Genomic DNA, 54,837 nt, shown 5'->3' with positions numbered 1-54,837 from the left:
AGAAATGTGGTTCTGTTCGGAAGCTGAGCCGCGTGCGGGTGCTGGCCAGGCTAGGCAATAGAGGCGAGCGAATGGATATATTTGGCATCAAGGGGCTGTTGATCTGCGCGCTGATCTTCATTCCGTTCGAACATCTGTTTCACGAACGGCCTCAGAAGGTCTTGCGCAAGGGCCTGGGTGTCGATCTGATCTATGTGCTGTTCAATGGCCTCATCGTAAAATTGGTCATCGTTCTGATCGCGGCCAACACGCTCGAAGCCGCCGCGATCCTCGTTCCGCAATCAATCACGCAGACCGTTGGCGGCCAGCCCGTCTGGCTGCAGGTCCCCGAAATCGTCGTGATCACCGATATCGGCGTCTACTGGGCACACCGGGCTTTCCACACGATCCCGGCGCTTTGGAAATTCCATGCGGTGCACCATGGCATTGAGGAACTGGATTGGCTCGGCGCTTTTCACTCGCACCCGGTCGACGCCATCCTCACAAAGGCATTGTCGCTGACGCCGATCTTTTTCCTCGGCTTCTCCGAAGCCTCGATCGCCATCTTTTCGGTCATCTACTTCTGGCACACGCTGCTCGTTCATTCGAACGTGCGGATTCCGTTCGGTCCCTTGAAGTGGCTGATCGCCAGCCCGCAGTTCCATCGCTGGCACCATGCCAACCAGCGCGAGGCCTATGACAAGAACTTCGCCGGGCAATTGCCTGTCCTCGACATGGTGTTCGGCACCTACAATGCCACCGGCGACAAGGTGCCGGAAAAATACGGCGTCGATGATCCGGTCCCCTCCAGCTATTTCGGGCAGGTCAGCTATCCGCTCCTGCCGGGCGAGAGGCGATCGAACCGTCCAGTGCCGAGCACCGAAGCCTGACGGCTGACACCGGCACGCAGATCTTCGCCGCTCGAAACCGGCGGTGTCGCCAGGTGGCAGCAGACGTTGCGTCGCGGGTTGGCTTTGGCTGATACCGGCAATAATTGTGGGTCCTGCGCGTTCGCCTCGAGGCATTCCCGGCATGGACCATCACGACGACGATCTCAGGAAATTCGAAGCGCATGGCGCGACGCCACTGCCGGCCGCGCGGGACGAAGGCCGGCTGGCACATGACGGCGCCGAAATCTGGTACGCCACGTTTGGCGCCGGCCTTCCCGTGATCCTGCTGCATGGCGGCCTCGGTCACGGCGGCAATTGGGGATTTCAGGTCCCTGCGCTGGTCAAGGCCGGCTATCGGGTCGTGGTGATCGACAGCCGTGGCCATGGGCGCAGCAGCCGCGACGAGCGGCCGTATAAATATGAACTGATGCCTTCCGATGTCCTGGCCGTGATGGACAGGCTGCACCTGAAAAAGGCGGCTATGGTGGGTTGGAACGATGGCGCCTGCGTTGCCCTGATCCTCGGCATGAAAGCCGCCGACCGCGCCACCGGCGTTTTCTTCTTCGGCTGCAACATGGATCCGGGCGGCACCAGGGAATTCGAGCCCAGTCCGGTCATCGATCGCTGTTTCAGCCGGCATGCCAGGGACTATGCCGAATTGTCGGCGACGCCGGACCGGTTCGACGCATTCGTCGAAGCCGTCGGCCTGATGATGAAGACCGAACCCAACTACACTGTCGCCGACCTGGCGCGGACGCGCGTACCCGTGGCGATCGTTCAAAGCGAGCATGACGAGTTCATCAGGCCCGAGCACGCGAGCTATCTGGCCCGCAGCATCCCGGCATCGCAATTGATCATCCTGCCCGACGTCAGCCATTTCGCGCCGCTGCAACGGCCCGGGCAGTTCAACAGCGTGCTGCTGGCCTTCCTCGAAGAAATGCATTCTTGAGAGCTCGGTGCGCAGCGCGCGCCGATGCCGGAAGGCTTTTTTCGTCGAATCGGCTAAACCTTGCGGCATGAACGAGACCTCGCTCTATGCGCCGGTGAAGCGGTTCCTCGAAAGCCTCGACTTCGTCGTGAAGGGCGAGATCGGCGGCTGCGACATCGTCGCGCTGCGCGAGGGCGAGCCGCCGGTGGTCGTCATCTGCGAATTGAAACTGCAATTCAATCTGGAATTGGTGCTGCAGGGCGTCGACCGTGCGGCCGCTTGCGACGAAGTCTGGCTGGCGGCGCGCATGTCGGCCCGCGGCAAGGGACGTGAAAGCGACGCCCGGTTCCGCAACCTCTGCCGCCGGCTTGGCTTCGGTGTGCTTGGCGTGACAGCCAACGACAAGGTCGAGGTGCTTATCAGTCCCGCCGCGCCGGAGCCGCGCAGGAATGCACGGCGGCGCTCACGCCTTGTCGACGAGCACCAGCGCCGCCGCGGCGATCCTGTCGCCGGTGGCGGATCGCGCAATCCGATCATGACCGCCTATCGCCAGAGTGCCCTCACCTGTGCGGCCGCGATGGCGGACGGACCCAAACGACCACGCGATCTGAAGGCCTTGACGCCGATCGCGCCGAAAATCCTGCAGCACAATGTCTATGGCTGGTTCGCGCGCGTCGACCGCGGCCTCTACGATCTCACCGATGCCGGCCGCGCCTCGTTGATGCGTTGGCCGCAGGCTTCGCACAGTCCGCCGGGATGACCGTGAACGTGCTCTATTCCGTCATCCAGTTCGCGCAGGATTTGCTGATCGAACGGACGCGATCCGGGCCCGGCCGACTTTCTGACAGGGAGGCATGATGAGGGTATGCATCCAGGACATGCGAAATCTTGGACCTGCGACGGCGCGGATGTTGGCGGAAATCGACATTATCGACGATGAGGATTTGCGCCATCTTGGCTCAGTCGAAGCCTATCGCCGCCTAAAGTTCCGATTTGGCCGACATGTGACGATCCTCGCGCTCTATGCGATGGAAGCTGCATTATCCGATTGCGATTGGCGGGATCTCAAACCGGACACAAAGGCGTTTCTCCGACAACAGGTTGGCGCGGCCAAGTCTTAGAGGACGGCGCTCCAAACGTTCACCAGGAAATTCGGTCCGACGATGAAACACGACACGGGATTTTGAACGCGACGGCCGCCTGAACACGGGAACCTGCCGGGTCCTTTGGTTGATTTTTCAGACAAAACATGCTGCTAGTCCCGCCCATGAAGACATTCTGCATGATGGCCATTGCGTCCCTGACGCTGACTTTCCCGGCCAGCGCGATGGACAATGCTTTGCGTGCCGGGTTGATGAAACTTGACCCGCAAACACGCCTCGAACAGCGGTGCGATGCCGAAGTCCTGGACCGGATCACCCATGATGACCGCAAGTTCAAGGCCGACCGGGTCGTCGCCTACGCCTTTGCGACGCCCGAGATGAGCGCCGACGCGATCAGGAGTCCGGGTGCGGCGTTCCGCAGCAAGGGACAGTGGTACCGGCTGAGATTCAAATGCCAGACCGGGCCGGACCATATGGAAGTCCTGCAACTGCGCTACCGGATCGGTGACGAAATTCCGGAAGCGGACTGGGCGAAGTACAATCTCTACGATTAGTTTTTCGCGGGCTTGCGTAGGCTTCGGCTCACGTGCCGGCAGCGGCTGAGAATCCCCTGTAATACCCCTGCCACGAAAGTGGTTTTCCAGTGTTGTCGGTGGCCGCGTCTTGACGCCAGCGGACCATGCCTTTAGGCCCGTCTGGACGATCGACAACGAACACTCGGCGAAGGGCTTCCCGGTCGATGGAAATATTTACCGCCGCGGGCATATCGGCTCTTTTTCAGGTCATCGCCATCGACCTTGCGCTTGCGGGCGACAATGCCATCGTCATCGGCCTCGCGGCGGCCGGCCTGCCCGCCGCCCAGCGCAAGCGCGCCATTTTGGTCGGCATCGCGGCGGCCACCGTGCTTCGCATTTTCTTCGCCCTGATCACGCAATGGCTGCTGACCATCGGCCCGATGCTGCTGATCGCCGGCGGCCTGCTTTTGCTGTGGGTCTGCTGGAAGATGTGGCGCGAATTGCGCGTCAGCCACGATGAGGAGCGCGACGCGACCGAAGCGCTGTCGAATGGCGATTTCGACAAGGACGGCATCATCGGCGGCGAGGGATCCGGCAAGACCTTCTCGCAGGCCGCCTGGCAGATCGTCATTGCCGACGTGTCGATGTCGCTCGACAATGTCCTGGCCGTGGCCGGCGCGGCCATGAACCATCCGACGGTGCTGATCATCGGACTGGCCCTGTCGATCGCCTTGATGGGCTTTGCCGCGTCGTTTGTCGCGCGCCTGCTGCACAAATACCGCTGGATTGCCTATATCGGCCTGGCAATCATCCTCTATGTCGCGGTCAAGATGCTGCTTGACGGGGCCGTGCAGCAATTCCCCGAGCACTTCGCTTTCCTGGCGCCTTGGTTCGGATCCGGAGGCCACTGAGCCATCCGATGGCGCGGACCGGCCCGTCGGCCGGTTTGCTTGATTGCGCAACCCATGCTATTGCGCCGCGCGTATTGGCTCCTGCCATGCGCCATAGACCGACATTTACAGCGATTTGAGGCCGGACCAGCGTTTCGGCCCGTGCCCCCATTGGAAGCTTGCCTATGTCCGCCCCTCGCGTCAGTTTCGTTAGCCTTGGATGCCCGAAGGCGCTCGTGGATTCCGAGCGTATCATCACGCGCCTGCGCGCCGAAGGCTATGAGATAGCCCGCAAGCATGACGGCGCCGATCTCGTCGTGGTCAACACTTGCGGTTTCCTCGATTCCGCCCGCGACGAGTCGCTCAACGCCATCGGCTCCGCGCTTTCGGAAAACGGCAGGGTCATCGTCACCGGCTGCCTCGGCGCCGAGCCGGAGGTGATCCGCGAAAAGCATCCCAATGTGCTGGCGATCACCGGGCCGCAGGCCTATGAGAGCGTCATGGCTGCCGTACATGAGGCAGCCCCACCCTCGCATGATCCCTATATCGACCTGCTGCCGCCGCAGGGCGTCAAGCTGACGCCGCGCCACTATGCCTACCTGAAGATCTCGGAAGGCTGCAACAACCGCTGCACCTTCTGCATCATTCCCGCCCTGCGTGGCGATCTCGTTTCGCGCCCGGCCGCCGATGTGCTGCGCGAGGCCGAGAAACTGGCCAAGGCCGGCGTCAAGGAACTCCTCGTCATCTCGCAGGACACCAGCGCCTACGGCATCGACATCAAGTACCAGACGTCGATGTTTGGCGACCGCGAAGTGCGCGCGAAATTCCTCGACCTCTCGGAGGAATTGGGCAAGCTCGGCATCTGGGTGCGCATGCACTATGTCTACCCCTACCCGCACGTCGCCGACGTCATCCCGCTGATGGCCGAAGGAAAAATCCTTCCCTATCTGGATATCCCGTTCCAGCATGCCTCGCCGCAAGTGCTGAAAAACATGCGCCGGCCGGCACATGGCGAAAAGACGCTGGAGCGCATTCGCGGCTGGCGTGACGTGTGCCCGGATCTCGCCATCCGCTCGACCTTCATCGTCGGCTTCCCTGGCGAGACGGATGAGGATTTCGAGATGCTGCTCGACTGGCTGGACGAGGCCAAGATCGACCGTGCCGGCTGCTTCAAATACGAACCGGTCAAGGGCGCCCGCTCCAACGAGCTCGGCCTCGAACAGGTGCCGCAGGATGTCAAGGAAGCACGCTGGCACCGCTTCATGCAGCGTCAGCAGAAGATTTCGGCGACGCAGCTGGCCAGGAAGGTCGGCAAGCGGCTGCCGGTACTGATCGACGAAGCCCATGGCAATTCGGCGAAGGGCCGCACCAAATACGACGCGCCGGAGATCGATGGCTCGGTCCACATTCAGTCGCGCCGCCCGATGCGTGCCGGCGACATCGTCACCGTCAAGATCGACCGCGCCGACGCCTACGACCTCTACGGTTCGGCCGTCTGAGCGTTCAGTCACTTTCTCCCGGCAAATGAAAAGGGCGCTTCGCGGCGCCCTTTCCTGTTCGAAATGTGATGCGCCGCTTACTGCGGCAGCTTGTCGTCGACGCCCTTCACGTAAAAATTCATGCCGAGCAGTGTGCCGTCATCGGCGACTTCACCGTCCTTCAGCCACGGTGTACCGTCCTGCTTGGCGATCGGTCCGGTGAAGGGGTTCCAGCCGCCGGCGATCTTCTTCTCGGTCGCCTCGGCCATCGCCTTCACATCGTCGGGCATGTTGGTGTAGGGCGCGAGCTTGACCGCGCCGTCCTTGATGCCGAGCCACACATTGTCCGGCTTCCAGGTGCCGTCGATGGCTGCCTGTACGCGGCTGATATAGTACGGACCCCATTCGTCGGTCAGCGAGGTCAGCTGCGCGTTCGGCGCGAACTTGATCATGTCCGACGACTGGCCGAAGCCATGCAGCTTGCGCTCCTCGGCGACCTGCAGGGCGGCGGTCGAATCGGTATGCTGGACGATGATGTCGGCACCTTGATCGAACAGCGCCTTGGCGGCGTCGGCTTCCTTGCCCGGATCGAACCACGAATTGACCCAGACGATCTTGGCCTTGAAGTTCGGGTTGATCGACTGCGCGCCGAGCATGAAGGAGTTGATGCCCATCACCACTTCGGGAATCGGGAAGGAGACGATGTAGCCGGCAACGCCGGACTTCGATTCCTTGGCGGCGATCTGGCCGAGCACATAACGGCCTTCGTAGAAGCGTGCGTTGTAGATACCGAGATTGTCACCGGTCTTGTAGCCGGTGGCGTGCTCGAACATCACTTTCGGAAACTTCTTGGCGACCTTCACTTCGGCATCCATGAAGCCGAAAGAGGTGCCGAAGATCAGCTTGCAGCCTTCGCGCGCCAGACGCTCGAAAGCACGGTCGGCATCGGGACCTTCGGAGACGTTCTCCAGATAGGCGGTCTCGACCTTGTCGCCGAGCGCCTTCTCGACTTCGAGCCGGCCCTGGTCGTGCTGGTAGGAGTAGCCGAAATCGCCGATCGGGCCGGTATAGACCCAGCAGGCCTTCAATTTTTCGGCAGCCTCTGCGGACGCGGCCAGCGACAGTGCCGCTGTCGTCGTCATCAGGGCAATAAGCAGTTTTTTCATCGTGTTACCTCTCTGTGTTAAGCCTTGGAGCTTCCCGTCTTTTTGTTTTTGTCAACGATCCGGAACGAATGGCTGCCCCAGGGATGCCGGCGTGTTCATCATCGTCAGACGCTTGTTGCGCGAGATTAGAACGAGAACCACGACGGTTGCCAGATAGGGCAGAGAAGAAAGCATCTGCGAGGGCACCGGAATGCCAAAAGCCTGTGCATGAAGCTGGCCGATCCACACCGCGCCGAAGATGTAGGCACCAGCCAGCACCCGCCACGGCCGCCACGACGCGAATACCACCAGCGCCAGCGCGATCCAGCCGCGGCCCGCGGTCATGTTCTCGACCCATTGCGGCGTGTAGACCAGCGACAGATGGCCGCCGGCGAGACCGGCGCAGGCGCCGCCGAAAATCACCGCCAAATAGCGGTAGCGGATGACCTTGATGCCGAGCGCGTGCGCCGAGGTGTGGCTGTCGCCGATCGAGCGCAGCGTCAGTCCGGTTCGTGTCTTGAACAGGAACCACATGACGGCGGCGGTCAGCACGATCGAGATGTAGAACACCGGATCCTGGCCGAACAGCAGCTTGCCCACGACCGGGATGGCGCTGAGGCCTGGAATGTCGAGATTGGGCAGCCTGACACCGGGCTGGCCGACGAAGCTCGTGCCGATCATGCCGGAGAGGCCGAGGCCGAGCAGCGTCAGCGACAGGCCGGTCGCCACCTGGTTGGTGGCCAGCGACAGCGTCATGACGGCGAACAGCAGCGAGAACAGCGCCCCCATGGCGACCGCCGCCAAAAGGCCGATCCAGGGCGAGCCGGTCAGATAGCCGGCCCCGAAGCCGCCGACCGCCCCCATGATCATCATGCCTTCGACGCCGAGATTGAGCACGCCGGAGCGCTCGACCACCAGTTCGCCGATCGCAGCGATCAACAGCGGCGTCGCCGCCGTCGCGATGGTCAGGAGGATGTTGACGGTGATGTCCATCAGCGGGCTTCCTTCAACTTCGGTGGAGCGTCGAGCTTTGCCGCGCCTTCTTGTTTCGTCAGCGCCAGGCCGATCAGGCGGATGCGGTAGTGGATGAGCGTGTCGCAGCCGAGCACGAAGAACAAAAGCATGCCCTGGAACACCCGCGCTACCTTGTCGGAAATGCCGAGCGCGCTTTGCACCGCCTCGCCGCCGAGATAGGTCAGCGCCAGAACCAGGCCCGCGGCGACGATGCCGAGCGGATTGAGGCGGCCGAGGAACGCCACGATGATGGCGGTGAAGCCGTATCCGGGCGAAATCACCGGCTGCAATTGCCCGATGGCGCCGGAGACTTCAGAAATGCCGGCAAGTCCGGCCAGCGCGCCCGACAGCAGGAAGGCGAAGAACACCATGCGGCTGAGGCCGAAACCGGCGAAGCGCCCTGCGCGCGGGCTGGAACCCAGCACACGTACCTCGAAGCCCTTGAGCATGCGCCCCATCAGGATCCAGATCAGCACCGCGGCAACCAGCGCGAAGACAAAGCCCCAGTTGGCGCGTCCGGCGTCCGGCATCAGTTCCGGCAGCACGGCGGAGTCGCCGAACTGGATCGTCTGCGGGAAACCATGGCCCTGCGGATCGCGCCAGGGGCCGCGCACCAGCCAGTCGAGGAAGAGCTGGGCGACATAGACCAGCATCAGGCTGGTCAGGATCTCGTTGGTGTTGAAGCGGGTCTTCAGAAACGCGGGTATTGCCGCATAGGCCGCGCCGCCGACCATGCCGAGCAGAAGCATCAGCGGCAACACCAGCGGGCCTTCGAATTGTGGAAACAGCACCGGAATGGCCGAGCCGAAGATGGCGCCGAAAATAAACTGGCCCTCGGCGCCGATGTTCCAGATGTTGGCCTTGTAACAGACCGAAAGGCCGACCGCGATCAGGATCAGCGGTGCCGCCTTGATCGCCAGTTCATGCAACTGCCAGACCTGGCTGATCGGTTCGATGAAGTAGATCCGGAACGCGGTCAGGGGATTGACGCCGAGCAGCGCGAACAAAATGGCACCGGCGATGATCGTCAGGGCGAAGGCGATGAACGGCGATAGAGCTGAAAACAGCACGGAGCGCTGCGGGCGCTTGACGAGTTCGAGGCGCATCATGCCGTCTCCAGCGTATGTTCGGCGTGGCCGGGCTCGGCGCCGCCCATCAGCAGGCCGACCTTCTCGAAGGTCGCTTCGGCGATCGGCATCGGCTTGGACAATTCGCCATTGTGCATGACCGCGATCGCGTCCGAAATTTCGAACAGCTCGTCGAGATCCTGGCTGATCACCAGCACCGCAGATCCGCTGCGCGACAGTTCGATCAACGCCTGGCGGATGTGGGCGGCGGCGCCGGCGTCGACGCCCCAGGTCGGCTGGTTCACCACCATGACACTGGGCCGGCGGTCGAGTTCACGGCCGACGATGAATTTCTGCAGGTTTCCGCCCGAAAGTGCCGCAGCTTCCGGATCCGGCGCGCTCTTGCGCACGTCCATCGCCTCGATGATGCGTTGCGAGGCAGCGTAAATGGCGCCGCTCTTGACCATTCCACCGGTGCCGACAAACGCCTTGCCGTCAGTGGCATGGCGCGACAGCAGAAGGTTTTCCGAAAGTTTCATGCGCGGCGCCGCACCATGGCCGAGGCGCTCTTCCGGCACGAAGGCGGCACCCAGCAAGCGCCGTCCGGTGATGGTCAGCCCACCCGCATCCTTGCCGCGGACGCGCACCGAGGCGGCATCCTGCTGCAACACTTCGCCTGAAACGGATTCGAAGAACTCACCCTGGCCGTTGCCGGCGACACCGGCAATGCCGATCACCTCGCCGGCACGGACATTGAGGCTGATGTTCTTGAGCGGAATGGAGAACGGCGTTGCCGGCTTGCGGGTGAGACCGCGGACTTCAAGCAGCGGCTGCGCGGTCTCGATCCCCGCGACCGGGGCGCGCACCACGGCCTGCACCTCGTTGCCGACCATCATGCGGGCGAGCGAGGCGGCTGTCTCCTCGCGCGGGTTGCAATGGCCGACCACCTTGCCGTGCCGCAATACGGTGGCGCGGTCGCAGATGCGCTTGACCTCTTCTAGCCGGTGCGAAATGTAGAGGATCGATTTGCCTTCCGAGCGCAGCCGCTCCAGCGTCTCGAACAGCTTGTCGGCTTCCTGTGGCGTCAGCACCGAGGTCGGCTCGTCCAGGATGATGAGCTGCGGCGTCTGCAGCAGGCAGCGGATGATCTCGATCCGTTGGCGTTCGCCGACCGACAGGTCGCCGACCAGCGAATCCGGATCGAGCGGCAGGCCGTAGCTATAGGAAAGCGCCCTCGCCTTTGCGGCGATGCTGCTGATCGGCGAGCCGTCGTCCAGGGAAAGCGCGATGTTCTCGGCCGCGGTCAGCGCCTCGAACAGCGAAAAATGCTGGAACACCATGCCGATGCCGAGCTTCTTGGCGGCGCCCGGGCTGGTGATCCGCACCGCCTGGCCGTTCCAGAAAATCTCGCCGGAATTGGGCTCCAGCGAGCCGAACAGCATCTTGACCAGCGTCGATTTGCCGGCGCCGTTCTCGCCGAGCAGCGCGTGGATTTCACCTTTGGCGATGTTGAGATCGACATGGTCGCACGCCGTCAGCGTGCCGAATATCTTGGTCAGGCCACGAACCTCGAGCAGGTTCGCCCCATCATGATTTGCACTCACAGTGCCTCCCATCTGGTTCACCAGATATGTTCTGTGTTCCCGCAAGCATGGTAGGCGCCGCCGGCTCTCAACGGAAAGCGGCACGCGTCTTGAAAGAGCTTCAAGAATTTCAGCGGAAATTCAAGGGATAGCAAGCCCGGCGGGACTAAGAGACTGTTTCGAAATTCGCGCTGGCGAGTATGGTGGTGGTTTCGAGAACCGGAGCGCAGCGGACATTTGGGTCCGTGAGCTCAGGTCTACTGCGACGCAGCAGACCTGAGAAGCGCGGAAAACGCCATCAGATGGCCGCCAGAGCAGAGTTTCCAGACAGTCTCTAAGGGATGAGAATGGTCGTCCCTGTGGTCCTGCGCCCCTCGAGGTCGGCATGCGCCTTGCCCGCATCCTTCAGCGCATAGCGCTGGTTGATCTGGATCTTGACGGCGCCGCTGAGCACCACTTTGAACAACGCAGCCGCGGAGGCGTCGAGGTCCTCGCGTTTCGCGTTGTAGACGAACAGCGTCGGCCTTGTGGCGAACAGCGAGCCCTTCTGTGCCAGCAATGACATCGAGAAGGGCGGGATAGGTCCCGACGACTGGCCGAAGCTGACGAACATGCCGAGCGGCCTGAGGCAGTCGAGCGAGGCCGGGAATGTGTCGTTGCCCACCGAATCGTAGACGACGTCACATTTCTTGCCGCCGGTGACGGCCGCGACACCGGCGACGAAGTCCTGCTCCCTGTAATTGATGACATGGTCGAAGCCGTGCGCCTTGGCGAGTTCGATCTTGTCGGTCGAGCTTGCCGTGCCGATGACGGTTGCGCCCAGATGTTTCGCCCATTGGCCGAGAATGAGCCCGACGCCGCCGGCAGCCGCATGGAACAGGATCGTGTCGCCCGCCTTCACCTTGAAGGTCCGGCGCAGGAGATATTCGGCGGTCATGCCCTTCAGCATCATTGCAGCCGCCTGTTCGTCGCTGATGCCGTCCGGAACCTTGACGACCCGGCTGGCATCGATGACGCGCTCCTCGGCATAGGCGCCTGTCGTTACGGCATAGGCGATCCGGTCTCCCGCCTTCAGCCAGTCGATATCCCGGCCGACCTGCAACACGACGCCGGCGGCCTCGCTGCCCGGAATGAGAGGAAAGCCTCCGGGCGGCGGATAAAGGCCGGAGCGATGATAGACATCGATGAAGTTGAGGCCGATCGCCGTATGCCTCACCAGGATCTGTCCGGAACCCGGCTGGCCGGGATCGGCGGCCTCATAGGTCAGAACTTCCGGGCCGCCATGAGCGTGGATGCGGATCGCTTTGGACATGGACTGGGATTCCTCTGGGAGCGGCTCGTCAGGCCTTTTTGGCGCCGAGATTTGGAAAGAACTGCATGATGCCACCGATACAGGCCAGGTAAAGCCCGGTAATGGTGATGCCGATCTTGATGAAGGTGCTGACCTGTCCGCTCAACACGCCGATCTGGTCGTAGAAGGCGGCAAGCGCCGCCTGCGCGAGGGCAAGCGCACCGAAGGCGCACCACAAAAGGGTCATTGCGAGATTGATGGGCCGCAGCCGCACGACCCGCACCGGATGAATGAAATTGATCGGGATGAAGGTCAGAATACCGGCTACCACCACCACCGCGAACGACACCCATTGTCCGGGCTCGATGACGAACAGCGTGAACACCACCATGTTCCAGACCACGGGGAAGCCCTTGAAGAAATTCTCCTTCGTCTTCATGCCGGTGTCGGCATAATAGATCGCGCTGGAGACGACGATGATCGCCGCCGACAGGAACGACAGACCCTCGCCCATGAAGCCGCGCTGGTAGAGCGCGAAGGCCGGGATCAGCACGTAGGTCACGTAGTCGATGATGTTGTCGAGGAGTTCGCCCGACCAGGTCGGCAGGATTTCCTTGACCTCGAGCTTCCTGGCGATAGGCCCGTCGATGCCGTCGACGAACAGCGCCAGCCCAAGCCACCAGAACATTGCCGTCCAGCGTTCCTCACTCGCCGCCACCAGCGACAGGAACGCGAGGAACGAGCCTGACGCTGTCAGCAGATGGACCGAGAACGCCCTCGCCTGTGGCCAGGTGACCTTCTTCTTCGGTCGCGGAATCCGATCCGTGATCTTCTTGGCGGCTTTCCGTGCCGCCATGTTCCTGGCCGATGTGTTCTTGCTCACGGGCCCCGCCAATCCAGCTTGCAGATTTCGGCCGAGCGGCCGGCAAAATTCCAGTTGCGGCCAAAGGCTCGCATCTTGCTCTTGTCGGACCTCGCCACGATGATCTCCGGTGCAATCCAGTATTCCGAATTGGTGATCACCGTGTCCTTCTCGCGATCCTTGCCCGCGATTGGCGTGACCGCGCCATCGATGATCTTCGGTATCTGGAAGATACGCGTCTTGTCCCGTGTCTCATAGGTGATCGGCACCTGTTCGACGCCCAGGAATCTTCCGACCAGGATCGACAGCAGCGATGTGGTTCCCCCGGCCTTGCCGGTGAAAATCTTCGTCAAGGCTTTTACCGCGTAGACCGAGGCGCGTTTGTCGATGAAGAGGCCCGCGGTCCAGTTGCCGCGGCTCATGTAGCCGGGGATTTCCATGATCAGCCCAAGGTTGAGGCCGGACAGGTCGACCTCGCCGAAATGGCCGGCATCGATACGGAAACCCGCCCAGGTCTGGCAGTAGCCCTCGGTCGGAGGATGACTGCCGAGCGACAGCACGCAAGGGCAAAAAACCGTGCAATTGCAGGAGAGTACGAGCTCTCCTTTCATTGCCCAGCTCTGATCTGTCATTGATTTCCCCCACTCACAGCGAGATTACTAGCAGCGCGGCTGCCCAGACAAGCAGTATCGCACCGGCCAGCCGGGTTGGAAGACGGCCCGTGGTTTGTTTTTCAATCAGGGTGAACACGCCGATCAGCGCCATCCAGAAGATGTTCATCACACCGACTGCGAACATCACCAGCATCAGCGCCCAGCAGCAGCCGAGGCACCAGATGCCTTGCACGGCACCAAGGCGGAAGACGCGGGTCGCCGTGGCGCTCCAGTTCGAAAACAGGATCGAGAACGGGTTGCGGCATTTTTTCAGGCAGGCCTCCTTGAGGCCGCTGAACTGGTAGAGGCCTGCAACCAGCAGTGCAAGCGCCCCGGCAACGCCAAGCAGCGGATCGTAGATTTCGCCGGACGCGGCGAATGCATGCACGCCCAATGTCAGCGTAGCAAACACCATCGAGGCGGCGAGCCAGACACCGAGATAGCCGGCAACCAGTACCAGCGGATGGACGACCGGCTCGCCTTTGATCCGGGCGGTATCGGCGATCTCGCAATAGGTGCGGATCATCGGCGCCGCCGACGGCAGCATCGCGGCGATCGCCATCAGGAACCACATCAGGATCAGCGCCAGGGCACGCGGGACGATGCTTGCATCCAGCGGCGCCGGCGACAAGCAGAGCGCGAAGAACCGCTCCAGGAAATCGGGCAGCGGTAGCTGCGGCAGGCCGCGCAGGAGCGTGTCGCCGGGCGCGCTGCCCCGGGCCTCGGCGCCTCGAATCGCCATCGTCGCCAGCGACGACCAGGCGAGCAGAATGCTGGCGCCGACGACGATATTGACCGTCAAACGCGGGTTGCGCGCAACATCAGCCGTGGCGCGCCCGGCGCGGTCGAGATGGCTGAAATCGTCCTGGGGGCCGGTCATGACACCCGAATGGGCCGAATCGCCGCGTTGATCAAGCCGCATGAACTGACCTATATGCTTCTCGACTGGCAGGTCTGGTGGCCCGCCTCGCATCGCAAGCCGGAAACCGATCTTGGAGCATCAGGAAACAGCGCCGATACTGATTGCCGGCACCGGTCCGGCAGGGCTGATCGCGGCGCTTGCTTTGGCCGATGCCTGCTTCCCGGTGACGCTGGTGGGGCCCGAGGCGTCGGCCCCCGATGCCCGCACCACGGCGCTGATGAACCCTGCCCTGAAAGTGCTTGAGCGGCTCGAGGTCCTCGAAGTCATCAGGCCCAAGGCCGCTCCTTTGAAAGTCATGCGCATCGTCGACGCGACCAGCCGGCTGATCCGCAGCCCCGTCGTCACCTTCCGCGCCAGCGAGATCGATGAGGACCAGTTCGGGCTGAACCTGCCCAACAGCGTGCTTAGCTCCGCGCTTGCCGACAAGGTCGCCGCCCATTCCGGGATCGAATGGCGCAGGTCGATGGTGAAGACCTGGCACCTCGATCCCGATCGGGCCCACGCCGTCCTCGCCGACGGCAGCGAGGTCGGCGCGTCACTGGCGGTCGCCGCTGACGGTCGCCAGTCGCCTGCGCGCGAGGCGGCAGGCATTTCGACCGGCTCGCATGCCTATCCGCAGGCCGCGCTCGTGCTTAATTTTGGCCATAGCCGTGAGCACGCCTCCACCTCGACCGAATTCCACACCGAAACCGGTCCGTTCACGCAGGTTCCGTTGCCCGGCTATCGCTCAAGCCTGGTCTGGGTGGTGAAGCCCGAGACCGCCAAGGAACTTGCTGCCCTGGATGACGCAACGCTCTCGCTGCGGGTCGAGCAGCGGATGCAGTCGATGCTGGGTCGGGTGACGGTAGAGCCGGGCCGCCAGATCTATCCGCTTTCGACCGTGACGCCCCTGCGTTTCGCACGGGACAGGGTGGCGCTTGTCGGCGAAGCCGCGCATGTGTTCCCGCCGATCGGTGCGCAAGGCCTCAACCTTGGCATCAGGGATATTGACGATCTGGTTGGAATTGCAAAAGAAAATAGCGGGGATCCAGGCGCGGCCAAGGCACTTGCCGCCTACGATTTCAAGCGTCGCCCTGACATTCTGGCGCGCAGCAGCGCGGTCAACCTGCTCAACATGTCGCTGCTCTCCGATATGCTGCCGGCGCAGATGGCGCGCGGTGCCGGTCTCGGCGTGCTCGGCGGCTTTGCACCGCTGCGCGCCTTCTTCATGCGCGAAGGGCTTCGCCCCGGCAGCGGTTTTGCAGCACTCGCGGGCGGGCTGCGGAAACCCATGCGGCAGCAGTAGCGATTTTGCGGATTTTATCGCGACATCGCGAGATCAATCAAAACCTTTGCGTCGCATTCTGCGTAGCTTGAAGGCGCTCGAACGCTTCGGGATTGAATTGACTCAGTGTCTGCGCCAAATAAAGCCAAGGAATTCAGTGGTGAGTACGATGAAAACGGCCAAATTCGCGATCGGACAGGTGGTTCGCCACCGGCTGTTTCCGTTTCGAGGCATCATTTTCGACGTCGACCCTCAATTCGCCAACACCGACGAATGGTACGAAGCCATCCCCGCCGACGTGCGGCCGCGCAAGGATCAGCCATTCTACCATCTGCTCGCCGAGAATTCGGAAACCGAATACATCGCCTATGTGTCGGAGCAGAATCTCCTTGAGGACCGCTCGGGCGAGCCGGTCCGCCATCCGCAGATCAAGGAGATGTTCGACAAGAGGCCGGACGGGCGTTACGAGCCGAAACGCCAGTCCAGGCACTGACTTTCCGGCATTCCGGCCGGCCGTCAGGGCCAGACACGAAAAAAGCGGGGCATGACCCCGCTTTTTCTTTGACTTGGGAGCGACCGAAGCCGGTGATCAGTTGGCGGTCTTGGCCTTGTCCTGCTCGTCCTTGAGCTTCTTGGCGAAGTCCTGGTTGTTCTTGGCAACGAAGTCCTGGAGCTTCTTCTGCCGGTCCTCGATGTCCGACTGCTGCAGCGGAGGGCCGTCATAGGCGCCGCTGAAGCCCTGGAGCGCGATCTTGATCGGGTTGGCCTGGTTCTGGAAATTGATCGAGGTCAGCGTGATCCCCTGCCCCTTCTTGAACGAGGCGACGAGTTGGTCGGTCAGCGGCACTTCGGCCACGCAACGATCCGGAAAGCAGATGACATAGTCGAGCTTTACGGCCTTGCCGGTGTCGATCTGCAGGCCGATGCCGGGAGGCACCAGGCGGCCGGTCGGGACCGTCACCTGAAACACCTTGCGGTTCACCTTGCCCTTGAGTTCGATCAGGCTGACACCGGTGACGAGCTGACCGTTGCCGGCAGTGACGATGTTCTGGACGTTGCAGATATCGACGTCTTCCTGCTTGGTGCAGGCCTTGAACCAGCCCTGAGGGATCTGTTGCTGCTGCTGTGCGGAAGCAGAGGGAAGTCCTGCGCCCAGAAAGCCGACCACGCCTGCGGCCATGACCGAAAGGCGGTACGCATTGCTGTTCAGGCTCGTCATGTCGTGCACTTCCTCTCAAATAATCCCGGAACCGGCTTCTCTACGCCGTGTGGTCCAGCTACCTGTTGCCGAAATGAGGCAACAGAATGACTTCGGACGGCGTGTTACACTGCAAGCGGTGCCGAATCCAGCCCCGCTTACTCCTAATTCTTGATGACACGATTGGCCGGCAATGAGCTGCCTCATGCTACGGTGCGCACCGAATCATCAAGCCGACCTGTTTAGGAGACGGTCATGGGCCGCGTTCTTGTTTGGCTGATCACCGCGATATCGCTTTTCACCCTTTCGCTGCGACCGGCCATGTCGGAACCGAAGCATGCCATCGCCATGCAGGGTGAGCCGGCACTGCCGCCCAACTACACCCATTTCGACTACGTCGATCCCGATGCGCCGAAGGGTGGCAACATCACCTATTGTGTTGTCGGCAGCTTCGACAACCTCAACCCTTTCATCCTGAAAAGCCTGCGCACGACGGCGCGCGGCATGATGGATCTGACCTACGGCAACCTCGTTTTCGAACCGCTGATGCAGCGCAACTACGACGAGCCCTTCAGTCTCTATGGCCTGCTCGCCGACAGCGCGGACATGGATTCCGAGCGCAAGTCGATCGAATTCCATCTCAATCCCGATGCAAAGTGGTCGGACGGCGAGCCGGTGACGCCGGAGGATGTGCTGTTCACCTACGATGTGTTCACCGACAAGGGCCGCCCGCCCTACAACGCACGCATGAGCCTGATCGCCAAGCTTGAAAAGACCGGTGATCACAGCGTGCGCTTCACCTTCAATGACAAGGCCAATCGCGAAACGCCCATGATCATCGCGCTGACGCCGATCCTGCCGAAACATGCCTTCGACAAGGAGACTTTCGACAAGACAACGCTGAAGCCGTTGATTGGCAGTGGACCTTATACCATTTCCCAGGTGGCGCCGGGCCAGCGCATCGTGTTCAAGCGCAACCCCGATTATTGGGGTAAGGATGTCCCGGCCAAGCGCGGCTTCGACAATTACGACCAGATCACCATCGAATATTTCCTCAACGCCAACGCCAAGCTCGAGGCATTCAAGAAAGGCCTCTGCGCCATCGACGACGACGGCGATCCGGTCAAACGAGAGCGCGATCTGGATTTCCCGGCCTTCCACAGGGGAGACGTGGTTTCCGAAACCTTCGATACCGGCATTCCGCCCGTGGTGACCGGTTTCCTGTTCAACACCAGGTTGCCGAAGTTCTCCAATCCGGTGGTTCGGCGCGCGCTCGGCATGCTTTACGACTTCGAATGGGCGAACAAGAACCTGTTCGGCGGCAAATACACCCGCACCATGAGCTACTGGCAGAACTCCGAGCTTTCCGCGCTCGGCCATCCGGCCGACGACAGGGAAAAGGCGTTGCTCGCCCCCTACCCCGGCCGTGTGCCGCCCGACGTCATGGACGGCACCTGGCAACCGCCCGTGACCGACGGTTCGGGCCAGGACCGCAAGGTGTTGAAAACAGCCTTCGATCTCCTGAAAAGCATCGGCTACCGCGTGCAGGACGGCACGATGCTCGATCCCGACGGCAAGCCTTTCGGGTTCGAGATCCTGACCGCTTCGCAAGACGAGGAGCGCCTGGCCGGCATCTATCAGCGCACGCTGGAGAAGATCGGCATCAATGTCAGCATCCGTAGCCTCGACGGCGACCAGATCCAGTCACGCAAGCAGCGCTTCGATTTCGAGGCTCTGATCGGATCCAGTGGCTTCAGCAATTCACTGTCGCCAGGCTTCGAACAGCTCGGACGCTGGGGCTCCGAGGCGGCCAGGGCCGAAGGTTCGTTCAATCTCGCCGGCGTTGCGGATCCGGCAGTCGATGCGGCGATCGAAGCGATGCTGCGCGCCCGCTCGAAGGAGGATTATGTCGCCGCCGTTCGCGTTCTCGACCGGCTGCTGATTTCGGGCAATTACATGGTGCCGATGCAGTACAACACGCAGCAGTGGCTTGCTTACTGGAATTATCTGGAACATCCGAAGAAGACGCCCATATTCGGTTATCAGCTGCCGACATGGTGGCGCAAACCGAACTGAAAATCCGGAGATCGAGATGAGCGAAGCGAACGCCATAACCGTCGATGTGGTGTCGGATGTCGTCTGCCCCTGGTGCTTCATCGGTCAGAAGCGTCTGGACAAGGCGGTTGCCGCGGCCGGCGACGTCGATGTGCGTATACGCTGGCGGCCGTTCCAGCTCGATCCGACCATTCCGCCGCAAGGCAAGGACCGCCGGGAGTATATGCGGGCCAAGTTCGGCAGCGATGAGCGCATTCGCGAGATTCATGCCCGCATCGAGCCGCTTGGCGAGGCAGAGGGCATTTCCTTTGCCTTCGATGCCATCAAGGTGGCGCCGAACACGCTGGATGCGCACCGCCTGATCCGTTGGGCGGGTGCTGCCGGTGAAGCCGTGCAGAACAGGCTGGTCCGCCGTCTCTTCCAGTTGAATTTCGAGGAAGGCGTCAACATCGGCGACCATGCCGTGTTGGTCGAAGCCGCCCGTGAGGCCGGCATGGACGCGTCCGTGGTCGCCACGCTGTTGCCGACCGACGCCGATGTCGAGGCGGTGCGCACCGAGATCGCCACGGCGTCGCGCATGGGCATATCGGGCGTGCCGTGCTTCCTGCTTGAAGGCAAATATGCCGTGATGGGCGCTCAAGACGTCGACACGCTGGCTGATGCCATCCGGCAGGTGGCGGCGGCGAAGGCACGCGGCGAATTGGACAAGGTCGGCTGAAGCCGGTCGTTCCGTAGCCTGCGACAAGACCGTTTCATGTCACTTCTCGGCCGCCGGAAAGGCCGACACGGCCGGGAATCACACATCAAAGGACGGCCCGTTTTCGGGAATTTGGTTGGCCGCAATGAAAAATCGGCCTGCCGGACAAGCCGGAACGAGTCACGAAATCGTGTGAAGACCTTCCCTAAGGGAAGGTGAAGGTGCGCCGTTTCGCTGCCGAGTAAGCATCTGACATTATTATGTTAAATCGACTTTTCTCCGGTTTCCGCGAGGCGCTCGGAAAGTCTGTTCTGTTGCCTTCCCGACACGGCTGGAACTTCAATCTCGCCGACCCCCTACAAAAATTAATGGAAAATGATCAATTGGTGTTACCATCCGTAACAAAACAAAAAAGGTTTGGGCGGGATTGTGATTCGGATCGGCAGACGATCGCAGGAGTCAGTACCGGATGGACTATACCGCGGCGCCGCTGGGCGGTCGCATTTGACGCCGGTATCCTCGATGCGCAGTTTCTGGGGGCTGATGAAGGCCTACTGGTTCTCCGAGCGCTGGAAGGAAGCCTGGACGCTCACCATCGTCATCGCTCTGCTGACGGCGCTTTCCAGCAAGGCCGGCGTCTGGTTTGCCCTGGCATTGGGCGAGTTGGGCAATTCGATTGCCTTCTTCCACGATGCAGCCAACACCAGCCCGCTGCAGGCAATCCTGACCAATGCCGGCATATTGGTTCTGTTGGTCGTGCTCAAGGATGCCGGCTTCACCGGCGTGCGCGGTCTTGTCTCGGCAACCCTGCACCGAAAGTGGCGTGGCTGGCTGAATAGCCAGTTCAACAAGGCTCTGCTCGACGGCAATCACACCCACTTCCATGCTCAGCATGGTTCGCCGGCTGGCGGTATCGTCGCGCCCGACAACATCGACCAGCGCATCCAGGAATCGATCAAGGACATGACGGGCGGGGCGATCGGTCTCGCCATGGGCGTTCTGGGTGTCGCGACCTCGCTCTATTTTATCGGCGAAAACCTGATCGGATCCTCGGTTGAGGTTAAAGGACTGGAGTTCCTCGGCAGTTATGGCAGCGCCGTGCTGGCCTTCCTCGCCGTCGCCATTTACGTGCCGCTGAACACTTGGATTGCCGTCAAGCTTGGCCGCTTGCTCGAGCGGCTCAATATCCGCATGCAGCAGGCCGAGGGCAGCTACCGCAGTGAACTGACGACGTTCCTGCGCCGCAGCTTCCATGTCGCCGCCTCGCATGGCGAAGACGTGCAAAAGTCGATGCACGACAAGCTCTACGTCGATATCGACAAGACCTGGGGCAAGCTCAATGTCGTCAACAATAGCTACACGTCGTTCGAGCTGATCTACAACTTCCTCGGCGCCAGGATCGTCGCCTATGGTCCCGGTCTGGTGTCGTTCATACACAATCGCTTGGACTACAAGGGCTACATAACCGGCTCCGAAATGGTCGCTCAGCTGATCAGCCAGTGCTCGTGGTTCATTCATGTCATGCCCGCCATCGCCACGCTGCGCGCCAACAGCCAGCGTGTCACGGAACTGGCGAACGCGATCGAGAACGTCCAGCATCCGCAGGCGTTCTACAGCCAGACCGGTCAGTCCGACTTCCATTATGCCAGCCAGAACCCGGTTTTCGGGCTGACCATCCAGAAGCTCGAACTGGCGCATCAGGGCGAGGACGCGACACCGTTCCTCAGCGCTGCCAATTTGCGCTTCCGGCGCGGCGAGTGGACGTTCCTCAAAGGCGAATCCGGTTGCGGCAAGACTTCACTGATCAAGGCGATCAACGGCCTTTGGCCTTACGGCCGCGGCACCATTGTCTTCCCCGACGGAGTGAAGAGCTTTTATGCCGCCCAGGAGGTCAAGCTCCAGCAGGTGTCGCTGAAACAGCTGGTCTGCCTGCCGGGCTCCGAGCGCGACCACGGCGATGCGCAGGTCGCGTCCGCGCTGCACAAGGCCGGCCTTGGCGACTTCATCGAGCATATGGCCAATGAAAGCCGTGAAGGCAAAAGCTGGGATCAGGTCCTGTCGGGCGGCCAGAAGCAGAAGCTGGTGGTGGCCCGCATCATCCTGCAGCAGCCGGGGCTGCTGTTCCTTGACGAGGCGACCGGCGCCCTTGACCCGGAAGGCAAGATTGCCTTCCACCAGGCGATCAAGGACAATTGCCCCGATGTCACGGTGATCAGCGTCATGCACGAGGCGGTGGCGCCACGATCGGCTGCCGGCACCGAGTTTTACCATTCGATCGTGTTGATCGCCGACGGCGCCGCCACCAAGAAGCCGCTGGTTCCGACCCTGCCGGTCGAACTCACCACGATTCTGACCCAGCCACGTCCGGTCGAGGACAAATGGCTGCGTTTCTCACGTCGGCTGAAGCAGAAATAACGTTGATTTCACCGCGACTTGCCGGGCAGCGCGGCAGTCGGCGATCACAGTATCGCGATCGGAGTCATCAGGCGCCGTTTTCCTCACTCACCGCGATTGACTCGGCAAGGCGCGCTCCTATGTTGCGCCGGCTTGCTGACAGTCAAACGCGAACCCGCAAGCGGAAAGGTCACCGCGCCATGCCTGGCGACAGTATTAGTCGAACGCAACCGCCGTCCGCCTAGACGTGACCTCACATGGTTCATGTCCTGCCGGACGGCAAGGAGTGAACCATGAACGATTTTTCCCCCGTAGCGGACGACGAGGCCGTCGCCATCGCCCGCATCCTTGCAAACGACCATGTCGCCGACGTGGTCGAGGCGCTCAACCATGAAACGCGCGAAACCGCGGCGGATCTGCTTTGCGCCGTACCGTTCGAGCGGCTGGTCGAGATCTTCGACCAGCCTGAACTCGACGGTGCGCCCGAACTGGCGGAGGCCCTGCCCCGCGCCAAGGCAAGCAAGCTGCTCACGGCCATGTCGGTCGACCGTGCGGCCGATATACTGCGCGAGCTCGATGAGCCGGCACGCTCCGAACTGCTCGGCGCACTGGCGCCGCCGCTGCGTGCCACCCTGCTTTCCATTCTGGGCTATCCCGAAGGCAGCGCCGCGTCGATCATGACGACGGAGTTCGTCAGCGTTCCCTCTGACTGGACCGTCGGGCGCACGCTGGACTACATCCGCAAGGTCGAACGGACGCGCGAAACCGTCTACGCGATCTACATCGTCGATCCGCAAACGCACCTTCTGGTGCGGTCGACCGGCCTGCGCCGGCTCATCACCGGTGAGCCGGACGACCCGATCCTGTCGGTGGCGCCGGACCGTGTGCCGGTGACGGTCACCCCGCTGACCGATCGTGAAACCCTGGCGCAGACGATCTCCAAATACGATCTGCTCGCCGTACCCGTCGTCGACCACGGCAAGATCCTAGGCATCGTGACCATCGACGACATCATCGACACGATGATCGAGGAAACGACGGAGGATGTGCATCGCTTCGGCGGCATGGAAGCGCTCGACGAGCCCTATATGAAGATGAGCTTCCTCGCCATGATCCAGAAGCGCGCCGGCTGGCTGTGCGCCCTGTTCCTCAGCGAGATGCTGACCGCGAACGCCATGCAGAGCTACGAAAGCGAACTGGAAAAGGCGATCGTGCTCACCCTCTTTATCCCGCTGATCATGAGCTCCGGCGGCAATTCCGGTTCGCAGGCGACCTCGCTGGTCATCCGGGCGCTGGCGCTGCGCGAGATTGGGCTGAGCGACTGGTGGCGGGTTGCCTTGCGCGAACTGCCGACCGGCCTGGTGCTGGGATCGATCCTTGGCGTGGTCGGCGTCTGCCGCATCACGCTGTGGCAGTATTTCGGTTTCTACGATTACGGTCCGCATTGGCCGCTGATTGCCGCGACGGTCGGCGCGGCACTGGTCGGCATCGTCACCTTTGGTTCGCTCTCGGGATCGATGCTGCCCTTCGCGCTGAAACGGGTCGGTTTCGATCCCGCCAGCGCATCGGCGCCGTTTGTCGCCACGCTGGTCGATGTCACCGGGCTTGTGATCTATTTCTCGGTGGCGCTGGTCATCCTGCGCGGCACGCTGCTGTAGCCGCATTGCTGTCTCCGCCGCTGGCCATGGCCGGCGGCGGCTTCCGCCTCAGGCTGCCTGCCTCAGGTGGTTCCGTCGACCTTCACGGAGCGAAACGCGCCCGTCACTGCACGCGCTGGCCGTCCTTCACGCGGTAGGTCGGCTTGTACATGGTGACGAGTTCTTCCGCTGCGGTCGGGTGCACGGCCATTGTGCGGTCGAAATCATCCTTGGTCAGGCCGGCCTTCAGCGGAATGCCCAGCAGCTGCGCCATTTCGCCGGCATCCGGCCCCAATATATGGGCGCCGAGCACCTTGCGGGAAGCGCCGTCGACCACCAGCTTTATCAGCATCTTCTCGTCGCGGCCCGATAGCGTATGCCGCATTGGCCGGAAGCTGGCGCGGTAGATTTCGACATCGGCGAAACGCTTGACGGCTTCGTCTTCCGACAGGCCGACAGTGCCGATTTCCGGCTGCGAGAAGACCGCGGTCGCGATCGTGTCGTGGTCGGGCGCGGTCGGGTTGCCCTTGAATGCCGTCTCGACAAAGCACATTGCTTCGTGGATCGCCACCGGTGTCAGCTGCACGCGGTTGGTGACGTCGCCAATCGCCCAGATATTGTCGATGTTGGTGCGGGAGTACTCGTCGACCTTGATCGCGCCGACCTGGGTCATCTCGAGGCCGATGCCTTCCAGGCCCATATTCTCGGTGTTGGGGATGCGTCCGATGGCCAGCATGACCTGATCCACCGTCAGCGTCTGGCCGCTGGTGAGAAGGGCATCGAGCCGGCCGTCCGGCCGCTTGCGGATCGACTCCGATACCGCGTGGCAGAGGATCTTGATCCCCTTCTTTTCCATGGTCTCGTGCAGCATGCGGCGCAGATCCATGTCGAAGCGGCTGAGGATCTCCTTGCCGCGATAGACCAGCGTGGTGTCGACACCGAGCCCGTGAAAGATGTTGGCGAACTCGACCGCGATATAGCCGCCGCCCTCGACCATGATCGCCTTCGGCAGTTCCTTGAGGTCGAAAGCCTCGTTGGAAAAGATGCAATGCTCATGACCGGGAAGCGCTGGATGGGCCGCCGGACGACCACCGGTGGCGATCAGGATCTGGTCGGCGGTGACGGTGCGGTCGTCGTCCAGGAGATGCAGCACATGCGGGTCGACGATCATCGCCCGCGAATGGAAGGTGTCGCCGCCGGCGCCCTCGACATTCTTCTTGTAGATCGCCTCCAGCCGGCTGATTTCGCGGTCCTTGTTGGCCACCAGCGTCTGCCAGTTGAAACTGGCTTCCGGCACCGTCCAGCCGTAGCCGGCGGCATCGGCAAAATGCTCCGGAAATTGCGAGGCGTAAACATAGAGTTTTTTCGGCACGCAGCCGCGGATGACGCAGGTACCGCCAAAACGGTATTCCTCGGCGATGCCGACGCGCTTGCCGAGTGCGGCGGCAACGCGCGCCGCCCTCACCCCACCGGAGCCGCCGCCGATGACGAAAAGATCGTAGTCATAACCGGCCATGAGGCGGCTCCTTGAACGTCGGAAAATGTGCGTGACAGGTAGGCCGCCAAAGGCCAAAAGAAAAGCCCGGACAAGCCGGGCTTCACAGATGGCCGCAAGGCCGCATTTGAAAGCGCAGGATCAGTTCTGCGTGCCGTCGGCGGGAGCCGAACCGTCGGCCGGCGCCGAACCATCTGCCGGTGCAGCGCCATCCGCCGGCGCCGCATTGTCGGCCGGAGCAGCACCATCAGCAGGCGCAGGGGCAGCCTTGGCCTTGGCCTTGGCGGCCGCGGCCAGCGTTTCGCCGACCTGCTGGGCAAGGTCGCGGCCAAGGCCGTTCTGCCAGATGTCGGCAGCCTTGACCAGATCACGCGTCACGGTCGGGCCGCTGTCGAGCAGCTTCTTGCCGGAGTCGGAGTTGTAGAAGGCCGCGATATCGTTGAGTTCCTTTTCGGAAAACACCTTCGCATAGGCAAGGGCCGCTTCCTTCTCGAGATCGGCGCGGCGTGACGCCAATGCCAACGCCTTCTCACTGATCGTCTTGCCGATCAGCTCCTGCATGTCCGGGTTCTTCTGGATGAGCTGCGATTCGAGCGCGGCCGCCGCCTGCGGCAGGATGTTGTCGAACGGGTCGGTCGCATGGATCGCCGCGACCGCAGCGCGGGCCGCCTTCAGGTGCGATTCGGTGACGTCCTGCGAAAACGCCGGCGACGACAAGGCGAAAACGGCCGAAGCCGCCAGAACGACGCAAAGGCCGCGAACCCGGTTATGCAACATCATGGTTGGTAGAACTCCCTGGTTTTCGGGCGGCATGGACGGTTTGGATACCGTCGCCGCCGGCGATGATGGCCGCTGACGCCAGCCCGATGAAAAGACCATGCTCGACCACGCCCGGAATGGCGTGGAGAGCATTCGAAAGCGCTCTTGTATCCGGAATGCGGCCAAAAGATGCATCGAGGATAAAATGGCCGCCGTCTGTAACAAAAGCCTGGCCTCCCGTCATCCTCAATGTAATCGGACCGGAAAGGCCGAGCTCTGCAGCCGCCTTGGCTATGGCGATCTCGGTGGCGCGCAGGCCGAACCGGTTGACTTCGATCGGCAGCGGAAAACGGCCGAGCGTCTCGACCATCTTCGACCGGTCGGCGATGACGATCATGCGCTGCGAGGCCGCCGCAACGATCTTCTCGCGCAGCAGCGCGCCGCCGCCGCCCTTGATCAGGGTCAGTTCCGGGTCGACCTCGTCGGCGCCGTCGACGGTGAGATCGAGCTCGGGCGTCTCCTCCAATGTCGAAAGCGGCACGCCAAGCTCGCGGCAAAGTGCTGCGGTGCGCTCCGAAGTCGGCACACCGATGACGGTCATGCCGGTGGCGACCTTGTCGGCGAGCAGCCGTACGAACTCTTCCGCCGTGGTGCCGGTGCCGATGCCGAGTCGCATGCCGTCGCTGACATGGGCAAGGGCGGCCCGCGCGGCCTCGACCTTCAACTGTCTTGCATCCATGCCGCTTGCTGCCCCGGGGAACCTTGTGTTTCGGGCTCCTAGCATTTTTGCCGGCCGGGTCAAAGCTTTTGACCGTGGTCAAAGCCTTGACCATTGGGCGGCTGTACACTGCTTTGCTTGCCTTGACGCGCCGCAGCCGCTATCGCCTGCCAATGCAAAAACCTGCGCAGGATGGATCATGAGTCGCCCGATCATCGTGTTCGACCTCGACGGAACGCTGATTGACACGGCGCCGGACCTGCTCGACAGCCTCAACCACAGCCTGGCCGCCAGCGAACTCACGGCCGTCGACGAGGCCGGCTTCAGGCGCTTCGTCGGCCATGGCGGCCGCGTGATGATAGAGCGGGCGCACGCCGCCCAGCAGCGCTCGCTCGACGTCGCCGAGCATGACCGGCTGCTAAAACTGTTCCTCGATCACTACACCGACAACATTCCCGGCAAATCGCGCCCCTACCCCGGTGTCGTCGACGCGATCGGGCGTTTCGAGAAGGCGGGCTATCTCCTGGCGATCTGCACCAACAAATACGAAGCCAATTCCCTGGCGCTGATCGAAGCGCTCGGCCTGACCAGGCATTTCGCGGCCATCGCCGGCCAGGACACGTTCGCCTTCCGCAAGCCCGATCCGCGCCACCTGACGGAAACCGTCAGGCTGGCCGGCGGCGACCCGCACCGCGCCCTGATGGTCGGCGATTCGCAAACCGACATCGACACCGCCAAGGCCGCCGGCATCCCAGTGGTGGCGGTCGATTTCGGCTACACCGACCGGCATGTGCGCGAATTCGAGCCCTCGGCGGTGATCTCGCATTTCGACGCTCTGACCGTGGAACTCGCGGAGCGGCTGATCCGCGCGGCGGGACACTGAGCGAACAGCGACCGGCATCCATCGGGACGGCCCGAGGAGCGAAGAATCCGATCGCTGTGAGAACGCCAGACAGCGCCTTGACTTAACCGGCCGGCCTCCCTTATATCGCGGCTCGCTTGGCCTTCGGGCAACGAGCGGGCGATTAGCTCAGCGGGAGAGCACACCCTTCACACGGGTGGGGTCGCAGGTTCAATCCCTGCATCGCCCACCATCCAACCCCCCCGATAACGTTGGATGAATTGGCTTCTGCCAAACCTTCGAAAACTGGCACCGGCGCGTAACCCGAACCTCGGCTCCATGACATCGAGGCTACTAGGTCCCTCCGCTGCACCCTATTGGGTGAGCGGAGTGGAGGCGCAGCGACGGGCGCTGATAAATCGTGCCACATTTACACACCCATCCACGCGCGCGTGCCTCAAATGGGATAGAAGATTCAAGTGCTTACGGGTGGTCGTCCGTAAATTATTGGTGCGGCGCGATTTCGAACCTGAATATTGGCAGGAGCGAAAGCCGAAAAGAATATAAGATTCAAAGTCTTATCAAAAACCATCTCGAGACCTCCTTGCAGCAGAGTCACAAAACCGCCACCAATAAGAAATCGGCAAGCGAATGATTCTCCATAAAATTTTTAATGGAGAACTCTGCCGATGCCCAAGCCCACCACAAAGAAGCCATCACCGTCAATTCCGCCCGAATGGAAGCCAACCGCTTACCTCGCGGCGCTGTATCTCATCGAGCGCATTATCGATCTAGGCATTGACCGTCTCCACGGTCTCTTTTGATGCCTCGGCAGCTTCACGGCCCTCGGGTTGCCGCCAGCGGCTGGGCCGGAGGGGCGTCGTCGCCTTTTTGCCTACCCTTTAAGAGGCTTCGACCTGGAGACCATAGCGAACCAATATCCGTCCGTACTCATTAAGATGATAAGTGGTTCCACTTCGATCGGCATCGTCACCGTCGAACATGGCCAAGCCATTGCCGTTCAGCAGGCCGACGGAAAAGAGGGCATCGGCCACAAGTCGATTTGTCGGGGACCCGGCCTGAAACCTGGGCAGGGTCTTAAGGTCTTCAACAAACGCCCTATCGACGATCTTGGCTACTCGGAGTGCTTTGTCGAGAGGTAGATGTCCCATCGCGGCTGCTGCTATCAAATGGGCTACGATCGCAGGCTTTTCCACATCTTCCATTCGGTCAACTAGCAGCAGAATTTGCTCCCCAAATTCGGCTTTCTTACCCTTTTTCTCTAAGTCAGCGATGAATGCTCTTCGTTTCTCAAGTGGGGTCTTATCGAACGTTTCGAGGAAGGCCGCTACCTTCTTGAGAAAGAGGTAGTCGCGAATAGCGATCCCAGCTCGCGCTATACCAGTGATGGCACCAAAGAACGGAACACCGTCCAGAGCACCCGATGTAATGGCTGCATCAAGGCCGATATCCGCAGATGTCGACGATATATCGACTAGCCTCTCACTGGCAGCTGAATCCGAAAACGCAATGGGCACACTATTAGGGCCTTCGCTCACGACATTCCTAGACATTGCAATTCCTTCAACGGATGCTCTCGGTACCGAAGGCTGTTGGACGGAAGCTAAGCTTCGGGAGGCGCTTTCGGCACTGTCTGCTCCTCTTTTGGTGACATAGCGGCACGGCGCTCGGCAAATATCTCGAGTCGGTCAAGTTGGCCGGAATCGAAATAGTGGTGAATTGTACGATTGGACCCCGTCAAAATGGATAGGAAGCCATCAATGGCGGCATCGAAGTCGACCTTCTCCATGCCGTTGAAGATTGCGATCTGGAATAGAGGTGTATCCTCGGTCCCGTTGTTAATGAAATGGCGGCCCATGAGAGAGCGCATGTTGTTATGAGATTCGCAGCAAAGACTATTGTATATGGAATAATAGAGGTCGTTCAGACCAGCCATCTCGAATCGTGTTTGAATGGTCAGCGGTCTACCTAGACGCGCGAGCTCCCTCTTATGTTCCTCGTATCGAGCAGGTGCATCGCTTTCGATACCCGCTAAGAAGGGATTGGTGCCCTTCATTGCTTCCTGGCAGACCAATTTGAATTGGTGATGATAGTGAGCCTGCATCTGATCTGCGTAAACGGGATCGGATGCCAGGTTCAACAGGTCGACATGAGCCTCAAGGCATGTGCGCAAAATGGCTTCAACGCCTGCGGCGCGGCTAGAGTCTATAAGCGTCACTGCGCTGTCGATTTGCTCGATGATAGTGGCATAAAGCGCCATAATCAGGCGCTCAATCGCATTACCGCGATTGAATTCGGTTACCTTGAGCGCTTCAATTGTTGCGGCAAGCTGTTCTTTTAGCAGCTGATACATGTAATTCGCCTCCCTGCAGCGTCACCTTATAACGCTCCCTCTGGAGATACGCTTCCGTTCAGTCGCAGTAATTCGCTGCTATCGCGCCTCGATGCGGTCGTCGACGCAGAAGGGGAAACGGCCGAGATGGAAAGACTGACAATGCAAGCATGACGACCTGAGGCGTGCGCATGGGACTCCCCAATACCGCAATCACGTATGGCGGGGATTTTGAAGCGCACATCATGGTTCGTTGGCGGACGGCTTTCTCGCGCGCAACCGCAAGTCGATGGACTGCACGGTCCTGCATCCCATCCGGAACCAACCACCGCACCAGCTCGTTTCCTTGCGTCGAAACTTGAGGGAAAACCATGTCCAGATTTCTCGTGGCAACCAGCGTTGCCGTTCTTCTCGCCGCCGGACCGGCTCTGGCGGCGGATGACAAGCCGTTGCCGCCGCCCAATGCCAAGAAGCTGTCGGAGATCCTCGCCAAGGTCGAGCACCGCGACGGTTTTCGCTATGTGAAAGAGGTCGACTGGGACGATGGCGCCTACACCGTCACCTATTACACGTCGGACAAGGCGAAGGTCGAAATTACCTACGATCCGGTGACGGCCGAGCCCAGGTAGGAGCAGCCGGCAGGTATCCAATAGACGGATCCGTTTTTTGCACACGCTCGATGGGCCAATTGGCGCGCCGCAAATTATCCATCCTTGGCGTGTGATATGTACGCAAAGGCGCGGTTGTGCCTTGCGCTATCCTGATGCTTGGGGGCATTGATGCGATCTTCCATCCAAACGAAAGTCTTGCTTGTGCTTGTCATCCTGGCTGGCGGCATGTTTGCGGCGCCTTCGGCGCGCGCGGGCGGGCCATCCTTCGATTGCGCCAAGGCCAGCCTGCCGGCGGAGAAGGTGATCTGTGCCGATCCGCAGCTGTCGGCGATCGATCTGCTGGTCGCCAAGGCCTACAAGGGGTTCGAGCCGGCCTTCGGCGGCGACAAGCGCAAGATCGCCCGCGGCCTGATTGCCGACCGCAATGCCTGCAGGAGCGATACAGCCTGCATCGTCAGCGCGCTGAACAACGCTTTGCAGACCTATGGCAATGCGCCGTCATGGGTGCAGGACTACAACATCGTCCTGATCGGCAAGAAGGCTCTGGATACCGCCGCGCGCAATCCCGGCAACAACGATCAGCCCCTGCCCTCGGCGGTCGGACAATGCGCGTCCACGCACATCGAGACGCTGACCACGCGGCTTGGCGACGATCCGCTGGAAACCGCCTCGCCCGACGCCGGCAGCGCAGCCACCTTCACCAATGGCGGTGGGGCCGTCTCCTATGATCGCGAACCGGGCCTTGCCGCCTCGAAGGTCGGCGAAGCCGTCGTGACGTGCCTGATCGCGATTCCCAGGGATTGTCCCAGGGATGACGACCGCGGCCGGGTCTATTATTCGATCGACCTGGTTGCGAAAGGTTCCTGGGCCTTGCCGGACTCCGAGCATCTGTGCGGCGGCGCCTGATCGGCGTGCTTCACAATCCACGAATCCTGCCAAATCGTCCCGCTCGGTGCCTGCCCTTGCGCCGGATCGTCTTTGGTGGCTGATTGGAACGGTTGACTGCGCCGCATGGGGGGGATGGGCATGGCGATGGCGAAGCATGTAATGATGCGCGTCCTGATGATGCTGGCCGGCTATCTGGTCGCCGTTCTGGTCGGCCTGGTCGCCGTGGCGGCGATCTACGCCGCGCTCAGTTCCCTGCCCAACGCGCCGGCCTATTTCGACATCATGGGCGTCAGCCCGATCGCCGTCCTGGTGGTGCCGCCGCTTGGCATGTTCGTCTACTTCCTGACGATCGTCGTGACCGGGCTGCAGACGCTGATCTTCGCGCTGATCGCCGAGTTCTTCTCGCTGCGCAATGCCCTGATGCACATAGTCTTCGGCGCCGCCGCCGCCGCCGGCGGCTTCTTCCTGATCTGGCCGAGCTCGGCGGAAGACATAGACCCGGAGCGATGGGCCGATATCGGCATCATCGCCGCCGCCGGCCTCGTCGCCGGATTGATCTACTGGCTGATCGCCGGGCGGGAGGCGGGGTTCCGCCGCCCGTTGTCGCAATTCTAAACGATCAGCTCGACGGCGAGCGCACGGCCTCGGTGGCGTCCAATGCCTGCTTCAGTCGCGAATCGCGGTCGTAGACGTCGCTGAAATACTCGACCTTGCCGGACATGTCGGGCCATGCGGTGAAATAGGCGACATAGACCGGAATCTTGCGCGTCACGTCCTCGGTCGAATGTCCGTGCTTCAGTTTTTCGGCGACATAGTCGACCGAGGTGCCGAGCACCGCCGCGGCCATGCCGCGCGGATCCTGCAGCCGCACGCAGCCATGGCTGAGCGCGCGCATGTCCTGCTTGAAGAACGATTTCTGCGGCGTATCGTGCATGTAGATCGCATGCTTGTTGGGGAACAGGATCTTCAGTTCGCCCAGCGCATTGGCCTCGCTCGGCTGCTGGCGCACGCTGTAGGGAATGTTGGCGCCATAGCCGCCCCAATTGACCGCCGACGACGGAATGCGTTTGCCGCGCGAATCCGTCACCTCGTAGCCGGCCCGATCGAGATAGCCGGGATCGCTGCGCAATCTGGGCAGCATCTCATTGACGATGATCGACTGCGGCACGCCCCAATAGGGATGGAAGTCTACCTGCTTGATCTGGTCGTAGAAGAAAGCCGTCTGGTTGGTCACCCGGCCGACGACGACGCGCGTCTTCAGCTTCTCTTCACCGTTGTCGATGTAGCTCGCGGTGAACGCCGGCTGGTTGATGAAGACACGTGGGCTGCCGAGATCGGAAGGCAGCCAGCGCAGTTCCTCCAGCGCCACCTGCACCTTGAGCAGTTTGTCGGCCTTCGACGTGCCGGCCAGCAAGGCGACAGTGCGCGGACCGATGACGCCGTCGCCCTTCATGCCTTCCTTCACCTGCACGGCCTTGATCAGCGGCACCAGCTCGGGGACATAGACCTCGCTGGTCGCCAGCCGCGACAAGAGCTCGCCATAGGTGCCGCCCATGCCGTCATCGAGATTGCGCGCGATCAGCGACAGCAGCTTCGGCAGTTCGGGGCTGGTCTCGCCCGGCTTCAGCAGCAGCTTGGGATCGACGACGATCTCATTTTCGGCACTGGCCTGCAGGGCCTCCAGCTCGACGCGCAGCGCCTGATATTCCGCATTCTGCGGATGCCGCGATTCGAGATAGGTGCGCACTTCTTGTGTATGCGCCAGCGTCTTCAGCACGCCGACCATGTCGAGCGGCTTGGCCGGGAAATCATAGTAACCGGTCATCCGGTTGGGCTCGACACGGCCGTTCTGGGCGTCATGGGCATAGCGCAGGACGCGTGCCGACAGCGCCATCTCGAAGCGCACGAGTTCCCTGAGCTTGGCCGCGTCATCCGTTGAGGCCGAAGTCGTGGCCGGCACATCGACGGTGTAGTCGGCGGGCGCCAGGCCGTAGCTCGCGGCCTCGCCCAGCACCCGCACCGCATCCTCGGCGCGGTTGTTGGGCATGGTTCCGTTCACCCAGATGAAGTCCGGATTGGCCGAGTAATAGGCGATCAACGCCTTGGCGATCTCGGGCTCGGCGTAGAGTTCGTAGTCGCTGAGACCGGCAATGGCATCGTGGAAAGCAGCCCCCGTTGCTGACGGAACGAATGCGGCGTCCTGTGCCGTCGCCGGCTGCGGCGCGGCCGATAGCGTCGAGAAGTCGACGCGAATAAGCTTGTCAGCCTTGTAGGTGTAATAGGACGGGCTGCTGATCTTCGTGCCGCCACCGCCACCAGCCGGGGCTTTGGGTTTGTGCTTTGGCGGAGGCGGAAATTCGCCCTGCGGTTCATGCCTGATGCCGCCGCCGAACAGCATGTCGAAGAGCCCCTGGGCGCCTGCCTGGGGCGCGCCCAGGGCGAGCGTTGCCGCGATTGCCACAACCGGCATCGCGGTTGCTTTTTTACCGAGGAATTTCATGGATCACCCGCTCCGGTCGCAACCGGTTCCCGTTCCGCACGCTGTCTCGCTCACCGCATGGCGGATGTAAGGCGCGACTATACCGATTCATACCGATTTCGTTAAGCTTTCATAAATTTTGGAAAGCCTGTTGCAGAACGGTTTCACAAGATCGTGACGGCTGGAGCGCGGGCGTTCGCTCCAGCCTGGAGAACTCCCCAAAATTCAGGCGTTGGCGCCGCCATCGATGGTCAATGCGGCGCCGGTAACAAAACGCCCCTGCGGACCAGCGAGCCAGGCAACCATGCCGGCGATGTCGTCGGCCTTGCCGAATCGCGGCGTCGCCATCTTCTGGCGCTGATGCTCGGCATGCGGTCCATCCGCCGGGTTCATGTCGGTGTCGGTCGAACCGGGATGGACGACATTGGCTGTGATGCCGCGCGGACCGAGGTCGCGTGCGAGTGCCTTGGTCAAGCCGACCAGTGCCGCCTTGCTGGCGGAATAGGCGCCGAGGCTGGTGTCGGTGACGCGTTCGGCGAGATTGCTGCCGATCGAGATGATCCGGCCGCCCTCGCCCATATGCGCGGCCGCCGCCTTCGAGGCGATGAACGGGGCTCTGAGATTAACCGACATGGTCTCGTCGAAGTCGGCTAACGACAATGTGTCGATGGGTGCCGCGCGCCAGATGCCGGCGCTGTTGACCAATATATCAAGCCGGCCGAAGGCGCCAACGGTCTCATCGACGGCCTTGTCTATCGCCACGGCATCGCGATTGTCCGCCTTGATGGCGATGGCGCGGCCGCCCTTGGCCTCAATCTCGGCGACCACTGCGCGGGCCTGTTCCTCACCATGCACATAGGTCAGCGCGACTTTGGCGCCATCGGCCGCGAGCCTTCGCGCAATCGCCGCCCCAATGCCGCGGCTGCCGCCGGTGACGAGTGCCGCCTTGCCGTTCAAATTGCTGGAAGACATTTGTTTCTCCATTTATGTATCGATTGATACATAAATGTCTGGCAGCCTTGTCCGGCCGCGTCAACTCATTTATGTATCGATCAACACAGAAAAGAAGAACATGTCGGAAAGAGGCCGTCCCCGCACCTTCGATCGAACCGCCGCCCTGCGGCGCGCGATGGAGCTGTTTTGGGCCAAGGGCTATGAGGGTACGTCGATCGCCGAGCTGACCACGGCGATGGGTATCAACTCGCCCAGCCTCTATGCCGCCTTCGGCAGCAAGGAGGCGCTGTTCCTCGAAGCGATAGAATACTACACGCAAGCCGAAGGAACCGAGATCTGGGCCGCCTTGGATAAGGCACCGACGGCATGCCAGGCGATCGAGAACTTCCTGCGGCAGACAGCCAAGGCCTATTCGCAGACCGATCGCCCGCAGGGCTGCCTGATTGCGCTGGGCGCACTGCATGAGGATTCAAGCAGTGGTGCCATCTGCACGGACTTGCGCCGCCGCCGCGCTGAAAATCTTACGGCCCTGCGCAAGCGCCTGGAGCGCGGTGTGGCCGAGGGTGAATTGCCTGCCGACTTCGGCTGCGGCGCAGTGGCGACCTTCTACGCCACGGTGCAGCACGGCATGTCGATCCAGGCGCGCGACGGCGCGTCATGCAGCGCGCTGATGGCAACCGTCACTGGCGCGATGGCTGCCTGGCAAACTCTGGCAGGCCCCGACTGAGCGTGACAAACGCTGGCCATTATGGTGGAAATCCAGCCAAACGTGCGGTCGGGAGGAACAAGCTGTGAAAAAGGGTTATCGTGAACTGCTGGACGAAGCCAACGCCGAGATCGAAGTGGTTTCACCTGAAGAAGCCGCGGGACTGCTCGAGGACGAAGGCACCATCTTCGTCGACCTGCGCGACCCGCGCGAGGTCGAACGCGACGGCAGGATTCCCGGCGCCAGACATGTAACACGCGGCATGCTGGAATTCTGGATCGATCCGGAAAGTCCCTATCACAAGCCGTTCTTCGCTTCGGGCAAGAGCTTTGTGTTCTTCTGCGCCGGCGGCTGGCGTTCAGCGCTCGCCACCAAGACGGCGCAGGACATGGGGCTTGTGCCCGTCAAGCACATCCTTGGCGGCTACACCGCCTGGAAGGCGGCCGGACTGCCTGTCGAGCCCGGCGAGAAGAAGAAATAGCCCCAATGCATGTCGCTCAAGAGTGGTCCCGGTTTTGAGACAACGACATGCATGGAACGAGGATTGCGTCTCAATGCAACCGCGACGGCTCGCGGTGTTCCGCGACGAAGGCAACGGCGCGTTCGACAACGCCCTTGTCCGCAAGGATTCGGCGGTGGCCAAGACCGTCGGCCCAGTGCAGCCGCACATGACCTCCGGCGCCGGCGTAGCGTTTCGCGTGCTCGGCCGGCACCTCGCGATCGTCCGGCGCGTGGATGACCAGCGTCGGCACCGGCGCCTGGGCAAGCTGGCGGTCGCCGGTGAATTCATGCAGCGGCCGGCCGGACAGGTGCTGGACGCGGTCCGCCATCGCCACCTGCGAGCGCGGCCCGACATTGAGCATGCGGCTGAAATCGGCGAAGATCGCCGGCAGGGAGCTGGGTGCGGCGATCAGCACGAGACGTCCGGCCGCCAGGGGTGGAATGCTCTTGACGGAACCGGCAATGGCATTGGCGGCAACAGCGCCGCCGAAGGAATGACCCACCGCCGCGACGAACGGGCCGAACCATTCGCCGGCGACCCGCACCGCGTCGACCGCGTTGACCATGTTCAGGTGCCGGCCCTGCGAATGGCCGTGCCCCGGCAGGTCCAGGGAAACGACCCTGTAGCCGGCGGCGCGATAGCCCTCGATCAAGGCGCGCATATATTCGGTGCGCGAACGCCAGCCATGAACGACAAGCACGGTGCCAAGTGCGGCCCTGCCCGGCTCCGGCCGGAATTCGTGCACCATGACGCAGCCGGTTGCCGTCTTCAGCCGATGATGGCGCGCCTCGGTCATGAACTCGGCGGCCCGGCCGATGGCGCGGCGCTCGCCATCGGTCAACGCCTTTGTGCTCGGCGTGCGGCAGAACAGTTCGAAAGCCGCGCGCCCGGTGATGCGTGGCGCAATATGCTCGGCCGCACCAAATACGCTCCGGATGACCTTCAGCCCGATTGATGCCATAGTGAGAATCCATCCATACGTTCAAGCATGAACATAATAGTTCAAAGATGAACAATAAACAAGAGCTACCCTGGGACAACCCGCGTTTTCGCAACTGGGTCGCGGTGGCGCGCGCCTGCCATGTGCTGGAGCGCACGCTGGCGGTGAAGCTTGCGCCGCTCGACCTGAAGCCGGCGCAGCTCGACGTGCTGATGAACCTCTACCGCCATCCCGGCATGTCGCAGCACGATCTTGCCCGCAAGCTGCTCGTCGGCCGCTCCAACATCACCATGCTTTTGCCGCAGCTGGAGACGCGCGGCCTGCTGCGCCGCGAAGGCGACGAGAAGGACAAGCGCATCCTGCGGCTCGCCTTGACCGAGGCTGGCGAGGCGCTGCTGATGCAGGCGCTGAAAGTGCATATGGCGCTGATCGAGAAAGCGATGAGCCAGTCGACGCCGGAGCAGTGCGACATGATCGGCGAACAGATGCGCAAGATCTATGAGGTGCTGAAGGAGGCCTGACGGCCTTTTCGGTCACTCACCACATGGTTTTCTTCGCCCGCTCCGGCCATTCCTTGTCGTAGGCCTCGCCGTCGATGTTCTTGCGGCTGGTGATTTCGAGGATTTTTCCCGGCGTCGGCAGCGATTTCGGATCGACATGTTTTGCCGGGTTCCAAAGCTCCGACCGCACAATGGCGCGGGCGCACTGGAAATAGACCGAATCGACGTCGATGACGGTCACCGAGCGCGCCGCTTTGCCGTCGACCATGAAGGATGCGCAAAGTTCGGCGTCCGTGGTGATGCGCGCGCGGCCGTTGATGCGCAGCGTCGTGCCAGAGCCCGGCACCAGGAACAGCAACCCGACACGCGGATCCCGGATGATGTTGCGCAGCGAATCGGCGCGATTGTTGCCGCGCCGGTCCGGCATGATCAGCGTCTTCCGATCAACGATACGCACGAAGCCGGCGAGATCGCCGCGCGGCGAACAGTCCAATCCCTCCGGGCCGCTGGTGGCAAGCGCAACAAAGGGCGATGCCTCGATGAAGGCGGCATATTCGGGAATGACGTGATCGAGTTCCTTGATCAGCGAGGCTTCGCCTGGAACGCCGTAGAGCGCCTCGAGCTGTTCGACCGTGGTGATAAGCGGCATCTTTTTCGTCTCCGAACCCCGGCCGGCGCTACTCCAGATGTGTGACGCCTTTACGACGCCGGCTTAGCGATCGCGGCTCAGCCCTTTTTCGGCAAGCTCCGCCAGATAGGCATTCCAGCGCTCATCCTTCTCGTGGCCAAGCGTGTGCAGATAGTTCCAGGTGAAAATGCCGGTGTCGTGGAAATCGTCGAAGGTGATGCGCACCGCATAGTTGCCGACCGGCTCGATCTTCAGGATGGCCACGTTGCGCTTGCCGGGAACCGTCACACGCTGGTCGGGAGAATGGCCCTGCACCTCGGCCGATGGCGAGGCGACGCGCAAAAGCTCCGCCGGCAGTTCGAATGGCTGGTGATTGGGAAAGGTGACCGACAGCAGCTTGCGGTCCTTGGAGACTCGGAGTTCTTTTGGCGCGGTCATGCAGTTTGATCCCGTATCGATTGCCCTTCCCTACGCCGCTTCTCGACAGGGGAAAAGTCTTGATAGACGACCGACACACGGTGTCGGCTCCGGGATGTTACCAAAGATCGAGAAGCGGTATCTTGAATGGCGGGCTGGATCGTATCACATAGCTGTATATAACGATGCCGGTAACGGCCACGGGAAACGCTCGAACATGAACATGATCGACCCCTTCGGTCGCACGATCAGCTATCTTAGAGTGTCGGTCACCGACCGCTGCGATTTTCGCTGCACCTACTGCATGGCCGAGGACATGGCCTTCCTGCCGAAGAAGGACCTGCTGTCGCTGGAAGAGCTGGATCGGCTCTGCGCCGTCTTCATCGAGAAGGGCGTCAGACGGCTGCGCCTCACCGGTGGCGAGCCACTGGTGCGCAAGAACATCATGCATCTGGTGCGCCAGCTCTCGCGCCACCTCGATAGCGGCGCGCTGGAAGAACTGACGCTGACCACCAACGGCTCGCAGCTGTCGCGCTTCGCCGCCGAGCTCGCCGATTGCGGCGTCAAGCGCATCAACGTCTCGCTCGACACGCTGGATGCGGACAAGTTCCACCAGATCACCCGCTGGGGCCATCTCGACAAGGTCATGCAAGGTATCGATGCCGCTCAGGCGGCCGGGCTCAAGGTCAAGCTCAACGCGGTGGCGCTGAAGGATTTCAACGACGCCGAACTGCCCGACATGATGCGCTGGGCGCATGGCCGCGGCATGGATCTCACTGTCATCGAAACCATGCCGATGGGTGAGATCGACGCCGACCGCACCGACCAGTATCTGCCGCTGTCGCTGTTGCGCGCCTCGCTGGAACGCCAGTTCACGCTGACCGACATTCCCTTCAAGACCGGTGGCCCCGCCCGCTACGTCCACGTCGCCGAGACCGGCGGAAAGCTCGGTTTCATCACACCGATGACGCATAATTTCTGCGAAAGCTGCAATCGCGTCCGGCTGACCTGCACCGGCACGCTCTATATGTGCCTCGGCCAGGAAGACGCGGCCGACCTGCGCGCGCCGTTGCGTGCATCCGAAGGCAACGAACTTGTCGCCGACGCGATCGACCAGGCCATCGGCCGCAAGCCGAAAGGCCATGATTTCATCATCGACCGCCGCACCAGCCGTCCGTCGGTGTCCCGGCACATGAGCGTCACCGGCGGCTGATTTTTTCTCCGACTTGGTGCAAGGTTATCTTGGTCTCAAGGCCAAGGGGGCATCGTGCTGCGTCTTTATCGTATCGGCTTGTCGTCGCTGATCACAGTTCTGTCCTTGGCGACGCCCGTCACAACAAGTGCAAACGCCAAGCCCTTCACCTACGTGAATGCTCGCTTCGGCACCGTCTGCACCTTTCCCGATGAGATATTCACCGATCGTCAGCCTGAGCCGGAAAATGGCGACGGACAGGTTTGGCTGAGCGCGGATGGCGCCAGCCTGACCTGCTCCGGCATCCTCAACGTCGATGACGACACGCCGAAAGGCTTTGTCGCCGATGAAAAGGCGAGCAAGGAACCTGGCTATGCCGTTGCCTACAGCAAGACCGGCAAGAACTGGGCGGTGCTGTCGGGCATGAAGGATGGAAAGATCTTTTATGAGCGGCGCCTGTTCGGCAGAGATGGCGTCATCCGCACCGTCTGGATCGATTACCCGCCAGCCCTGAAGTCGAAATACGACCCGCTGGTCGGCGCGATTGCCGGCAGTCTGAAGGGACAGTGAGTATTTCGGATCACACCCAGAAAAAGTCTTGTCCGCGAACCGCCGCCGGATTTACGGCCACGTTGTTCCGGCCTAGCCTTCCCCTGAAAGCGGCTCTTCGCTGACAGGGGGAAACGTCATGCGCAAATTCATTCTTTCTCTTGCATTGCTCGGCCTTGCGGCCATGCCCGCGGCAGCTCAGTCGATCGGCGGAACCTACACCGTCGCCGGCACCAATTTCGACGGATCGAAATATGATGGCGAAGCCACCATCACGCTGACCAGCGGGACGACGTGCGCGATCCACTGGGAGACTGGCGGTTCTTCGTCCGATGGCATCTGCATGCGCAACGACGATGCATTCTCCGCCGGCTATGTCATGGGCAAGGACATCGGCCTCGTCGTCTACAAGGTCGAGGATGACGGGTCGCTGCATGGCCTGTGGACCATCGCCGGCAAGGAAGGCAACGGCACCGAAGTGCTGACGCCGAAGAAATAGACATCGGCAGCCGGTACCTTCCGGGAGGCGAAGCCGCCTCCCGACCAGATCCGCGCCGAATTGAGGACGTGGTTTCACGCCGGCGATGACGAATACCCCGGTCCTGGCCCAGCCCTTTGCCATTGCTGTTTCGTGGCGGGCTGTTACAGGCGTGCTTCACAAGCAACCGGTAGATGTCTTGCCTCTTTCCCCAAATCTTCGCGGCGCGTTGTTCATGATGGTGGCGATGGTTGGCTTCACGCTCAACGACGCCATCACCAAATACTCTTCGCAATCGATGAACATGGCGCAGGTCATGCTGATCAGAGGAGCCTTTGCCTCGCTCTTCGTCGGCCTGCTGGCCTTGCAACGCGGCGCGCTTTTGCGGCCGCGCCTGATGCTGCAGCCGCTGGTGGCAATCCGCGTGCTGGGCGAAGCTGGCGCCACCGTGTCATTCCTGGTGGCGCTTGCCCATTTGCCGATCGGCAGTGTCTCGGCCGTTCTTCAGGCGCTGCCGCTGGCGGTGACGATGGCTGCCGCGCTGTTTTTCGGCGAAGCGGTCGGCTGGCGACGCTGGCTGGCGATCGCAGTCGGTTTTGCCGGCGTACTGGTCATCGTGCGGCCCGGCTTTGATGGCTTCAGCCTCTATTCCCTTTGGGCGCTGGCCAGCGTCGCCTGCTGCACCGTGCGCGACCTCGCCACCAAACGCATCCCCCAAGCCATACCGACCATGCTCGTCTCGACCGCGACCGCGCTGGCAATGACCGTCGTCGGCGCGGCGCTGTTGTCGCCGATGGGTGGCTGGACGCCGATGACCGGCAAAAGCACGGCGCTGCTGGCGCTGGCCGCGGTGCTGGTGCTCATCGGTTATCAATTCATCATCATGGCGATGCGCTCGGGCGAGATCTCCTTCATCGCGCCGTTCCGCTACACCGCGCTCCTCTGGTCCATCCTGCTTGGCTTGATCGTCTTCGGCGACATTCCGGACATGCCGATGATCGTCGGCGCGACAATCGTCGTCGGCTCGGGTCTCTATGCGCTTTATCGCGAGCGGGTGGTCGGCCGGCGAAGGATCGTCGCCGAAACCACCGGACCGGCCATGGCGCCGGATGGAATCTAGCCGGGTCTTGTGATTTCCGGCGGCTGGCGTACAGGCTCGATGCATGAGGCGAGATATTGCAGGGATCGTTCTGGCCGGTGGCCAGTCAAGGCGGATGGGAGGCGGCGACAAGAGCCTGTTGCCGCTCGGCGGCGGCAGCGTGCTTGACCAGGTCCTGTCGCGCTTTGGCCCGCAGATCGAAACCCTGGCGCTGAGCGCCAATGGCGACCCCGAACGCTTTTCCCGTTTCGGACTGCCCGTGCTTGCCGACACCGTTGAAGGCTTTGCCGGGCCGCTTGCCGGCATTCTGACCGGCCTCGAATGGGCGGCCGCTGGCACACCTTGCAAAGCAGTCGTCACCGCCGCCGGCGACACGCCTTTCCTGCCGCTGGACCTGGTCGCGGGTCTGGCGGCGGCAGCCGGCGAACATCCGGGTTCAATCGCCGTCGCCTCCTCGGCCGGCCGGCTCCACCCGACCTTCGCGCTGTGGCCGACGGACTGTCGCGACGCCTTGCGGCATTTCCTGGTCGATGAGGACAACAGGCGCGTTTCGGCCTTCATCGAGCGCCATGGCCATGTCGAGGTGGAATTCCAGGTCGTGCAATTCGCTGGCCGGCCGCTCGATCCTTTCTTCAACATCAATGTGCCGGACGATCTTGCCCAGGCCGCGCGCCTGTTGCAGAGCATCATGTCATGAACAGACGCGTCTTCGGCATCACCGGCTGGAAAAACTCCGGCAAGACCACCCTCACCGAAAAGCTGGTCGCCGAGCTTGTGCGGCGCGGCTGGAAGGTCTCGACGGTCAAACACGCCCATCATGATTTCGACATCGACAAGCCGGGCGCCGACAGCTTCCGCCATCGGCAGGCCGGGGCCATCGAAGTCGCGATCGTGTCCGGCAACCGCTGGGCGCTGATGCATGAATTGCGTGGCGAGGATGAGCCGCCACTGGAGAGCATCCTCTCGCGACTCGCCCCATGCGACATCGTGCTGGTCGAAGGCTACAAGCGCGAATCACACCGCAAGATCGAAACGCGGCGGCTGGAAGCGAAGGACCGGGCGCCGCTTTCAGCAGGCGATCCCAATATTGTCGCCATCGCCGCCGATTTCGACGTCACGGACGAGAGCCTGCCGGTATTCGACCTCGACGACGTAAAATCGATAGTCGACTTCATCGAGCGCACCACCGGCCTCGTTGCTTGAGATGTAACGTAGCGGCAGAACCGCATTGCCGATTTCGGTGGTTTTGCAGTTGCTTTTTTCTTGGAAAGAGTGGGAGTATCGCCTCAGCGGGCGGTCAAAAGCACCGCCCCATAGAGCCGTTTCGGAACGACGGCCGGGACCATAAAGAGAGGACTATCATGCGTATTGCACTGCGTATCGCGCTCGCCGCATCGGCTGCGCTGTTGACGCTCGGCGTAGCCCAGGCCCAGGAAAAGACCCTGCGGATCGGCACCGAAGGCGCCTATCCCCCGTTCAACAACCTCACCTCCGACGGCAAGCTTGTCGGCTTCGACATCGACATCGCCCAGGCGCTTTGCGATCAGATGAAGGTCAAATGCACCTTTGTCGCCCAGGATTGGGACGGCATCATCCCGGCACTTCAGGCCGGCAAGTTCGACGCTATCGTCGCCTCGATGTCGATCACGCCGGAGCGCAAGGAGAAAGTCGACTTCACCCACAAATACTACAACACCCCCTCGGCTCTCGCCGTGCCGAAAGACAGCACGCTGAAGGGTGTGACCAAGGAAGATCTCGCCGGCAAGACCATCGGCGTCGCCACGACGACCACCCATTTCAACTATGCCTCGAAGACCTACACCGACAGCACCGTGAAGGGTTATCCGAGCAGCCCCGAGGAGCAGGCGGATCTGGCCAATGGTCGCCTCGACGCCATCGAGGACGATATCGTGGTGCTGCAGCAATGGCTGGACTCGCCTGATGGCGCCTGCTGCAAGATTCTCGGCCAGCCCTCGCCGCAGCCGGTCGAGATCTTCGGACCGGGCGCCGGCATTGCCGTGCGCAAGGGCGAGACCGATTTGGTCAACAAGCTCAATGAGGCCATCGACGCCATCCGCGCCAATGGAAAATACAAGGAAATCAACGACAAGTACTTCAAGTTCGACGTCTTCGGCGCCGAGTCCTAATAGACAGGATCAAGACGGCGGGGAAATTCCCCGCCGTCTTTCTATTCATCCTGGGAACGTCGTGGGGATAACACCTGTCAATGCCAGCCCAAAGCATATGGACACTTCTCAGTTGGGGACCTGATGGCTGGAGTGACGACATTGCCTATGGCGTCATTGTAACGGTTCTGCTAGCGCTGGCGACGCTCCCCATTGGGTTGACGATCGGTTTTTTCATTGCGCTGGGCAAGCAATCCGAGGAGCCGTCGCTGCGCCTCGCCGCCAATATCTACACCACGGTCTTTCGCGGCCTGCCGGAACTGGTGACGCTTTTCCTGTTCTTCTTCGGCATGCCGATCCTGCTGCAGCATCTCATCCGGTATTTCCGCCCCGAAGCGACCATCGACGTCAACAGTTTCGTCGCCGGCATGATCGTGCTCTCGCTGATCTTCTCGTCCTATGCCAGCGAGGTTTTCCTCTCGGCCTTCCGCGCCATCCCGAAGGGGCAGTATGAGGGTGGCTATTCCATTGGTTTGTCCAAATGGCAGACAATGCGCCTAGTGATCCTGCCGCAGCTGCTGCGCATTGCCTTCCCCGGTCTCGAGAACTGCTGGCTCAGCCTTCTCAAGGACACGTCGCTGGTTTCAGTCGTCGGTCTTGCCGAGACGCTGCGCAACGCCGGTGTGGCGGCTCGCGTCACCAAGCATTCGTTCCTGTTTTACAGCATTGCGGCTCTGGTCTTTCTGGGTCTGGCCGTCGTGTCATCCTTCGCCACCAGCGCCATCTTGCGCTCGCTTGGCAAACGGGAGGCACAACGATGAGCGCCACAGCCGCCATGGTCGAACGGCCCCCACCGCGGACCCGCGGCTGGCCGCGACCGCGCATCGTCGGCTACGCGCTGGTCTGCCTGTGGATCGCCTTTGGCCTCGGCATCGTCGGCTATCTGTTCTTTGCCTGGAATGCGGCCTTCTTCGCCAAATATGCTCCGGCCTATCTGCGAGGACTGGGCGTTACCCTGTCACTGGTCGCCATTTCGATGGTGCTTGGCGCCGTCCTGTCGATGCCGGTTGCTTACGGGCGTATGTCCAGGAACCGGATCCTGTCCGGCCTTGCCTACTGTTACGTCTATTTCTTCCGGGGCACGCCGCTGCTGGTTCAGACCTTTCTGGTCTATTACGGGCTAGGGTCGTTCAGACCGGAGCTCCAGATGATCGGGCTTTGGGACTTCTTCAAGGATGCCTTCAACTGCGGCGTCTTCGCCTTTGCGCTCAACACCGCCGCCTACCAGGCCGAGATTTTGCGCGGCGCCATCGAAAGCGTGCCCAGGGGCCAATGGGAAGGCGCCGCCTCCCTCGGCCTGCACAAATTGCAGACGCTGCGCAAGATCATCCTGCCGCAAGCCCTGATCGTCGCCTTGCGGCCCTACGGCAATGAGCTGATCCTGATGGTCAAGGCGTCCGCCATCGTCGCCATCATCACCGTCTACGACCTGATGGGCAATGCAAAACTCGCCTTTGCCAATTCCTTCGACATCCAGGCCTATATCTGGGTCGCCCTGGTGTACCTGGTGATGGTCGAGTTGTTGCGCCATGCGATCGAATGGATCGAGCGCCGGATCACCATCCATCTGAAGCGTTGACGGTTTTCCATATTGCCTGCACCAGGCGATCAGTCCGCAGCCGTCTTGACGAATTGAGCGCAGGGCCTAGAACGGTTCACCGTTTCGCAGAAACGCCGAACCGCTCTATCTCTTTGTTTTGATGCAATTCCGGACGGAAAACCGCTTCACACTTTTCCTGGAATTGCTCTAGAGCTTCCGCAGCAATTTCGTTTCCGTCTGAAGGGCAAGTTCATGGCATCTGTGGCATTTCTCGGTCTTGGCGTGATGGGCTATCCCATGGCCGGTCACTTGAAGAACAAGGGTGGCCACGACGTCACCGTCTACAACCGCACCAAGGCCAAGGCCGAGCAATGGGTCGGCCAGCATGGCGGCAGCCTTGCGGTGACGCCGGCAGAGGCAGCCAAGGACAAGGACTTCGTCTTTTCCTGCGTCGGCAATGACGACGATCTGCGCTCGGTGACGACAGGTCCCGGAGGCGCCTTCAAATCGATGAAGAAGGGTTCGGTCTTCATCGACAACACCACGGCTTCGGCGGAAGTCGCGCGCGAACTGGCGGCAGCAGCGGAGGCAGGTGGATTTTCATTTCTCGACGCGCCTGTCTCCGGTGGCCAGGCCGGCGCCGAGAACGGCGTGCTGACCGTCATGGTCGGCGGCGATCGGGCTGCCTTCGACAGAGCGAGGCCCGTTATCGACGCCTATGCCCGCATGGTCGGGCTGATGGGCTCGGCTGGCGCCGGCCAGCTCACCAAGATGATCAACCAGATCTGCATCGCCGGGCTCGTGCAGGGACTGTCGGAAGGTATCCATTTCGGCAAGAAGGCCGGGCTCGATATCGAGAAGGTGATCGAGGTGATTTCCAAGGGTGCCGCCGGTTCCTGGCAGATGGAAAACCGCCACAAGACAATGAATGCCGGCAAGTATGATTTCGGCTTTGCCGTCGACTGGATGCGCAAGGATCTCGGCATCTGCCTGGCCGAGGCCGACCGCAACGGCGCCAAGCTGCCGGTGACCGCGCTTGTCGATCAGTTCTACAAGGATGTGCAGGCGATGGGCGGCAAGCGCTGGGACACGTCCTCGCTGCTGGCGCGCCTGGAGAAGTAGGCGATCATGTCCCTGCCCGCTCCAGGCTGGACCGCGCAGGACATCGTCGCGCATCTGCGCTCGATCGGCACCGAGGAAAACCGCGCCGGCATGGCGCGGTTCGGCATCAACATCGCGACCGCGCTCGGTGTTGGCAATACGGATTTGCGGCCCTTGGCGCGCAAGCTGAAGCGCAATCACGAACGATCCCTGGCGCTGTGGACCAGCGGCATTCGCGAAGCGCGGCTGCTGGCGGCTTTCACCGGCGAACCGAAGAAGATCACCATCGAGGAATGCCGTAGCTGGGCCCGCGATTTCGATTCCTGGGAAGTCGTCGATACGGTCTCCGACCTGTTCGTCGATACGCCGTTCTGGCGTACGCTGATCGAGGAGTTTGCGGTCGACGAGCGCGAATTCGTACGCCGCACGGCCTTTGCCATGTTGTCATGGGCGGCCGTGCATTTGAAAAAGGAGCCGGACGCGACGTTCCTGTCCTATTTGCCCTTGATCGAGGCCCATGCCGGCGATCAGCGCAACTTCGTCAGGAAAGCCGTCAACTGGGCTCTGCGGCAGATCGGCAAGCGATCGATGAGCCTGCACGGCCCTGCCCTGACCGTGGCGCAGAAACTCGCCGACTCCCCAGACAAGACCGCGCGCTGGATCGGCAAGGATGCCGTGAAGGAATTGTCGGATGCCAAAACACTCGAACGCCTCGCCAGCAGAAACTTTTGACCTCGCCAATATCCGCTTCATCGAGGTGACGCCGGCAACACGCGGCAGCTTTGAGACCCTGTTTGAGCAGCAGGGTGCGCCAAAATATTGCTGGTGCATGGCCTGGCGGCACTCTGGCCGCGAGCACATCCAGAACGATGAAAAGAAGCGTCAGATGATGGCGCTCATCGATGCCGGCACCCCGGTCGGCATCCTCGCCGAGATCGACGGCAAGACCATTGGCTGGTGTTCGGTCGCTCCGCGCGAGACCTATCGCAGGCTTTCAAGGTGGCAGGACGACAGCGAGACGGGCGTATGGTCGATCGCCTGCTTCTATGTGCCGAGGGCTTTGCGCGGCGGCGGCCTTGCTTCGGCTTTACTAGATGCAGCCATCGATCATGCCTTCGCCAAGGGCGCGCGCATCATCGAGGCCTATCCCGTGGCCGAAGCGTCGCCGAGCTACCGTTTCATGGGCTTTCGCGACATGTTCGCGTCGCGCGGCTTCCATGAGGCCGGCATGGCCGGTTCTCGCCGACATGTGATGCGGCTCGCGCATTGACGTCATTGGCCTCGGCGTCTTTACTCGGCCGCGGAGGAAGCGGCATGAGCATCCATTTCAAATCAATCCTGGCGCTCGCGACCGCGCTGTCCCTCTGCGCTGCCGGCGCTTCGGCTGAAACCATGCACATCTTTTGGAAGGATTTGCGCCCGGCGAGCCAGGCCGTCGCCGAAGACGCCGGCCTGCCGATGATCGCGGCTAAACTTGCCGATCATGGCGAGACGCTGTCGCTCGGCTTGCAGGACAAGACGGTACAATTAGCCGGCTACGCGTTGCCGGTCGATCGCGATGGCGACCTCGTGTATCAGTTCCTGCTGGTGCCATGGACCGGCGCGTGCAGCCACATGCCGACGCCACCAGCCAATCAGATCGTGCTGGTCACGCCAGCCCATCCCTACAAGATGTCGCAAGCCTACCAGTCGGTCGCCGTCACCGGCGCCCTGAAGCCGGACATGGAGAAAAGCCAGCTGTTCATTCTGGATGGCGTCAGCGTCATCCGGTCGGGCTATAGCGTGCGCAGAGCAGACGTGGTTGGGGTCGACACCGTGCCTGATGCCATCACCCTGCCGGTGAACTCGCCCTGGACGTTCCTGAACAAAAAGAAGAACTAATCGGGCTTGCGCTCAGGCGGCGTTGGCGCCCGATTCCTTGTCCAGCACCATGTAATCGAGCGGGATTTCAGTGGTGTACTTGATCTGCTCCATGGCGAAGGACGACGACACGTCACGGATCTCGATCTTGGCGATCAGCCGCTTGTAGAAGGCGTCGTAGGCGGCGATGTCAGGCACCACGACGCGTAAGAGATAGTCGACGTCGCCGCTCATACGGTAGAACTCGACCACCTCGGGAAACTCCTGGATGACCTCGGAAAAGCGGCGCAGCCATTCGTGGCTGTGCGAATTCGTGCGGATGGAGACGAAGACTGTGACCCGCACATTGACCTTCTCATGGTCGAGAATGGCGACGCGACGCTTGATGACGCCTTCCTCCTCGAGCTTCTGGATGCGGCGCCAGCAGGGCGTGGTCGACAGGCCGACTTTCTTGGCAACATCGGCCACCGCGAGTGTCGCGTCCTCCTGCAGGAGGCGGAGAATTTTTCGGTCAAGGCGGTCCATTAGAGGCTCCTGAGGAATAGTTTGGCTATATTCCCCTTTATTTCGGGCTTTCACAAGAAAGAAATTCTGCTAATCGCTATGAAAGCGAGTGATTTCTTGCTGAATGCCTAGTCAAGGCGATAGCGGATTTCCGAGCGCAGGAAAGGCAGCAAATCCATTTCAAACCATGGATTCTGCTTCAGCCAGCCGCTGTTTCGCCAGGATGGGTGCGGCAGCGGCAGCACCTTTGGGCCGACGGAATTCTCCCAGATGGCCCGCCAGTCCATAACCGTCTCCGTCAGCGAGGGCCGGCGCGCGGCGCCCATATGCCAGGACTGCGCGTAGATGCCGATCGTCAGCACCAGGTCGATCCGCGGCATCAGCGCCATCAAGGGCGCGCGCCAGGCCGGCGCGCATTCGCGCCTTGGCGGCAGGTCACCCCCCTTGGCATCCTGGCCGGGAAAGCAGAAGCCCATCGGCACGATGGCGAATTTCTCGATGTCGTAGAATTCGTCGCCGGTCACGCCGAGCCAGTTGCGCAGGCGGTCGCCCGAAGCATCGGTGAACGGCATGCCCGACAGGTGAACCTTGGTTCCCGGCGCCTGGCTGGCAATCAGGATACGGGCACTGGACGAAGGCCGTAGCACCGGCCGCGGCTCATGCGGCAGCGGCCTGCCGACGGGGTTTTCGACGCAGATGCGGCAGGCCCGGACTTTTGCGGCAAAATTGTCCAGTTCCAGGCTCAAGCAGCGGCACTCGGCCGGCTGGAGATCGCCTGATGCCAACGCAAGACATTGGTGCATTCCTCCGGCACCTTGATGCGCGCCGGCTTCATGAAGTCGATGGCGATCAGGCCGGTGATGTCGGCGATCGAATAGCTATCGCCGGCGGCGAATTCCCGGTTCGCCAACTCGCCGTCGAGGATTTTCAGGAACTCCAACGCCTTCGGCTTGTTGGCCTCGCCCCATTCGGGGATTTGCGGGATTTCCCATTCCCTCATGGCCGGATGAATGTGGCGAAACGCCTGCGCGACGCAGCTGAGCAGGTTGAACTCCATCCGTCTCTGCCACATTTCGACCTGTGCCTTGCCGAGCGCGCCGCGTCCGAACAGGGCCGGCTCCGGATGCAACTCCTCGAAATACCGGCTGATGGCGACGGATTCGGTGATGACGGTGCCATCGTCAAGCTCCAGCACCGGCAGGCGCTGCAAAGGGTTGCGAGAGCTCACCGTTTGGCCCTTGTGCTCCAGCGCGCCCATGTCGACGGGCACCAGCGGAACCGCGATCCCCTTTTCGGCGAGGAAGACGCGTACTCGCCGCGGATTGGGCGCCCGGCCACCGTCGAAGAGCTTCATTTCGATCCTCCCTTTCCGTCCAAGCCGATACGCCTCACCAGAAGCGAACAATCTCCCGCACGGCGTCGCCGATCGACGCCAGCGTGCCGTGTTTTCGCTCCACCACCTCGCCGTGATGGCTGTCGCGCCAGTCCTGCGGCTGATCGAACGTACCCGCCCAGATACCGACCTTGGCGGCCCGGGCGGTCGCTTCCTCACTTTCGAAGTCGCCAAAGGCAACCGCCCAACCCGCCTCGACCTGAGCGCGGTTGAGGTCGGTGCCACCGGCCTTGCAGTCGCCAAGCAACCGGCCATAGCGATCCCGCTGCCAGCCTCTGCAGGTAACCGGCCTGCCGGCGATCAGGCGCACCAGGGACTGGCGCGCAAGCGTGCCGCAGGCATAGTCGGCGCCGTTCCTGCGGCAGGTCTGTGTGTATTCCGGGGCATCGATGCCGCGCATGCGGATGCGCTCGGTGCCGAGCGTGATCGAATCGCCATCATTGATGATGGCAGCGCCTTGAGTCTGGCGCGTCTCCACCCGATCGAGGCGTGCCGCCAACAAGATCAGCAGCCCCAGAATGATGATGGCCAGCCCATAGTCCAGCACCTTGCGCCACAGGCTTCCCGGGCGCGGCGCCGCGTGCCGTCGGCGCGATCTTGGCGACCAGGAACGGCTCATATGGCAAACGGTTGGTTAATCATTCGAACGTAGCTTAACACCTTGGAACCGCTGCACGCATAAATCGAAGTTTTTGATGCCCTTGCAACGCTCGAACACAGCGGACAAGTTCATTGTGGACCGCAGGAAACGGCATCGCAACAGCGATGTCGCGCGTGCGGTGCGCAAGACGCGCGACCGTCTTTCGCAGCAGGCCGGCAATCCCGATTTCGACCGCGAATTGTTGAAACTCCACGCCGGCGCCATGACAAGCGGCGCGGTGGTGATCCCGCTGCTTGTCCTGGCGATCGCCGCTGCCGGCCGGCTCGCCGGCGTGGGCAATGAGATCGGGCTCTGGGCGTTGTTCACGCTCACCTGCTATACGATCGTCGCCTTCATGGCGCGGCGCATCGAGCGCACGGAGGCGTCCGACCTTAACCCCTTGCAAACGCGACGGGAATTCCTGGTCGGTCATTTCCTTTGCGGCCTCAGCTGGGGCTGGTTCGTCATGCTCGGCTGCGGCGCCTGCGCGGTCGACCAGTTTCAGGTGGTCAAGGCGGTGGTGCTGCTTTTTGCCATGGCCGGAACGGCGCTCATGGCTTCATCGCTGAGCGGCGCGCTGCTGGCGACTTTCGCCGTGCCGGTGGCGCTTTACGCCTATGTCGGCACCAGGCTGTGGATGCCGGTCGAGGCGGTCATGGCCGGGCTGCTTGTCCTGTCGCTGCCTTTTTTCGTCTATGTCGCCCGTCAGCTCAACCGTGCCTCGCTGATGCTGTTGTCGTTCCGCTCCGAAAAGGATGCGTTGATCGCCGAACTGGAGACAGCGAAATCCATGTCGGACGAGGCGCGGCGGCGGGCCGAGGATGCCAATCTGGCGAAGTCGCGGTTCCTCGCTTCGATGAGCCATGAATTGCGCACGCCGCTCAACGCCATTCTCGGCTTTTCCGAGGTGATGGCGAACGAGGTGCTGGGGCCGATGAGCAACCCCACCTATCGCGATTATGCCCATGACGTGCATGATTCCGGCCAGCACCTGCTCGACCTGATCAACGAGATCCTCGACCTGTCGCGCATCGAGGCCGGTCGTTACCAGCTCAACGAAGAGCCGGTGATGCTGCTCCACATCGTCGAGGATTGCTGCCACATGATGGAGTTGAAGGCGCGCAACAAGGATATCCGCGTCATCCAGGATTTCGAACAAACATTGCCGCGACTGTTCGCTGACGAGCGTGCTGTGCGCCAGATCACGCTCAACCTCCTGTCCAACGCCATAAAGTTCACTGCCACCGGCGGCGAGATCCGCGTCCGCGTCGGCTGGACGGCGGGCGGCGGGCAATACATCTCGGTCAAGGACAATGGCCCGGGGATTCCCGAGGACGAGATCCCGGTCGTGCTCTCGGCTTTCGGCCAGGGCTCGATCGCCATCAAGAGCGCCGAACAAGGCACCGGGCTGGGTCTGCCGATCGTGCAAGGCCTGCTTGCCATGCATGGCGGCGAATTCGAACTGCATTCCAAGCTGCGTGAAGGCACGGAGGCGATTGCCATCTTCCCGCTGAGCCGGGTGATGGAAGAACTGCCGGCGTTGCCTACCGCGGCGGTGGCGGCGCGACGGCGTTAGGCGACCGGCCTCAAAGAGGAACGCGGACCGCAATGACCGCAGACTGGAATGCCGGCAGCGTCGAAATCAAATCGCACCGGCTTCGCCTCAAACTGTTTACGGCCGTTGATGCTGACGAGGTCTTTGCCGCCATCACGCCCGCCATCACCCGTTTCATGCAGTGGGAACCACCTCGATCATCAACTGCCTTTGCCGAGGTATGGCGATCCTGGTTGGCGCCGATCCTCGACGGATCGGATCTGCATTTTGTTGTGCGCTCGCTGGGGGACGATCGCTGTCTGGGTCTTGTCGGCCTGCATGCGGCGAAGACGGCCTGTCCCGAAATCGGAATTTGGATAAGGGAGGACGTCCATGGAAACGGCATCGGCCGGGAGGCCGTCGCCGCCGTGGTGGCATGGGCGTCCGACGAGATCGATCCGGATGGCTTCGAATATCCTGTCGCCGAAGAGAATATGGCGAGCCGAAGAATCGCGGAAAGCCTCGGCGGCTCGATCGTCGAGACCCGCTCCAATCCGAAATACACATCGGTCGTCTATCGTCTCCCCAATCCCAGGCGGTGATGCGCCGGGCGGGAAGCCTCTAGATCCGAACCGCCGCCGCCATGCCTGAACTGGTCAGCGCTGCCGCCTTGACCAGGCCCGCGCCAAGTGCCGCCCCCGCCCCCTCGCCATGGCTTATGCCGAGGTCTAGCAGTGGGCGCAAGCCAAGCAGTCCGGCGGCCCTTGCATGCGCGGGCTCCGGCGACAGGCTGGCGAGAAGGCAATGCTCGAGCGCAGTGGGGTTTGCGACATAAAGCACCGCCGCGGCAGCCGTTGCGGCAAAACCATCGAGCAGCACGGGTATCTTCTGCATTCGCGCGGCGAGAATGGCGCCGGCTATCGCGGCAAACTCGCGGCCGCCGACCCGGCGCAGCACTTCCAGCGGGTCGTCGAGATGGCCGTGGTGAAAAGCAAGCGCCGCATCGACCACGTCGGCCTTGCGGACCTGCATCGCCGCGTCGGCGCCGAATCCCGGACCGACCCAGTCGGCACCCCTGCCCCCGAACAGCGCGGCGAGCAGGGCGGCGGCGACGGTGGAATTGCCGACGCCGAGATCGCCGAGGCAAAGCAGGTCGGTGCCGCCCGCGATCGCTTCCATGCCGAAGGCCATGGTCGCCGCGCAGCCGCGCTCGTCGAGCGCTGCATCCTCCGCGATGTCGCCGGTCGGGATATGAAGGGCAAGATCGAACACCTTCAATCCGAGATCATAGGCAATGCAGATCTGGTTGATTGCCGCGCCGCCTGCCGCGCAAAGCTCGACCGCGTTGGCGGTTGCCGCCATCGGGCGTGGCGAAATGCCATGACGGGTCACGCCGTGATTGCCGGCAAAGACTGCCATCAGCGGCCGTGTCACCGCGGGCGGGGCCCGCCCGCTCCAAGCGGCAAGCCACGCCGCGATGTCCTCGATGCGGCCGAGCGAATGCGCTGGCTTGTCAGCCTTGGCAAACAGCGTGCGCACGCGCGCTTCGGCTTTCAGGTCGGCCGCCGGCAGATTGTCGAGCAGGTTGCGAAAATCGTCGAAAGGCAGAGCGCTGGTCATATCGTGAGCAATCATTCCTGGATTTGGTGAGCGGCATAGCCGCGTTGCGTGATCGGCACAACCTCTCCCAAACATCCGCCTTGATTGCCGCAAAGATGGCCTGGGAAGGCGCGATCGCGAGGGCTTGCATTGGCTTTGCCGTTGCACCATGTGGAGGTGGAAGAGCGGAGTCCGCACGGATCCCTCGAGAGAAAGTCATGACGGCCATCGAATCCCCCTGCATCCTGGTCTGCTCGATCGACATGAAAACCGGCTTCTGCTTCGGTTGCGGCCGCACGCGCGAGGAAATCGGCGCCTGGATGGGGATGACGCCCGAAACACGCCGCAATGTGATGGCCGAACTGCCGGCCCGACTGGAGACGGTCGAGCGCCGGCCGCGCCGCGAAACGCGCCGCACCCGCATGGCGCGCGAACGCGACGTACTCTAGGGCTTTCATCGTTTCACGGAAACGGCGAAACGCTCCAACTCTTTGTTTTAACGCAATTCCTATGGGAAAGCCGTTTTCACACTTTTCCTGGAATTGTTCTAGCGAGGTACGGATGAGCAGCCGACTGTTCTGGATTCTGATGGCGGTGATCGGCGTGGGAGCGGCCCTGCTCGTGCTCAATGATTCCGCCGGCAGCACGCTTGGCGTCGAGAATTACGATTTTGGCAGGCTGATCTGGCTTGGCGCCTTCGGCGCCCTGATCGCCACCGGCCTGCTGCGATCGGGCCGCCCGTTGGGCGACATGGCCCGGAATTTCGGCGCCTGGACGGCAATCGTGTTGGCGCTGATCGCCGGGTA

General features: G+C 62.0%; 61 protein-coding genes and 1 tRNA gene (1 of these 62 only partly in view). 38 read left to right on the top strand and 24 right to left on the bottom strand.

Going from position 1 to position 54,837, the window contains the following annotated elements; translation table 11 throughout:
* The first annotated feature begins 71 nt into the window (after window positions 1–71).
* The 7 genes from FJ546_RS19515 to rimO all read left to right on the top strand — a co-directional run bounded on the left by FJ546_RS19515 (window position 72) and on the right by rimO (window position 5,804).
* Window positions 72–869: a sterol desaturase family protein gene (locus tag FJ546_RS19515; protein WP_140890817.1), complete on the top strand. Its 798-nt coding sequence runs from the start codon at window positions 72–74 to the stop codon at window positions 867–869.
* A gap of 142 nt (window positions 870–1,011) precedes the next feature.
* A complete protein-coding gene (locus tag FJ546_RS19510; protein WP_140890816.1) occupies window positions 1,012–1,818 on the top strand; it encodes an alpha/beta hydrolase in 807 nt (268 codons plus the stop codon).
* A 67-nt stretch (window positions 1,819–1,885) separates the two neighbouring features.
* Window positions 1,886–2,557 (top strand): DUF2161 domain-containing phosphodiesterase, encoded by a 672-nt coding sequence (locus FJ546_RS19505; protein WP_140890815.1) that lies wholly within the window; start codon window positions 1,886–1,888, stop codon window positions 2,555–2,557.
* A gap of 94 nt (window positions 2,558–2,651) precedes the next feature.
* Window positions 2,652–2,918: a TfoX/Sxy family protein gene (locus tag FJ546_RS19500; RefSeq protein ID WP_140890814.1), complete on the top strand. Its 267-nt coding sequence runs from the start codon at window positions 2,652–2,654 to the stop codon at window positions 2,916–2,918.
* Between the two features lie 128 nt (window positions 2,919–3,046).
* Window positions 3,047–3,454 (top strand): DUF930 domain-containing protein, encoded by a 408-nt coding sequence (locus FJ546_RS19495; RefSeq protein WP_181167997.1) that lies wholly within the window; start codon window positions 3,047–3,049, stop codon window positions 3,452–3,454.
* Between the two features lie 185 nt (window positions 3,455–3,639).
* On the top strand, window positions 3,640–4,326 hold the full coding sequence (locus tag FJ546_RS19490) for a TerC family protein (protein WP_140890812.1): 687 nt from the start codon (window positions 3,640–3,642) through the stop codon (window positions 4,324–4,326).
* 164 nt (window positions 4,327–4,490) lie between these two features.
* Window positions 4,491–5,804: a 30S ribosomal protein S12 methylthiotransferase RimO gene (gene rimO, locus FJ546_RS19485; protein WP_140890811.1), complete on the top strand. Its 1,314-nt coding sequence runs from the start codon at window positions 4,491–4,493 to the stop codon at window positions 5,802–5,804.
* 77 nt (window positions 5,805–5,881) lie between these two features.
* Here the strand turns inward: rimO and FJ546_RS19480 are convergent, their stop codons facing one another.
* The 8 genes from FJ546_RS19480 to FJ546_RS19445 form a co-directional block, all read right to left on the bottom strand.
* A complete protein-coding gene (locus tag FJ546_RS19480; protein WP_095774447.1) occupies window positions 5,882–6,949 on the bottom strand; it encodes a BMP family ABC transporter substrate-binding protein in 1,068 nt (355 codons plus the stop codon).
* Between the two features lie 51 nt (window positions 6,950–7,000).
* A complete protein-coding gene (locus tag FJ546_RS19475; RefSeq protein ID WP_140890810.1) occupies window positions 7,001–7,921 on the bottom strand; it encodes an ABC transporter permease in 921 nt (306 codons plus the stop codon).
* Window positions 7,921–9,051 (bottom strand): ABC transporter permease, encoded by a 1,131-nt coding sequence (locus FJ546_RS19470; RefSeq protein WP_140890809.1) that lies wholly within the window; start codon window positions 9,049–9,051, stop codon window positions 7,921–7,923. The genes FJ546_RS19475 and FJ546_RS19470 overlap by 1 nt, the downstream gene beginning before the upstream one ends.
* The gene (locus FJ546_RS19465) at window positions 9,048–10,625 is read right to left on the bottom strand and encodes an ABC transporter ATP-binding protein (RefSeq protein WP_181167996.1); all 1,578 of its coding nucleotides are present in this window, start codon (window positions 10,623–10,625) and stop codon (window positions 9,048–9,050) included. Before FJ546_RS19465 ends, FJ546_RS19470 begins: the two co-directional genes overlap by 4 nt.
* Before the next feature lie 301 nt (window positions 10,626–10,926).
* Window positions 10,927–11,904 carry a quinone oxidoreductase gene (locus FJ546_RS19460; protein ID WP_140890807.1) on the bottom strand — a complete coding sequence of 326 codons (978 nt, stop codon included), beginning with the start codon at window positions 11,902–11,904 and terminating at the stop codon, window positions 10,927–10,929.
* A gap of 28 nt (window positions 11,905–11,932) precedes the next feature.
* Window positions 11,933–12,739 (bottom strand): phosphatidylcholine synthase, encoded by an 807-nt coding sequence (gene pcsA / locus FJ546_RS19455; protein ID WP_181168004.1) that lies wholly within the window; start codon window positions 12,737–12,739, stop codon window positions 11,933–11,935.
* 23 nt (window positions 12,740–12,762) lie between these two features.
* Window positions 12,763–13,377 (bottom strand): DUF1326 domain-containing protein, encoded by a 615-nt coding sequence (locus tag FJ546_RS19450; protein WP_140890805.1) that lies wholly within the window; start codon window positions 13,375–13,377, stop codon window positions 12,763–12,765.
* Window positions 13,378–13,390: 13 nt separating this feature from the next.
* A complete protein-coding gene (locus tag FJ546_RS19445; protein WP_140890804.1) occupies window positions 13,391–14,320 on the bottom strand; it encodes a DUF2182 domain-containing protein in 930 nt (309 codons plus the stop codon).
* A gap of 70 nt (window positions 14,321–14,390) precedes the next feature.
* On the opposite strand from FJ546_RS19445, the gene FJ546_RS19440 reads away from it, so the two are divergent.
* Both FJ546_RS19440 and hspQ read left to right on the top strand, forming a co-directional pair.
* Window positions 14,391–15,605: a UbiH/UbiF family hydroxylase gene (locus FJ546_RS19440; RefSeq protein ID WP_140890803.1), complete on the top strand. Its 1,215-nt coding sequence runs from the start codon at window positions 14,391–14,393 to the stop codon at window positions 15,603–15,605.
* Window positions 15,606–15,753: 148 nt separating this feature from the next.
* Entirely contained in the window at window positions 15,754–16,077 is a 324-nt protein-coding gene (gene hspQ / locus FJ546_RS19435; protein WP_019858091.1) for a heat shock protein HspQ, read from the top strand.
* Between the two features lie 96 nt (window positions 16,078–16,173).
* Here the strand turns inward: hspQ and FJ546_RS19430 are convergent, their stop codons facing one another.
* Entirely contained in the window at window positions 16,174–16,803 is a 630-nt protein-coding gene (locus FJ546_RS19430; protein ID WP_027046833.1) for an invasion associated locus B family protein, read from the bottom strand.
* Between the two features lie 234 nt (window positions 16,804–17,037).
* On the opposite strand from FJ546_RS19430, the gene FJ546_RS19425 reads away from it, so the two are divergent.
* From FJ546_RS19425 to mgtE, 4 genes are all read left to right on the top strand, one after another.
* The gene (locus FJ546_RS19425) at window positions 17,038–18,858 is read left to right on the top strand and encodes an extracellular solute-binding protein (protein WP_140890802.1); all 1,821 of its coding nucleotides are present in this window, start codon (window positions 17,038–17,040) and stop codon (window positions 18,856–18,858) included.
* Between the two features lie 16 nt (window positions 18,859–18,874).
* On the top strand, window positions 18,875–19,555 hold the full coding sequence (locus tag FJ546_RS19420) for a DsbA family protein (RefSeq protein WP_140890801.1): 681 nt from the start codon (window positions 18,875–18,877) through the stop codon (window positions 19,553–19,555).
* Between the two features lie 501 nt (window positions 19,556–20,056).
* A complete protein-coding gene (locus tag FJ546_RS19415) occupies window positions 20,057–21,949 on the top strand; it encodes an ABC transporter ATP-binding protein/permease (protein WP_181168002.1) in 1,893 nt (630 codons plus the stop codon).
* Window positions 21,950–22,221: 272 nt separating this feature from the next.
* A complete protein-coding gene (gene mgtE / locus FJ546_RS19410; protein WP_140890799.1) occupies window positions 22,222–23,586 on the top strand; it encodes a magnesium transporter in 1,365 nt (454 codons plus the stop codon).
* 103 nt (window positions 23,587–23,689) lie between these two features.
* Here the strand turns inward: mgtE and gor are convergent, their stop codons facing one another.
* The 3 genes from gor to rpiA form a co-directional block, all read right to left on the bottom strand.
* Entirely contained in the window at window positions 23,690–25,081 is a 1,392-nt protein-coding gene (gor, locus tag FJ546_RS19405; RefSeq protein WP_140890798.1) for a glutathione-disulfide reductase, read from the bottom strand.
* Between the two features lie 120 nt (window positions 25,082–25,201).
* The gene (locus FJ546_RS19400) at window positions 25,202–25,840 is read right to left on the bottom strand and encodes a DUF2059 domain-containing protein (RefSeq protein WP_140890797.1); all 639 of its coding nucleotides are present in this window, start codon (window positions 25,838–25,840) and stop codon (window positions 25,202–25,204) included.
* On the bottom strand, window positions 25,827–26,558 hold the full coding sequence (gene rpiA / locus FJ546_RS19395; RefSeq protein WP_140890796.1) for a ribose-5-phosphate isomerase RpiA: 732 nt from the start codon (window positions 26,556–26,558) through the stop codon (window positions 25,827–25,829). Before rpiA ends, FJ546_RS19400 begins: the two co-directional genes overlap by 14 nt.
* Window positions 26,559–26,736: 178 nt before the next feature.
* Here rpiA and FJ546_RS19390 point away from each other — a divergent pair, with 178 nt between their 5' ends.
* Together FJ546_RS19390 and FJ546_RS19385 are read left to right on the top strand one after the other, a co-directional pair.
* Window positions 26,737–27,420, top strand: a complete 684-nt coding sequence (locus tag FJ546_RS19390) for a phosphoglycolate phosphatase (RefSeq protein WP_140890795.1) — start codon at window positions 26,737–26,739, stop codon at window positions 27,418–27,420.
* A gap of 136 nt (window positions 27,421–27,556) precedes the next feature.
* Window positions 27,557–27,631: transfer RNA gene (locus FJ546_RS19385), tRNA-Val, on the top strand.
* A 649-nt stretch (window positions 27,632–28,280) separates the two neighbouring features.
* Here the strand turns inward: FJ546_RS19385 and FJ546_RS19380 are convergent.
* Window positions 28,281–28,952 (bottom strand): hypothetical protein, encoded by a 672-nt coding sequence (locus FJ546_RS19380; protein ID WP_140890794.1) that lies wholly within the window; start codon window positions 28,950–28,952, stop codon window positions 28,281–28,283.
* 50 nt (window positions 28,953–29,002) lie between these two features.
* The gene (locus FJ546_RS19375; protein ID WP_140890793.1) at window positions 29,003–29,752 is read right to left on the bottom strand and encodes a DUF5677 domain-containing protein; all 750 of its coding nucleotides are present in this window, start codon (window positions 29,750–29,752) and stop codon (window positions 29,003–29,005) included.
* 350 nt (window positions 29,753–30,102) lie between these two features.
* Here FJ546_RS19375 and FJ546_RS19370 point away from each other — a divergent pair, with 350 nt between their 5' ends.
* From FJ546_RS19370 to FJ546_RS19360, 3 genes are all read left to right on the top strand, one after another.
* Complete coding sequence (locus FJ546_RS19370) at window positions 30,103–30,360, top strand: PepSY domain-containing protein (RefSeq protein WP_095774432.1); 258 nt, start codon at window positions 30,103–30,105, stop codon at window positions 30,358–30,360.
* A 150-nt stretch (window positions 30,361–30,510) separates the two neighbouring features.
* A complete protein-coding gene (locus FJ546_RS19365) occupies window positions 30,511–31,248 on the top strand; it encodes a lysozyme inhibitor LprI family protein (protein ID WP_140890792.1) in 738 nt (245 codons plus the stop codon).
* Between the two features lie 120 nt (window positions 31,249–31,368).
* Window positions 31,369–31,845 carry a hypothetical protein gene (locus tag FJ546_RS19360; RefSeq protein ID WP_140890791.1) on the top strand — a complete coding sequence of 159 codons (477 nt, stop codon included), beginning with the start codon at window positions 31,369–31,371 and terminating at the stop codon, window positions 31,843–31,845.
* A 4-nt stretch (window positions 31,846–31,849) separates the two neighbouring features.
* On the opposite strand, the gene FJ546_RS19355 is transcribed toward FJ546_RS19360, so the two are convergent.
* Window positions 31,850–33,730: a murein L,D-transpeptidase gene (locus FJ546_RS19355; RefSeq protein WP_140890790.1), complete on the bottom strand. Its 1,881-nt coding sequence runs from the start codon at window positions 33,728–33,730 to the stop codon at window positions 31,850–31,852.
* Between the two features lie 204 nt (window positions 33,731–33,934).
* Complete coding sequence (locus FJ546_RS19350; RefSeq protein ID WP_140890789.1) at window positions 33,935–34,681, bottom strand: 3-oxoacyl-ACP reductase family protein; 747 nt, start codon at window positions 34,679–34,681, stop codon at window positions 33,935–33,937.
* Between the two features lie 100 nt (window positions 34,682–34,781).
* Between FJ546_RS19350 and FJ546_RS19345 the strand changes: the two genes are divergently transcribed.
* Entirely contained in the window at window positions 34,782–35,390 is a 609-nt protein-coding gene (locus FJ546_RS19345; RefSeq protein ID WP_140890882.1) for a TetR/AcrR family transcriptional regulator, read from the top strand.
* 64 nt (window positions 35,391–35,454) lie between these two features.
* Window positions 35,455–35,850 (top strand): rhodanese-like domain-containing protein, encoded by a 396-nt coding sequence (locus FJ546_RS19340; RefSeq protein WP_140890788.1) that lies wholly within the window; start codon window positions 35,455–35,457, stop codon window positions 35,848–35,850.
* Window positions 35,851–35,920: 70 nt separating this feature from the next.
* On the opposite strand, the gene FJ546_RS19335 is transcribed toward FJ546_RS19340, so the two are convergent.
* A complete protein-coding gene (locus FJ546_RS19335; RefSeq protein ID WP_140890787.1) occupies window positions 35,921–36,832 on the bottom strand; it encodes an alpha/beta hydrolase in 912 nt (303 codons plus the stop codon).
* Between the two features lie 47 nt (window positions 36,833–36,879).
* Here FJ546_RS19335 and FJ546_RS19330 point away from each other — a divergent pair, with 47 nt between their 5' ends.
* A complete protein-coding gene (locus FJ546_RS19330) occupies window positions 36,880–37,332 on the top strand; it encodes a MarR family transcriptional regulator (protein WP_019858112.1) in 453 nt (150 codons plus the stop codon).
* Between the two features lie 16 nt (window positions 37,333–37,348).
* Here FJ546_RS19330 and FJ546_RS19325 read toward each other — a convergent pair whose 3' ends face one another.
* On the bottom strand, window positions 37,349–37,960 hold the full coding sequence (locus tag FJ546_RS19325; RefSeq protein WP_140890786.1) for a pyridoxamine 5'-phosphate oxidase family protein: 612 nt from the start codon (window positions 37,958–37,960) through the stop codon (window positions 37,349–37,351).
* Between the two features lie 63 nt (window positions 37,961–38,023).
* Window positions 38,024–38,377, bottom strand: a complete 354-nt coding sequence (locus FJ546_RS19320) for a DUF971 domain-containing protein (protein WP_010909462.1) — start codon at window positions 38,375–38,377, stop codon at window positions 38,024–38,026.
* Window positions 38,378–38,573: 196 nt separating this feature from the next.
* On the opposite strand from FJ546_RS19320, the gene moaA reads away from it, so the two are divergent.
* The 13 genes from moaA (at window position 38,574) to FJ546_RS19255 (ending at window position 48,382) form a co-directional block, all read left to right on the top strand.
* Window positions 38,574–39,569, top strand: a complete 996-nt coding sequence (gene moaA, locus FJ546_RS19315; RefSeq protein ID WP_140890785.1) for a GTP 3',8-cyclase MoaA — start codon at window positions 38,574–38,576, stop codon at window positions 39,567–39,569.
* A gap of 54 nt (window positions 39,570–39,623) precedes the next feature.
* Window positions 39,624–40,118 carry a hypothetical protein gene (locus FJ546_RS19310; RefSeq protein WP_181167995.1) on the top strand — a complete coding sequence of 165 codons (495 nt, stop codon included), beginning with the start codon at window positions 39,624–39,626 and terminating at the stop codon, window positions 40,116–40,118.
* A gap of 118 nt (window positions 40,119–40,236) precedes the next feature.
* Complete coding sequence (locus FJ546_RS19305) at window positions 40,237–40,596, top strand: hypothetical protein (RefSeq protein ID WP_140890784.1); 360 nt, start codon at window positions 40,237–40,239, stop codon at window positions 40,594–40,596.
* A 178-nt stretch (window positions 40,597–40,774) separates the two neighbouring features.
* Window positions 40,775–41,695 carry a DMT family transporter gene (locus FJ546_RS19300; protein ID WP_140890783.1) on the top strand — a complete coding sequence of 307 codons (921 nt, stop codon included), beginning with the start codon at window positions 40,775–40,777 and terminating at the stop codon, window positions 41,693–41,695.
* Between the two features lie 43 nt (window positions 41,696–41,738).
* Window positions 41,739–42,371 carry a molybdenum cofactor guanylyltransferase MobA gene (mobA, locus tag FJ546_RS19295; RefSeq protein WP_140890782.1) on the top strand — a complete coding sequence of 211 codons (633 nt, stop codon included), beginning with the start codon at window positions 41,739–41,741 and terminating at the stop codon, window positions 42,369–42,371.
* Entirely contained in the window at window positions 42,368–42,877 is a 510-nt protein-coding gene (gene mobB / locus FJ546_RS19290; protein WP_140890781.1) for a molybdopterin-guanine dinucleotide biosynthesis protein B, read from the top strand. Before mobA ends, mobB begins: the two co-directional genes overlap by 4 nt.
* A 158-nt stretch (window positions 42,878–43,035) precedes the next feature.
* A complete protein-coding gene (locus tag FJ546_RS19285; RefSeq protein WP_019858120.1) occupies window positions 43,036–43,821 on the top strand; it encodes an ABC transporter substrate-binding protein in 786 nt (261 codons plus the stop codon).
* An 80-nt stretch (window positions 43,822–43,901) separates the two neighbouring features.
* Window positions 43,902–44,621 (top strand): ABC transporter permease, encoded by a 720-nt coding sequence (locus tag FJ546_RS19280; protein ID WP_140890780.1) that lies wholly within the window; start codon window positions 43,902–43,904, stop codon window positions 44,619–44,621.
* On the top strand, window positions 44,618–45,439 hold the full coding sequence (locus FJ546_RS19275; RefSeq protein ID WP_140890779.1) for an ABC transporter permease: 822 nt from the start codon (window positions 44,618–44,620) through the stop codon (window positions 45,437–45,439). The genes FJ546_RS19280 and FJ546_RS19275 overlap by 4 nt, the downstream gene beginning before the upstream one ends.
* A gap of 213 nt (window positions 45,440–45,652) precedes the next feature.
* Window positions 45,653–46,522, top strand: a complete 870-nt coding sequence (locus tag FJ546_RS19270; RefSeq protein WP_140890778.1) for an NAD(P)-dependent oxidoreductase — start codon at window positions 45,653–45,655, stop codon at window positions 46,520–46,522.
* Between the two features lie 6 nt (window positions 46,523–46,528).
* Window positions 46,529–47,233, top strand: coding sequence for a DNA alkylation repair protein (locus FJ546_RS19265; RefSeq protein WP_140890777.1), 705 nt, complete (start codon window positions 46,529–46,531; stop codon window positions 47,231–47,233).
* The gene (locus FJ546_RS19260; protein ID WP_140890776.1) at window positions 47,193–47,771 is read left to right on the top strand and encodes a GNAT family N-acetyltransferase; all 579 of its coding nucleotides are present in this window, start codon (window positions 47,193–47,195) and stop codon (window positions 47,769–47,771) included. The genes FJ546_RS19265 and FJ546_RS19260 overlap by 41 nt, the downstream gene beginning before the upstream one ends.
* Entirely contained in the window at window positions 47,768–48,382 is a 615-nt protein-coding gene (locus FJ546_RS19255; protein WP_246686884.1) for a DUF3299 domain-containing protein, read from the top strand. Before FJ546_RS19260 ends, FJ546_RS19255 begins: the two co-directional genes overlap by 4 nt.
* Before the next feature lie 12 nt (window positions 48,383–48,394).
* Here FJ546_RS19255 and FJ546_RS19250 read toward each other — a convergent pair whose 3' ends face one another.
* From FJ546_RS19250 to FJ546_RS19235, 4 genes are all read right to left on the bottom strand, one after another.
* Complete coding sequence (locus tag FJ546_RS19250) at window positions 48,395–48,886, bottom strand: Lrp/AsnC family transcriptional regulator (RefSeq protein WP_006205209.1); 492 nt, start codon at window positions 48,884–48,886, stop codon at window positions 48,395–48,397.
* A 107-nt stretch (window positions 48,887–48,993) separates the two neighbouring features.
* Window positions 48,994–49,668, bottom strand: a complete 675-nt coding sequence (locus FJ546_RS19245) for a uracil-DNA glycosylase family protein (protein ID WP_140890774.1) — start codon at window positions 49,666–49,668, stop codon at window positions 48,994–48,996.
* Complete coding sequence (locus tag FJ546_RS19240; protein WP_140890773.1) at window positions 49,608–50,219, bottom strand: glutathione S-transferase; 612 nt, start codon at window positions 50,217–50,219, stop codon at window positions 49,608–49,610. The genes FJ546_RS19245 and FJ546_RS19240 overlap by 61 nt, the downstream gene beginning before the upstream one ends.
* A gap of 34 nt (window positions 50,220–50,253) precedes the next feature.
* Window positions 50,254–50,877 carry a thermonuclease family protein gene (locus FJ546_RS19235; RefSeq protein ID WP_140890772.1) on the bottom strand — a complete coding sequence of 208 codons (624 nt, stop codon included), beginning with the start codon at window positions 50,875–50,877 and terminating at the stop codon, window positions 50,254–50,256.
* Window positions 50,878–50,953: 76 nt separating this feature from the next.
* On the opposite strand from FJ546_RS19235, the gene FJ546_RS19230 reads away from it, so the two are divergent.
* Window positions 50,954–52,474 carry a HAMP domain-containing sensor histidine kinase gene (locus FJ546_RS19230; protein ID WP_140890771.1) on the top strand — a complete coding sequence of 507 codons (1,521 nt, stop codon included), beginning with the start codon at window positions 50,954–50,956 and terminating at the stop codon, window positions 52,472–52,474.
* A 32-nt stretch (window positions 52,475–52,506) separates the two neighbouring features.
* Window positions 52,507–53,034, top strand: coding sequence for a GNAT family N-acetyltransferase (locus FJ546_RS19225; protein WP_140890770.1), 528 nt, complete (start codon window positions 52,507–52,509; stop codon window positions 53,032–53,034).
* A gap of 19 nt (window positions 53,035–53,053) precedes the next feature.
* Here the strand turns inward: FJ546_RS19225 and FJ546_RS19220 are convergent, their stop codons facing one another.
* On the bottom strand, window positions 53,054–54,052 hold the full coding sequence (locus FJ546_RS19220; RefSeq protein WP_140890769.1) for a nicotinate-nucleotide--dimethylbenzimidazole phosphoribosyltransferase: 999 nt from the start codon (window positions 54,050–54,052) through the stop codon (window positions 53,054–53,056).
* A 197-nt stretch (window positions 54,053–54,249) separates the two neighbouring features.
* Here FJ546_RS19220 and FJ546_RS19215 point away from each other — a divergent pair, with 197 nt between their 5' ends.
* Together FJ546_RS19215 and FJ546_RS19210 are read left to right on the top strand one after the other, a co-directional pair.
* On the top strand, window positions 54,250–54,480 hold the full coding sequence (locus FJ546_RS19215; protein WP_140890768.1) for a DUF1289 domain-containing protein: 231 nt from the start codon (window positions 54,250–54,252) through the stop codon (window positions 54,478–54,480).
* A gap of 112 nt (window positions 54,481–54,592) precedes the next feature.
* A protein-coding gene (locus FJ546_RS19210) for a TIGR02281 family clan AA aspartic protease (RefSeq protein ID WP_140890767.1) crosses the window boundary here: on the top strand, window positions 54,593–54,837 show its 5' end (the start). Its footprint extends 463 nt past the window's final position; the window shows 245 of its 708 coding nt (coding positions 1–245); the start codon lies at window positions 54,593–54,595; its stop codon lies off the right edge, out of view.

This window comes from Mesorhizobium sp. B2-4-19, assembly GCF_006441315.1.
In the GTDB taxonomy this organism is placed as follows: Bacteria; Pseudomonadota; Alphaproteobacteria; order Rhizobiales; family Rhizobiaceae; genus Mesorhizobium.
The sequence above is the reverse complement of the archived record's forward strand: the minus strand, read 5'-3'. Positions and strand labels throughout refer to the sequence as shown.

Coding starts and splice junctions, on each gene's coding strand:
- mobB (WP_140890781.1), top strand. CDS start 42,368: ATGAACAGACGCGTCTTCGGCATCACCGGCTGGAAAAACTCCGGCAAG.
- FJ546_RS19345 (WP_140890882.1), top strand. CDS start 34,782: ATGTCGGAAAGAGGCCGTCCCCGCACCTTCGATCGAACCGCCGCCCTG.
- FJ546_RS19265 (WP_140890777.1), top strand. CDS start 46,529: ATGTCCCTGCCCGCTCCAGGCTGGACCGCGCAGGACATCGTCGCGCAT.
- mgtE (WP_140890799.1), top strand. CDS start 22,222: ATGAACGATTTTTCCCCCGTAGCGGACGACGAGGCCGTCGCCATCGCC.
- FJ546_RS19460 (WP_140890807.1), bottom strand. CDS start 11,904: ATGTCCAAAGCGATCCGCATCCACGCTCATGGCGGCCCGGAAGTTCTG.
- FJ546_RS19360 (WP_140890791.1), top strand. CDS start 31,369: ATGGCGATGGCGAAGCATGTAATGATGCGCGTCCTGATGATGCTGGCC.
- FJ546_RS19330 (WP_019858112.1), top strand. CDS start 36,880: ATGAACAATAAACAAGAGCTACCCTGGGACAACCCGCGTTTTCGCAAC.
- FJ546_RS19505 (WP_140890815.1), top strand. CDS start 1,886: ATGAACGAGACCTCGCTCTATGCGCCGGTGAAGCGGTTCCTCGAAAGC.
- FJ546_RS19495 (WP_181167997.1), top strand. CDS start 3,047: ATGCTGCTAGTCCCGCCCATGAAGACATTCTGCATGATGGCCATTGCG.
- FJ546_RS19235 (WP_140890772.1), bottom strand. CDS start 50,877: ATGAGCCGTTCCTGGTCGCCAAGATCGCGCCGACGGCACGCGGCGCCG.
- FJ546_RS19400 (WP_140890797.1), bottom strand. CDS start 25,840: ATGATGTTGCATAACCGGGTTCGCGGCCTTTGCGTCGTTCTGGCGGCT.
- FJ546_RS19285 (WP_019858120.1), top strand. CDS start 43,036: ATGCGTATTGCACTGCGTATCGCGCTCGCCGCATCGGCTGCGCTGTTG.
- FJ546_RS19380 (WP_140890794.1), bottom strand. CDS start 28,952: ATGTCTAGGAATGTCGTGAGCGAAGGCCCTAATAGTGTGCCCATTGCG.
- FJ546_RS19470 (WP_140890809.1), bottom strand. CDS start 9,051: ATGATGCGCCTCGAACTCGTCAAGCGCCCGCAGCGCTCCGTGCTGTTT.
- FJ546_RS19240 (WP_140890773.1), bottom strand. CDS start 50,219: ATGAAGCTCTTCGACGGTGGCCGGGCGCCCAATCCGCGGCGAGTACGC.
- hspQ (WP_019858091.1), top strand. CDS start 15,754: ATGAAAACGGCCAAATTCGCGATCGGACAGGTGGTTCGCCACCGGCTG.
- FJ546_RS19335 (WP_140890787.1), bottom strand. CDS start 36,832: ATGGCATCAATCGGGCTGAAGGTCATCCGGAGCGTATTTGGTGCGGCC.
- FJ546_RS19415 (WP_181168002.1), top strand. CDS start 20,057: ATGCGCAGTTTCTGGGGGCTGATGAAGGCCTACTGGTTCTCCGAGCGC.
- rpiA (WP_140890796.1), bottom strand. CDS start 26,558: ATGGATGCAAGACAGTTGAAGGTCGAGGCCGCGCGGGCCGCCCTTGCC.
- FJ546_RS19450 (WP_140890805.1), bottom strand. CDS start 13,377: ATGACAGATCAGAGCTGGGCAATGAAAGGAGAGCTCGTACTCTCCTGC.
- FJ546_RS19215 (WP_140890768.1), top strand. CDS start 54,250: ATGACGGCCATCGAATCCCCCTGCATCCTGGTCTGCTCGATCGACATG.
- FJ546_RS19510 (WP_140890816.1), top strand. CDS start 1,012: ATGGACCATCACGACGACGATCTCAGGAAATTCGAAGCGCATGGCGCG.
- FJ546_RS19355 (WP_140890790.1), bottom strand. CDS start 33,730: ATGAAATTCCTCGGTAAAAAAGCAACCGCGATGCCGGTTGTGGCAATC.
- FJ546_RS19260 (WP_140890776.1), top strand. CDS start 47,193: ATGCCAAAACACTCGAACGCCTCGCCAGCAGAAACTTTTGACCTCGCC.
- mobA (WP_140890782.1), top strand. CDS start 41,739: ATGAGGCGAGATATTGCAGGGATCGTTCTGGCCGGTGGCCAGTCAAGG.
- FJ546_RS19250 (WP_006205209.1), bottom strand. CDS start 48,886: ATGGACCGCCTTGACCGAAAAATTCTCCGCCTCCTGCAGGAGGACGCG.
- FJ546_RS19220 (WP_140890769.1), bottom strand. CDS start 54,052: ATGACCAGCGCTCTGCCTTTCGACGATTTTCGCAACCTGCTCGACAAT.
- gor (WP_140890798.1), bottom strand. CDS start 25,081: ATGGCCGGTTATGACTACGATCTTTTCGTCATCGGCGGCGGCTCCGGT.
- FJ546_RS19480 (WP_095774447.1), bottom strand. CDS start 6,949: ATGAAAAAACTGCTTATTGCCCTGATGACGACGACAGCGGCACTGTCG.
- FJ546_RS19425 (WP_140890802.1), top strand. CDS start 17,038: ATGGGCCGCGTTCTTGTTTGGCTGATCACCGCGATATCGCTTTTCACC.
- FJ546_RS19465 (WP_181167996.1), bottom strand. CDS start 10,625: ATGGGAGGCACTGTGAGTGCAAATCATGATGGGGCGAACCTGCTCGAG.
- moaA (WP_140890785.1), top strand. CDS start 38,574: ATGAACATGATCGACCCCTTCGGTCGCACGATCAGCTATCTTAGAGTG.
- pcsA (WP_181168004.1), bottom strand. CDS start 12,739: ATGGCGGCACGGAAAGCCGCCAAGAAGATCACGGATCGGATTCCGCGA.
- FJ546_RS19490 (WP_140890812.1), top strand. CDS start 3,640: ATGGAAATATTTACCGCCGCGGGCATATCGGCTCTTTTTCAGGTCATC.
- FJ546_RS19375 (WP_140890793.1), bottom strand. CDS start 29,752: ATGTATCAGCTGCTAAAAGAACAGCTTGCCGCAACAATTGAAGCGCTC.
- FJ546_RS19305 (WP_140890784.1), top strand. CDS start 40,237: ATGCGCAAATTCATTCTTTCTCTTGCATTGCTCGGCCTTGCGGCCATG.
- FJ546_RS19225 (WP_140890770.1), top strand. CDS start 52,507: ATGACCGCAGACTGGAATGCCGGCAGCGTCGAAATCAAATCGCACCGG.
- FJ546_RS19445 (WP_140890804.1), bottom strand. CDS start 14,320: ATGCGGCTTGATCAACGCGGCGATTCGGCCCATTCGGGTGTCATGACC.
- FJ546_RS19420 (WP_140890801.1), top strand. CDS start 18,875: ATGAGCGAAGCGAACGCCATAACCGTCGATGTGGTGTCGGATGTCGTC.
- FJ546_RS19280 (WP_140890780.1), top strand. CDS start 43,902: ATGCCAGCCCAAAGCATATGGACACTTCTCAGTTGGGGACCTGATGGC.
- FJ546_RS19325 (WP_140890786.1), bottom strand. CDS start 37,960: ATGCCGCTTATCACCACGGTCGAACAGCTCGAGGCGCTCTACGGCGTT.
- FJ546_RS19370 (WP_095774432.1), top strand. CDS start 30,103: ATGTCCAGATTTCTCGTGGCAACCAGCGTTGCCGTTCTTCTCGCCGCC.
- FJ546_RS19430 (WP_027046833.1), bottom strand. CDS start 16,803: ATGACGAGCCTGAACAGCAATGCGTACCGCCTTTCGGTCATGGCCGCA.
- FJ546_RS19500 (WP_140890814.1), top strand. CDS start 2,652: ATGATGAGGGTATGCATCCAGGACATGCGAAATCTTGGACCTGCGACG.
- rimO (WP_140890811.1), top strand. CDS start 4,491: ATGTCCGCCCCTCGCGTCAGTTTCGTTAGCCTTGGATGCCCGAAGGCG.
- FJ546_RS19275 (WP_140890779.1), top strand. CDS start 44,618: ATGAGCGCCACAGCCGCCATGGTCGAACGGCCCCCACCGCGGACCCGC.
- FJ546_RS19475 (WP_140890810.1), bottom strand. CDS start 7,921: ATGGACATCACCGTCAACATCCTCCTGACCATCGCGACGGCGGCGACG.
- FJ546_RS19320 (WP_010909462.1), bottom strand. CDS start 38,377: ATGACCGCGCCAAAAGAACTCCGAGTCTCCAAGGACCGCAAGCTGCTG.
- FJ546_RS19230 (WP_140890771.1), top strand. CDS start 50,954: ATGCCCTTGCAACGCTCGAACACAGCGGACAAGTTCATTGTGGACCGC.
- FJ546_RS19245 (WP_140890774.1), bottom strand. CDS start 49,668: ATGCACCAATGTCTTGCGTTGGCATCAGGCGATCTCCAGCCGGCCGAG.
- FJ546_RS19515 (WP_140890817.1), top strand. CDS start 72: ATGGATATATTTGGCATCAAGGGGCTGTTGATCTGCGCGCTGATCTTC.
- FJ546_RS19270 (WP_140890778.1), top strand. CDS start 45,653: ATGGCATCTGTGGCATTTCTCGGTCTTGGCGTGATGGGCTATCCCATG.
- FJ546_RS19365 (WP_140890792.1), top strand. CDS start 30,511: ATGCGATCTTCCATCCAAACGAAAGTCTTGCTTGTGCTTGTCATCCTG.
- FJ546_RS19350 (WP_140890789.1), bottom strand. CDS start 34,681: ATGTCTTCCAGCAATTTGAACGGCAAGGCGGCACTCGTCACCGGCGGC.
- FJ546_RS19390 (WP_140890795.1), top strand. CDS start 26,737: ATGAGTCGCCCGATCATCGTGTTCGACCTCGACGGAACGCTGATTGAC.